Here is a 56,729-nt window from a genome sequence, read left to right on the forward strand (position 1 = left end):
ATTTGCAAAGGAGCTGGGCTGCAAGCTAAGTGAACATGGCGGCATCTTAACGGATGGCTATGGGCGTACAAATGTCTGGAACGTTTACGCAGCTGGAGATGCCTCTTTAATCGTTCCTTCCCAGCTGGTGATTGCAGCGGGTGAGGGAAGTGCAGCTGCTATTGGTGTGAATGGAGATTTAGTGAACGAGTATTTCGAGAAAGAACAATAAGTTTATGAGGTTTTAAAGAACTTTTTGAAGACTAAGTACTGCACCATAAAAAGAGCCAGTGCAGTCAGGCACAAGTTCATATAATACCATAGGCCGTCCCCAAAGAAATCCAATGGTGATGCAGTTGTTGGACGCTGCATCAAATAAAGGTAATTGGAGTCGGTTAACGGATTGATGTAGAAGCCGATAAATGCTGCATAAACAAGAAGCAGAGCATAGACGGAAAAGACAGAGCGTAAGTGAATAGCAGCAGGATTGGATAATGCCAGAAACAAGCAAGCCCAAGGGATAGCCGTATGGTGGACAAAGAACTTCCAAAAGCGGAAATGTTGATAATCATAAGGCAGTTCAGGAGTGATTAAAGCTAAGAAGGCTGGAAGGAAACCGAGATAAAATGAGAGCTGTATCCATAAAGGCCGCATGGTCAACAAACCGATCATGGCTGTGATGGAAGCGATCCCGCACAAATGCAAAGGCATTTGTCCGCTGAAACTCCAGACGCCATTGGTGATTGCCCAATAATGGTAAGAGAATTCAGATGCCAAAAGAAGGGCCAGCAATACCCACCGCAGTGATTGAAACAGCCGTTTTTTTTCTCTTAACAAGGCTCTGGCAGAAACGAGTGTAACCAGCCCAATAGCAGCAATCGCTAATGCCAGCAGGTGGCTCAGGGAAAACGGTACAAAAGAATAGACGGATGTCGCGCCAAACCAAGTTTCCATAGTAGCCCTCCTGGATAGAGAAATTATTTTGCGAATAGTTTAGCATGCTGCTGGCCAACTGGTCCATTTTCTTAAGGACAAATAACCGTATGTTTTGCTTAAAACCCTCTCTATACGATAAACTTCAAGAAAAGGATCTGTAGGAGGAATGCCGGCTTGGACCAAACAAATTTATTGTCGTCCATCACTTACATCGACACGGAGCGCTCTATTGAGGCTGGCGAAATGAAAATCATCGAAACTGAATGCAATATCCATTTGTACGAAGATATACTGGTGACTTCTGCGACGAAATTTCAAGTTTCGAATGTATGGGACATTTCCTATAAATCATTTTCTGCTGAGACCAACTTACTGTATCTGCATACGCATCGGGGGGTCCTGACTTATAAAGTCTATACAGACCCGGATAAATTCGTGAAGACGTTTAAAAAACTGAAAAACGAGAATTACTAAAGAAGACAGGTTTTTCCTGTCTTCTTTTTCAACCTCAGAATGCTGAACAAAAGTATGGCTAGTTCTAGAGGAAGGGAGAAAAGAAAATGGAGGACACGATTAACATTGCGGATCAGTGGACGGATAAAGTAAATCAAAGAGACATTAATGGCGTACTGGACGTCTCAGATCCCCATATCGAATTGATTGGCCCAAGAGGCATCGCAGAAGGGCATGACATTTTGCGGCAATGGATCACGGAGTCCGGCATCAAGCTGGAAACTCAAGGGCATTATGCCAAAGGAAACGAAGTAATCTCCGTTCAGAGAGCGACCTGGGAAAACCAGAATGGCCACGTTACAATTTACACGTTCATGGAAATCAAAAACGGTAAAGTGCATCGTCTGGGCAGATACGACACCCTTGATGATGCATTGGGGCAATGCCAGTTGAATGAAGAAGATAAAATTAACTAATGGAAAGGACGGGGAATTTCCCCGTCCTTTTTTTAATATAAAATTCTTGCTAAAAAAATGGCGAAGGAAAGGGCATGGGAGCTAATTGGCAGATAAGGAATGCTGATTTACAAGCTGTCGGAAATGATCTGTCTGCTTAAAATTTGGCGGCAGCCAACGGAATTGATTTTTAAGTTTTCGGACTATTAAATAAAATTTTCTGAAAAACCATTGATTTTTCAAAAAAATTGAATTATACTTTCCTCAAACCACTTACTAAACCGGTTTAGTGCGAGGAGATACAATGAAAAAAATAACAATGCAAGACGTAGCTTTAAAAGCGGGAGTGTCTAAAAGCACTGTTTCCCAGTATATAAATAATCGTTTTGAGTTTATGGGGGCGTCGACAAAACTACGAGTTGAAGCCGCTATCAAAGACTTAGGTTATATTCCAAATCAGGTAGCGAAAAGTTTGAAACAGAAAAAAACCGGAACTATCGGAGTGATCGTAGCAAACATTCTGCACACGTTCTCAACTGAAATTATTCGCGCCATTGAAGACGAATGCGAAAGGAATGGATTTCACCTTTTCGTCTGTAATGCCGACGATCAGCCGGAAAAGGAACGGGCTTATATCGACATGCTGGTGGCAAAGCAAGTGGACGGCTTGATTATTTTTCCGACCAACGGCAATTACGATTATTACAAGCAATTAAAAAATGCAGAGTTCCCCATTGTCTTCGTCGACAGAATGATCAACGAAGCGATTTTTCCGACCTTGTTGCTCGATAATGAAAGCGCTTCAAGAATCGCTGTAGACCAATTGGTCAAAAAAGGGAAGAAGAAAGTAGGTTTGGTTTCCACTTCCATCACACAACATGTAACACCGCGGATTGAACGCATCAACGGGTACAAAAAAGCGATGGCAGAGTACGGACTCGAAATTGAAGAAGACTGGATTATCGCACAAGATAAACAGGAAATCGGCAATCGGCTCCAGCATTTGTGGGATTCCGCTAATCGGCCTGAAGCATTTTTTGCGACTAACGATTTGGCTTTGATTGAATTGCTGAAATTCATCAAGAAAAATGGACTGTCTATTCCAGCGGATATCGGTGTGATTGCTATCGATGATTCACCGTTTCTGGCAATTGCAACGCCGCCGATTTCTGTTATCAGGCAGCCGACTTTTGAAATTGGGCAAGATGCTGCACACACCCTTCTCGAATTGATTGGCAGCAAAGATTTTAAAGAAGAATATGAAGAGCGGCGTTATCTTCCAATTTTGGTTGAAAGAGAATCTGTATAAATTAAGGGAGGTGAGAGTTTGCCTAAAGAATTTGGCGTATTAACAATTGGGGATGCCATGATTACCATGAATCCTTCTAGCACAGGGCCGATGAAATACGTAACACAGTTTGAACGCAAGGTCGGCGGTGCTGAAATGAACTTTGCAATTGGCTGTGCGCGATTGGGGCTTAACAGCAAGTGGATCAGCAGGTTAGGCAAAGATGAATTCGGCCGGGTGATTTATAATTTTGCTCGCGGCGAAGGCGTTGATGTTTCGTCAGTGGATTTTGTAGAAGGCATACCGACATCAGTGAACTTTAAAGAAATTCATGCTGATGGATCGGGGAAAACATTTTATTACAGAGACCCTTCTCCCATTTCGTTTCTTTCAGAAGAAGACATCACGGAAGAATTATTCGAAGGCATCCACGTAGTTCATTTAACGGGGGTTTACTTAGCTCTCAGAGAACAGAATATGGCAATAGCCCAAAAAATTCTGGCTATCGCGAAACGAAAAGATATCCTCGTTTCTTTTGATCCCAATATCCGTTTGAAACTATGGACCATCGAGAAAGCGCGTGAAGCTTACGAAACCATTTTCTCGGACGTGGATATCCTGCTGACAGGGCTGGATGAAATCCAGATGATTTCAAACAAACAAACACTGGAAGAGTTAGTCGAGTATGCAGAGCGCTTTAAGATCCGGGATTTTGTCATTAAAGACGGAGATAAAGGATCGATGCTCTACAGAGAAGGGCGATGGATTAAAGCACCTGGATTTTCTGTAACACCTGTCGATACGGTAGGAGCAGGAGATGGCTTTGATGCAGGTTATATATACGGAACGCTGAATCAGTTCGACGAAGAATCCTTATTGCGCTTTGCCAATGGAGTTGGAGCTCTCGTCACTACAGTCACTGGAGATAATGAAGGCTTGCCGTATTTGGAGGAAGTCGAAAACTTAATCGGCAATATAAAATCCGTAGAACGATAGGAGGAAGTCCATGGCAACTGTAACGGTGGCTTTTACAGAAGTCCAACAGTTAATCGAAGAAAAACTTGTAAGTGCAGGCGTCAGTGAAGAACAAGCTGCCAAAATTGCTGCCATTCTTATCCACGCGGATTTGCGTGGCGTGAATTCGCATGGGGCATTGCGAACAGAACATTACATGAAACGGCTCAAGGCCGGCGGAATTAATCCAACACCCGATATTTCATTCAACAAGACTGGTCCAGTGACGGGTGTGGTTAATGGAGACGATGGTTTTGGGCATGTTGTGGCAGATATCGCCATGGACCATGCCATCGAGATGGCGAAAGAAAACGGAGTGGGCATGGTGACAGCCATGAACAGCAGCCATTGCGGAGCGCTCAGCTATTTTGTCCAAGAAGCGACTGAACAGCAGCTGATTGGCATCGCAATGACGCATACCGATAAAATTGTCGTCCCATTCGGAGGAAGAGAATCTTTCCTCGGAACGAACCCAATTGCATACGGTGTTCCCGCCAAAACTGAGAAACCATTCATTTTGGATATGGCCACATCAAATGTTGCTTTAGGGAAGATTCTTCAGCACAAAGAGGAAGGCAAGGCTATTCCGGAAGGCTGGGGAGTGGATAAAAATGGAGCAACGGTGACCGATCCTGCTGAAGTGGTTTCTTTGATGCCATTCGGGGGTCCGAAAGGCTCTGGTTTATCGATGATTGTAGATATTTTTTCTGGTCTGCTGGCAGGCATGGCATTTGGGCCTCATATTAATCCGATGTATGAGGAGTTGGAAAAGAAACGGAAATTGGGCCACTATTTCTGTGCAATCAATCCTTCTTTCTTTACAGATTCCGAAATCTTTTTGGAGCAGATGGATAAAATGATCCAAGAGATTCGAGAAGTTCCGGCTGCTGAAGGTTTCAGCCGTGTCCTGGTTCCGGGAGAAATTGAACAGGAAAACGAAGAGCGTAATCGGAAACAGGGAGTTCAGATTGCGGCAACTACTTATGAGTATTTGAAAAACCAATAAAAAACAAAGGGGAGAATAGAAATGAAAAAGAAATGGTTAACAGGTGTATTTGCATCGGTACTGGTATTGGGAGCTTGTGGATCAAATGATGGGGCAGAAGAAGGCGGCGGTTCGGGCGATACAATCGAGTGGAGATTCGGCCATTTAGCTGATGAAAATCACATCTGGCATCAAACCGCTTTGAAATTTGAAGAACTGGTGGAAGCAAATTCCGACGGCCAAATGGAAATCACTATTTATCCCAATAACTCACTTGGCGGCGAAACAGACACAATTAACTCTATTCAAGCTGGAACAGCTGACATGGTTATTTCAGGGGAAACTTTGCAAAACTGGGCTCCTAATGCCGCATTGATGGCAGTTCCTTACGCGTTCCGCGATCTGGATCATGTGAAGTCAGTGGTTGAAGGGGACATCGGTGAACAAATCAAACAAGAAATCAGTGATGAAGCAGGATTGACGGCTCTTTACTACCATACACGCGCTCCACGTAATTTAACATCAAACGAGCCAATTACTTCTCCTGATGACTTGAGCGGATTCAGCATGCGTGTGCCAAACGTTCCTTTGTTCCTGGATGTATGGCAGGCTGCTGGCGCTTCTCCTCAAGTAATGGATTTCAATGAAGTCTTTACAGGCTTGCAGCAAGGGGTAATCGATGGCCAGGAAAACCCGGTTGATTTGATTCAAAGTGGTGGATTGGCTGAAGTACAGGATTACGTAAACCGCACTGAACATGTCTATTCTTGGATCTACATCCTAGTAGGCAACGAGCAGTATAATGCATTGTCTGATGACTTGAAAAAAGTGGTTCAAGATGCTGCTGCAGAAGCTCAGGCTATGGGTGAAGAATTGTATGAAACTGAAATTTCGACAATTGAGCAGGAATTGACAGATGCCGGCATGGAATTTGTTGATGTCGATCAGGATGCTTTCCGCGAAGCCATGACACCGGCTGTCGAAGCTTCATTGTCTCCGGAGCAATTGGAATTGTACGAACAGATCCTTGCAGTTGAATAATATATAAGCATGGCATGTTTGGCTGTAATGGCCAAATATGCCTTTCCATTAGGGAAGGAATGAATTCAGATGACAAATTTCCGGAAATTAATTGACGCCACACTCGCCTTTTTGACAGTGCTCAGCTTTGCTGGCGTTATCATTATTGTCACCATCCAGATTATTTCACGTTTTGCACCGTTTTCCTTCATCTGGACCGAAGAGCTGACGCGCTACCTTTTCTTATACGGCATTGCTTTCGGTGCCCCCTTGGCTTTAATGAGAAATGAATTTATCAATGTGGATATGATTCTCAACAGAATGCCCGATAACTTTCGGAGATACTACGAAATCGTCATATATTTGGCCATCATCTTATTAAGTCTGGTAATGGTCGTTCAAGGATATAGTTTTACATTGTTAGGGGATAATCAACGATCGGCAACTATGCCTTTTCAAATGTCAGTTGTGCATGCTTCTCTATTGATCATGAGTGTATTCCTGGTGTTTTATGCAGTTTTGAAAATTATCGATTTGATCAAAAATAAACAGGATTACAGCCAGAACTTTGGAGAGGATGATTTCTAATGGCTACTTTACTTTTTGTATCCTTCATCGCATTAATTTTTCTGGGAGTTCCAGTGGCTTTTAGTCTTGGACTGGCTTCCTTTATCTATCTGATGTTGGCAGGTATCCCTCTCAACATCATTCCTCAACGGATGTTTGGAGGACTCAACTCATTTGTTCTGCTTTGTATTCCAGGATTTATCCTGGCAGGCAACTTAATGAATGCGGGCGGCATAACCAATCGGATCATCAAGTTCGCCAACGACCTTTTTGGGCATATCCGTGGCGGTTTGGGACTTGCCAACGTCGGGGCTTCAATGGGCTTTGCAGGGATCTCGGGAACAGCACTTGCGGATACCGCAAGTATCGGTTCTATTCTAATACCTGCGATGAAAAAAGAAGGATACGGAGCAGGATTTTCCGCTGCTGTAACAGCTTCTTCTTCTACTGTGGGCCCTATTATTCCGCCTTCTTTGCCTATGATCATCGTAGGTACATTAGCTTCTCTATCCATTGGCGATCTATTTTTAGCTGGTGCACTTCCGGGCATTCTATTGGGGCTGGGGTTAATGATTCCGACGTATATTATTTCAGTAAAGCGGAACTATCCGAAAGGTGACCGTCAATCTATTAAAACCATTTGGAAAAGCTTCACTGGTGCTTTTTGGGCATTGCTGATGACATTCATCATTCTTTACGGAATTTTAGGCGGTTTCTTTACGCCGACAGAAGCTTCAATTATTGCTGTTCTTTATGCCTTTGTCATTGGTATTTTTGTCTATAAAGAATTGCCGATTAAAAAAATACCGGAAATTATGCTTTCTTCCATGACGGCGACAGCATCCATCATGTTGCTTGTCGGATTTGCCAACTTGTTTGGCTGGATTATGGTGCGCGAACAGATTCCGCAGCTGGTCGCGGAATCGATTCTTGGCATTTCAACGAATGCCATCATCGTTATTTTATTGATTAATTTGCTGTTGCTTTTTGTAGGTACGTTTATGGAAACAATTGCGGCATTGGTCATCCTATTCCCTGTGTTATTGCCGGTCGCACTGACAGTCGGAATGGATCCAATCCAATTTGGTGTCATGATGGTATTGAACTTGGTAATTGGCTTGGTGACGCCACCTGTAGGCGTCTGTCTCTTCGTCGCTTCCCAGATCGGGAAGGTATCCATTGGGAAAACAGCAAGGGAATTGGTGCCTTTCCTCGGAGTCAGTTTAGTCGTGCTTATGCTGGTCGCTTTTGTACCGCAAATTACATTGTTCTTACCAAGTCTATTTGAATAGGTGGTTGTTAAAATGAAAGCAGTACAAGTTCCAGAAGCTCATAACATGCAAATTATCGATCAGGAAACCCCGAAAATTCAGAACAGCGACGAGGTATTGGTTAAAGTGAAACGCGTAGGAATTTGCGGCTCTGATATGCATATTTACCATGGAACAAACCCTTTGGCCACCTACCCCCGTGTCGTTGGACATGAAGTGGCCGGCGAAGTGGTCAAAGTGGGAAGTTCTGTGGAAACGCTGGAAATTGGAGATCACGTAGTCATAGAGCCGATCAATTACTGCGGTGAATGTTACGCTTGCCGAAAAGGCCGTCCGAATGTTTGTGAAAAATTATCGGTTTTTGGTGTTCATGAAGATGGAGGCATGCGCGAATTTATAGTGTTGCCTGAAAAGCAGCTCCATGCCGTCGATAAAGAGTTGGCCTGGGATGAAACGGTCCTGGCAGAGCCCTATACAATCGGCGCGCAAGCGGTATGGCGTGGAGGGGTTGAAAAAGGGGATACGGTTCTGATTCAGGGCTGTGGGCCTATCGGCATCTGTATTTTGAAATTGGCTAAAGTCGCAGGAGCCACAGTTTACATGACAGATCTGAGTGAAGAACGAATGGCTTTTGCGAAGGAAAGCGGTGCTGACGAAGTCATCAATGCGGGCACTGAATCCGTCAAAGAGCGCGTACTTGAGCTTACGTCGAACGAGGGGGCCAATGTCGTCATCGATGCGGTATGCCTGCCTGCTACTGTTGAACTTAGCATCGACCTTGTTTCGCCTGCAGGCAATGTCGTTATTCTGGGGTTTGATGAGCGGCCATCGGCAATTCCGCAATTGCCGATTACCAAAAAGGAAATCACCATTGTCGGTTCAAGACTGCAAACGAATCAGTTTGGAAAAGTGGTAAGCCTCTTGAACAGTGGAAAACTAACGTCGGGTGGTTTAATTACGCATAAGTTCTCATTGGACGAGGTACAGGAAGCATTTACATTTGTTGAAAATAATCCGGACAAAGTGAGAAAAGCATTAATTGTCTTTGAATGAGGAGAGTTGCAGATGATTCCAAAAATGGAAGTATATCAACAAATACTGGATGCTAAAATCGTTGCTGTAATACGCGGCAAGGACGCAGAGGAAGCGATAGCTGTGGCTGAAGCTGCAGTGGCTGGTGGCTTAACGGCCATCGAATTGACCTACACGACACCGAATGTTTCACGGGTCTTCGAAAAACTGGCGGGTTCGCAGGCGCTTATTGGCGCAGGAACGGTTCTTGATGCAGAGACCGCTCGCCATGCGTTGCTGCACGGTGCTGAATTTGTCGTCAGTCCAAGCTTTAATTCGGAAATTGCCAAAGTCTGCAATCGCTACAATGTGCCGTATTTGCCGGGTTGCATGACGATCAAAGAGATGGTCGAGGCGACTGAGTGGGGCTGTGACATCCTGAAGCTGTTTCCAGCCAACGGATTCGAACCTTCCTTTATTGGTTCGGTCAACGGACCATTGCCGAAAGTGCGCATCATGCCAACAGGCGGCATCAATATTAAGAACATGAACGCCTGGCTGGATGCCGGAGCTGTAGCAGTCGGCATCGGTACTGATTTAACGAAAGCGCACCGTTCATCTGGAGAACAAGGCGTTACTCAATTGGTTGAGGACTATCTCAAAGAATTGGCTTAAAGAAGGAGGGCTCTTATGAATATCACATTTCGCTGGTATGGCCGCGGCAATGATAGCGTGCAATTAGAACAAATCAAGCAGATTCCAGGAACCAAAGGAATTGTTTGGGCGCTTCACCACAAGCCGGCTGGAGAAGTTTGGACAAAGGAAGAAATCGATTCAGAAGTTGAGTATATTAAATCTTATGGTTTCCATGCTGACGTGGTAGAAAGTGTCAATGTCCATGAATCCATTAAATTGGGCAATGAAGAGCGCGATCAGTATATTGAAAACTACAAAGAGACAATCCGCAATTTAGGGGAAGCCGGCGTCAAAGTAATCTGTTATAACTTCATGCCGATATTCGACTGGACACGTACTTCTTTGTACCATCCCCTTCCGGATGGTTCCACTGCCTTATTCTTTGAAAAGGAGAAGATTGAATCCCTAGAGCCTGCGGAACTGATTGAAACGGTAGCGTCTGCTTCTGATTTGACACTCCCTGGATGGGAACCGGAGAAGATGGCGCGCATTCAGGAACTTTTTGCGGCATACGAAGGCATGGATGAAGAACAGCTATGGGGAAATCTTACTTATTTCCTTCAGGCCATTTTGCCGACCGCAGAAGCGAGTGGTATCCAAATGGCGATCCATCCGGACGATCCACCTTGGTCCATATTCGGTTTGCCGCGCATCATGACAGGCGAAGAGAGCTGGGAGCGTCTAATTTCAATCTCGAATTCGCCATCCAACGGCATTACGTTCTGCACAGGTTCGATGGGAGCTAACCCCGAAAACGATATGGTGGATCTGGCTTCAAAATATGCCAAGCATTCACCGTTTGCCCATCTGCGCAATGTGAAGATTTTCGAGAACGGGGACTTTATCGAAACCTCCCATTATACACAGGACGGTTCAATCGACTTGAACGGTGTAGTCCGTGAATTTTCAAAACAAAACTATTCGGGGTATGCCCGTCCGGACCACGGCCGCCATATCTGGAATGAAGAATGCAGGCCTGGATACGGGTTATATGACCGGGCACTGGGAATCATGTATCTTCTAGGGCTATGGGATGCACATCAATCAAAATAAGGGAGGATACTATGTTTTCAACTCATGAAAATATTGCAGGACGAACAGCTGTCATCACCGGTGGGAGTGGCGTTCTTTGTTCGGAAATGGCGCGACAACTTGCCTTTCAAAAAGTGAATGTAGCCATCCTGAACCGCACAGCTGAAAAAGGACAAGGCGTGGCAGATGAAATCAAAAGTGCAGGCGGCCAGGCGATCGCAGTAGCAGCCGATGTATTGGATAGAGACTCTTTAGAAAAAGCCAAAGCACAGATTCTTGAAGCCTTCGGACGGATTGATATTCTGATCAATGGAGCAGGAGGCAATCACCCCGATGCTATTACCGATGTTGAAATCCATGAAGAAGATGCGACAGGAAAATCCTTTTTCGAATTGGGAGAAGACGGTTTTTCGCGCGTCTTCGCCAGCAACTTCACCGGCTCATTCTTAGCCAGCCAAGTATTCGGCAAGGAATTGCTGAAGCAAGATGCACCGGTTATTTTGAACATTTCTTCTATGAGTGCTTACTCGCCGATGACAAAAGTTCCGGCCTATAGTGCGGCAAAAGCAGCCATCAATAATTTCACCATGTGGATGGCTGTCCATTTTGCAGAAGAGAATTTGCGTGTCAACGCTATTGCGCCTGGGTTTTTCCTGACAGCACAGAACAAAGACCTGCTCACCAATGCGGATGGTTCGCTGACACCCCGTTCCGGGAAAATCATGGCCAGCACGCCGATGAAACGTTTCGGCAAACCGGAAGATTTGGTCGGAACGATGCTGTGGCTTTTAGATGAAAACTACTCCGGCTTTGTCACAGGGATTACCGTGCCTGTAGACGGCGGGTTCCTGGCTTATTCAGGTGTATAAAACAAAAAACCACATTCTCAGGAATGTGGTTTTTTTCATTGATAAACAGATTCAATATTCATAGGAAGTGCGATTATGGCTGCTGAGGCCTTCATTTAATTTCGCTATTGATCAAATCGCCCAATTCATCCCAGTTTTCCACACGCGGCAAATCGAGGTGGCGGTTATAGGACTGGTCTTTGACGATCGCCTTTACCGGATCGTTCGTCAAGGTATCCAAAACTGCCGGCTTGTCATCGAAGTAATAATCCAGATTCAGTTCTTTGATGATGCCCGCTTTTTCCGAATCCTTCATGCCGCAGAAGAAGTTTTCCCGGCTGACAGGGAATCCCTGGTTAATCAGCCAGCTGAATGTGTTTTCTGTATGCTCCGGCGGCCGTGACGTAATGTAGAAAATGTCATGTCCTTCCGACTCGAGTTGCTTCAAGAGTTCAAGCGCACCGGGGTAAAGAGGGCAGTCCGTGAAATAAAGGAAGTCCAAGGACTGATTCCACATTTTCTTTCCTTCTTCATCGCTTAAGCCGAACGCCTCATGAATTTCCACTCGGTTCAAGGCATGGAAAATATCGATATCCACTTTTTGGCCCAGTTGCTCCTGGTAATAGTGAAACGCGTATTCACGCAAATTGATCAAAGTATCGTCTACATCAAAGCCGAATCTCATACATTGCTGCCTCGCTTTTCGGGATAGCCCGTAAATTTAAAGTCCTTGCCGATTTTGGTGAATTCCCCATTACGAAGATCAATGGCATCTTTCATCCATTCAATGCCTGTTCCTTCAATGAAAGTTGGCGCGATTTTGCCGCCGACAAGTTTAGGGGCAAAGTAAAAGACTACTTTGTCAATCAGCCCATTTTCAAGGAACGCCGCATTGATAGTGCCGCCGCCTTCAATAAAGAGTGAAGAAATTCCTTTTTCGCCGAGTACACGGACGACATCCGATACATCCACTTGGGTATCGCTGCTGGTTTCGTAAATGGAAATGCCAAGAGCTTCCAACGCTTTGCGTTTGTCGGCATCGTACTGTTTACTTGTGAAAATCCAAGTATCCGCAATGCCATCCGTAACAAGCTTCGAGTCCAGTGGAATGCGAAGTGTCGAATCAAGGACGACACGGAGCGGATTTCGACCGTTTGGAATGCGTGCCGTCAATTCCGGATCGTCTTCGACTACGGTTCCGACGCCGACCAATATCGCCATATGCTGGCTGCGCAGAAGATGGACATCTAACCGCGCTTCCTCGGATGTGATCCATTTGCTGTCGAGGGAATGGGTCGCGATTTTGCCATCCAGTGTTGAAGCGGCTTTCAAGGTCACAAAAGGAGTCTTTTCAACAATAAATTTATTGAACACTTCATTCATTTCTTGGGCTTCCTGCTCGCGGACGCCAACAATCACTTCAATGCCGGCTTCTTCCAGCATGCGGACACCGTTGCCGGAAACAATCGGATTTGGATCGAGTGTGGCCACGATGGCTTTTTTGATGCCCGCATCGATGATGGCTTGGGCACAGGGGCCGGTCCGTCCGAAATGTGAGCATGGCTCAAGCGTTACATAAATCGTTGCACCACGGCTCAAATCGCCTGCCATGCGAAGGGCATGGACTTCCGCATGGGGCTCACCGGCTTTCAGGTGAGTGCCAATGCCGACAACACGGTTGTCATTGACGATGACAGAGCCGACCAACGGATTGGGATCTGTCTGGCCTTTCATGTTCTTCGCATTGTAGAGTGCGAGATCCATATAAAATTCATGGCTTGACATGGACAATATCCTCCCCGTCTTTAAGATGGCCGGAGCGGCTGATTTTGGTCTGCAGGTAGTTGGCGTTGTATTCGGATTCGTCTCCCCACAGAGAGGTTCTTGAAGCAATTTGAAGACCGGCTTTTTCAATGGCCGCCACTTTTTTTGGATTATTGGTCATCAACGTAACCGGCTTAGTACGCAATGCTTGCAGCACGGCGATGGCATCTCCGTAATTTCTGGAATCATCCACGTAGCCTAAGCGTTCATTGGCTTCAACAGTATCGTAGCCATTTTCCTGCAATACGTATGCCATCGCTTTGCTGAACAAACCGATGCCGCGTCCTTCGTGGTTTGCCAAATAAAACAATGCGCCAGTGCCATGGTCTGTAATGCGTTTCATGGATTGTTTCAATTGGTAGCCGCAATCACAGCGTTTGCTGCCAAAAATGTCACCTGTATGGCAGATGGAGTGCATGCGGATCAAGGCTTCTGCATCATTTTCAAAATCTCCATAAACAAGAACGCTTGATTGCTGATATTCTGCAAGATTTGCTGAGCTCAACTTTTCGATGATGCTCTCGTAATCTTCAGTCACTTCTTCAAGGCTCAACCAGCAATACCAGTTGAATACGAACGTTTCATCATATAAGTTCACCGGCAGCCGAATTGGTCCAACTAAATAGACGGCACCTTCTTCTGTTTTAATCATTTGGATTTTTTCTTTTAATATCGCAAATACTTTTGGATCTAATTTCATGTCTGTCATCCTGTTTCCCCCTATATGAACCTTATCTCTATGATATCTTACTACATCATGTTACTAAAAGTAAGTAATAAGCACTTTATTGTTTATAAATAATAATTATTATCATTTGAAAATAACTAACTCCCATTAAAAATGATATTTATTCTCAATTAAATAATAATATTCTCATTTGATTTGATTATCTGATGGCGCTGTGGTATATTATCTACATTATAATAATTCTAAATAAGAAATCAGGAGGAATGAACATGTTATCAGAAAAATTGACGAATGCATTGAATGATCAATTCAATAATGAATTACAGGCAGCACATGCTTACACCGCAATGGCGGCGTATTTCTCCAAAAAAGGCTATCACGGATTTGCCAATTTCTATTTGATCCAATCAAGAGAAGAGCATTACCATGCCATGAAATTCTATCATTACTTGGTGACAATGGATGAAAAGCCGGTTTTGCAAGCTTTGACTGAACCCAAAAATCATTTTGTCAGCGCATTGGACGTACTGGAAAGTTCATTGTCACAGGAAAAATCGGTGACCAGCAATATTTATGCATTGGTTACATTGGCCGATGAGTTGCAGGAACATGCCACACTTTCCTTCCTGGACTGGTTCATCGAAGAGCAAATGGAGGAAGAAAAATCCTTCCGCGACATCATTGCAAGAGTAAGAGCCATTGAAGAAGGCGGAGAGTACTTCCTGAAAATGGACGACGAATTTGCCCAGAGAAAACTGGAAGATTAATAAAGCGAGCAGCACATAGCAAAATATGTGCTGCTTTTCTGCTCGAAAGGATGTGAGGTTCGTGTCTGTAACCTACAAACCGGCTATACATTTTAATCACGTAGATTTTTCATTTGGGAAAAATCAAATTTTAAAAGGCATTACCGGCTCGTTCCCAGAAGGCAAGATTACGACGCTCGTAGGCCCTTCGGGAGCCGGTAAAACAACATTGTTGAAGTTATGCAATGGTTTATTGTCTCCTGCTGCTGGAGAAGTCTACATTAAAGACCGGCCCATTGAAGACTATGAGCCTGTTGAGCTGCGCCGAATGGTCGGCATTGCACTTCAAAGCGCTCCAATGGTTGGCGGCAGCGTCTATAAAAATTTAGGCCTGCCACTGGAGCTGCAGGGAAAGTCTTTATCCAAAGCCGAAGCGGTTGAATTGCTGCATGATGTCGGGCTGGAAGAGGAACTGCTGGAGCGGAAAGTCAAAGACTTATCCGGTGGCCAGCGCCAAAAGGTCTCTATTGCCCGGACATTGGTCAACAAACCAGAGGTTTTGCTGCTCGACGAAATCACTTCTTCTTTGGACCGCACTTCTTTGAAAGAAATTGAGGAATTGATCGTCAAAATCAACCGGAAATACGGGACGACTATTATTTGGATCACCCATAACCTCCAGCAAGCCCTGGAAATCGGTGATTTCACATGGGTGATGATGGACGGCGAAGTGGTGGAGACAGGAGAAAGCGATTTGCTCAATGACCCGTCCAATGACAAGGTCAGACGGTTTGTCAGGGGGGAAGCGGGATGAGCTATTTAACGTTATCGATCACTTTGATTTTTGTTGTCATTCCGCTCTTGTTGTCTAAAACGCTGAAACTGGGGCTGGAACGGGACACGATCATCGCCACACTGCGTTCGATCGTGCAATTGCTGGCGGTCGGCTATGTATTGAAATTTGTTTTTGATTCGGAAAGCCTGATCTATATTTTTCTGATGGTCGCTTTGATGATTGTGGCAGCTACCCATAATGCCCAGAAAAAAGGGGCAGCGATTCAAGGGATCACCACGAAAGTAGCTGTCACCTTGGTGTTTGTAGAAGTATTGACGCAAGGCATTTTGCTGGGCTTCAATATTACGCCTGCCACCGCGCAATACATCATTCCGATCAGCGGAATGGTCATCGGGAATTCAATGGTGCTGTCGATTCTCTTCCTCAACCGTTTTACAGCTGAAGTCGAGTCGCATCAAGATGAGACCGAACTGATCCTGTCGCTTGGAGGGACGCCCAAACAAGCCATCCATACACAATTGATCAATTCGATAAAAGCAAGTATGATCCCGACCATCGAAAGCCAGAAGACGGTCGGGCTTGTGCAGCTGCCGGGAATGATGAGCGGGCAGATCATCGCTGGGGCGGATCCGATTCAAGCGGTCCAATTCCAGCTGCTGATCATGTTTCTGTTGTTGACAACAGCCGCTGTCACCAGTGTCATGCTGGGCTTCTTGTCTTATCCGACTTTGTTCAATCAACGGATGCAAGTAATGAGTAAGAACATTAGTTAAGATAAAGACAAATTCGGGTTTACCGGATTTGTCTTTTTTTATTGGAAAAACGGAGCTCTTCCGGTCGTATTCTCGTTTCAATAAGGAAAAAAAGAATCGATTTCAAAAGTTCCGGAACCCGGGAGGCTTTCAACTAAGTTTGAACCGAAAAGACCGGCCGGTGTGTAGGAGCCGCCTTCGATTTTTTTCTCCAGTAAGCGGCAGACGATTTCTAATGAACTATAAACAGTCAAATCGTAAACATTCGCTGTTTGGATCCGAGCGACTTTGATGACGCCTTTCCGGTTTTTGGCTTCTCCCCAAATATAAGCGGGGGAATTGGCGCGTAAATCGCTATCCGGGCCTTTGATCCGCTTCTCCACTTGTTTTTCCAGCTTCTCTTTCACCCAATCCGTGGCCAATAACGGACCTGCGGCGCCCATCAAACGGGCGCTGTATAGTTGCGCCTTTGGCATAGGGATCCAAGCGGAAATGTTCGGGATGCCAGTAGTATAAAAAGCTGTGGAAACATCTCCCCAAGGAATTCCCATCGCAGAGCGTGAACCGCGTCCGAAATCGATGATCCGGCGCTGTTTGCCAATCGGAACCGCCTCCAGCACACCATTTTTTCTGTGCATGCTGCCGGATCCCAAACCTTGGATCATGGTTTTGAAGGTACCAGGTGAGATCCCGGAATCCGAATCGAACCCGAGTGACAATTCCGTTGCGTCCGGCATTTCTTCCTTCAACTTTAAGGCGATGCAATCTGTCGGTACGACGTCAAAGCCGACTCCTGAACAAAGAACAATCCCTTTTTCTTTGGCCCGTTCATGTTGGGAGTGGGTATGTTCGAATACAGAAACTTCACCGGTAATGTCCAAGTAATCCGTTTCGGCTGACAGGCAGGCCTCAATCATAAGTGCACTGGTTATTTCAAAAGGGCCGGCACAATGGAGAACCAAGTCGATTTCCTTCAAATGGTCTGCTGCCTGGTCGTTTAAGGGGAATGCTTGAAATTCCAAAGATAATTCTTCTGCTAAGGGACGGATCTTCTCAGCGTTGCGGCCACTAAGCACCGGTGACATTCCTCTTCTGACAGCTTCCCGGGCAATCAGTTCTCCGGTATAACCATTTGCTCCATATATCATCCATTTGTTCATTCTATTTGCTCCTCGTTATACGTCTTTCTAATGGTATTCTGTAAAAATGATCGAAACCCTTTGTTTGGATTCACATGGTCAAGAAAGTTGCATTATTTCTCTTTATCTAAATAAAAGCTTCTTTTCTTACTGGTAATTTCCATTCGTTCTTATTAACATATTTTTACTAATCAATCATTGACTCTAAAAACGATAGATGCTTTAATTGTTTATAGATTCAGAAAAAATAAAAAATTAAAGGGGTGGAGAATGTGGAGAAAGTCATCACAAGCACGGAGAAACAGCGTGAAAGTGAAAATGAGAATCAGGTGCATGAGAGACCTGACGGGCATATACCGGATTTTCAGCAGATTGAAAACTCAGCAGGTTTCAGGGATTTGATGCGCAGAAAGAAACGTTTTTTGATTCCGACGACTATTTTATTTTTAGGACTTTATCTATTATTTAATATTGTGATTTCTTACACGAATTGGTTAGACGCCACTTTTATCGGGGACATCACTTGGGCATGGGTGTTTGCGTTCAGTCTATTTGCTATGACTTGGATACTTGTAACCGTTTACATGAAGCGTGCAGAGAAATTCGATGAAATGGCTAAAGATACACTGAAGGAATTTGATTATGACGAGGAGGAAACTCGATGAATGCTACGGTTATAGCCATTTTTGTTTTTATAGTTGGGATTACCCTTGTCATTACTTATTATGCAGCAAAACGGACAAACTCCGCGAGTGATTTTTATACTGCGGGAGGCGGTTTAACCGGCTGGCAGAATGGGTTGGCTATTGCGGGAGATTATTTATCAGCCGCCTCTTTTCTTGGGATTGCAGGGGCGATAGCTTTGTTCGGATTTGATGGCTTTCTTTTCTCCATCGGCTACCTTGTCGCTTATTTGGTAGTACTGTTCATCGTTGCTGAACCATTGCGCAACTTAGGGAAATACACTCTCGCTGACATGATCAATGCCCGTTTTAATGCGAAAAAAGTTCGTGGGGCAGCGGCGTTAAGCTCTATCACCATCGTTATTTTTTACATGATTGCACAGCTGGTGGGTGCAGGTGCATTGATTCAGCTGCTGTTTGGCATAGATTACATTTGGGCGGTTCTGCTTGTCGGAGTTATGATGACCATCTATGTTTTGTTCGGTGGGATGACTGCTACAAGTTGGGTGCAAATCATCAAAGCTGTTCTGTTGATGGTCGGTACAGTCATTTTATCTTTCCTTGTATTAAAGAATTTCAATTTCAATATACTGGAAATGTTTGCGCAAATGAAAACGGCTACGCCTCACGGAGAAGCCTATTTAAGTCCGGGAGTTAGATACAAAATTCCTTTGGATACCATTTCGTTGATGCTGGCTCTAGTATTGGGTACTGCAGGACTGCCGCATATCCTTATGCGCTTCTTTACTGTAAAAGATGCAAAAACTGCACGAAGCTCGGTCATGTGGGCTACATGGATCGTCGGAATTTTCTACGTTATGACGATTTTCCTTGGTTTCGGCGCAGCCGCTTTCGTTGGATCTGATTTAATTACTTCCACAAATCCGGCCGGTAACATGGCGGCACCGTTATTGGCTCAAGCATTAGGTGGAGACATACTGATGTCATTCATTTCGGCAGTCGCATTTGCAACGATTCTCGCTGTAGTAGCGGGGTTGGTTTTGACAGGTGCTTCAGCTTTTGCCCATGATATTTACGGCCAAATCATCAAAAAAGGCCAAGCGACTGAGCGCCAGCAAATGTTGGCGGCACGCTATGCGTCTCTTGGGGTTTCGGCGTTCTCGATTCTTTTGGCAATCTTTGCCCAAAGCTTGAACGTAGCGTTCCTGGTATCACTGGCATTCTGTATTGCTGCCAGCGCGAATCTGCCGGTTATCGTCTACACGATCTTCTGGAAACGCTTCAATACAACGGGAGCGATATCGGCGATTCTGACAGGCTTAATTTCAGCGTTAGTGCTGGTATCGCTCAGCCCGAGCGTAATGAGTCCGGAAGTCGGCGCCGCAATTTTAGTGGGCGACCCGATCTTCCCATTGACGAATCCGGCTCTGTTATCTGTGCCGCTTGGTTTCATCGGCGGATGGGTTGGAACGATGCTATCGAAAGAAAAAGACCTCAAGAAATATTCTGAAGTCAATGTCCGTGCCAATACAGGTGGATTTAGACAATTATAAGATGGATAAATGGAAAACCGATGCCTTTTGGGTGTCGGTTTTTTCATTGAAATAATAAAGGATTTAACAGTCTTTCGACGAATAGAAGGAGTATGAAAATAATTGGAAATTATAAGGAGTGAATTCAATGGCGAAGCTTCACTTAATTCCATATCGTGTAGAAGAAATAATGGAACAAGCACCCCAGATTCCGGAAGGCGTCCGGATGATCCAGGCACCGGAAGTATGGGCGGATGCAGAACGGGGAAAAGGAAACATCGTAGCGATTCTTGACACGGGTTGCCAGCCGGATCATCCTGACCTCAAGGATCGCATCGTAGGGGGGAGAAACTTCACCCCTGACTTTGGAGGGGATGTTGCTAATTTCGACGATAACAACGGCCATGGCACACATGTCGCGGGGACAGTTGCTGCTTCTTTCAGGCCAGAAGGAGGAATCGCCGGTGTTGCTCCGGAAGCCCACCTGCTCATTTTAAAAGTTTTGTCAGGAGAAGGCGGCGGAGAATACCAGGGGATTATTGATGGTATCCATTTCGCGATAGATTGGAAAGGTCCAGACGGAGAAACGGTAAGCGTCATTTCCATGTCTCTAGGCGGCCCAGAGGATGTTGAAGAGCTCCATGCAGCGATTAAGCGTGCAGTGGATGCGGGGATTCCAGTGGTCTGTGCGGCAGGAAACGAAGGAGACGACAGTTCCGATACGGATGAATTTGCTTATCCCGGCGCATACGGTGAAGTGATTCAGGTTGGGGCAGTAGACTTTGACCGCCGAATTGCGAACTTCAGCAACACGAATGACGAAATCGACTTGGTGGCTCCAGGCGTTGATATCTACTCAACATTTCCGGGAGGAAAACACGCCAGCTTGTCTGGTACATCCATGGCGACGCCCCATGTCTCGGGCGCTTTGGTGCTGGTCAAAAATATTGCAGAAAAAGAGTTCGCCCGTGAATTGACAGAAGCTGAGCTTTACGCCCAATTAGTGCGCCGCACTGTGCCGCTCGGCTATCCAAAAACGGCAGAAGGCAACGGTTTGCTGGCGTTGGATATTATAAATAAGTTTGAACAATTATTAAAGCTGGTCAACACTTCTTATAGTACCGGTGTTGAAAGAAAAGAGAGAAGGTAGAACAAAAAGCCATTCCGGCTACAACAAACGGAATGGCTTTACTTTTTTGACCAAAAAGTAAAGCCTATTCTTTGACGTCCAGTCTCCAAAGCAGTATTTTTTCTTAAATTTTAGAAAAAACTGATTTGATAATTTTCTTTTGAACTTATATACTGGTAACCAATCCTTTTCGGTAGGCGAAATAGTGGGAAGGAAATCAACGAGTCGAAAGGAAATGAACCGTTTATGAGTGTTCCCGAAAATCAGCAAGAAGCTAAAAACAAGAAAAAAAGAAAGTTTGAAATGCCTGATACATACGTCATCTTGTTTATTGTGTTATTGATCGCTGTGGCAGCCACTTATATTGTGCCGGCGGGAACTTTTGAACGAGAACTGGTAGATGAAGTAGAACGGGTCGTACCGAATACATATGCACAAACTGACAGCAATCCTACAGGTTTCATGGACATTTTCCTTGCTTTGCAGGAAGGGATGGTACAATCGGGCGGATTGATTTTCCTGGTCCTGTTTGCCGGTGGGGCATTCGAAGTGGTGGAGCGTTCTGGAGCGATCAAAGGAGGCATCCTGCGGGCAGTCAATAAAACCAAAGGAAAAGAGTTCCTGCTCATTGCTTTGGTCTCCATCCTGTTTGCTCTTGGTGGAGCAGTCGGAGCGGTAGCAAACTCGATTATTCCGTTTGTGGCAATTGGGGTCATCATTGCAAGAGCTTTAAAGCTGGATGCCATTGTTGCCGTGGCCATTACGTTTGGGGCAACATTTGCTGGATTCAATGTCGGATTTTTGAATCCTTATACAGTGGGTATTGCTCAGTCTATTGCGGATGTGCCGTTGTTTTCCGGCATGGGGTTGCGCGTAATCGCTTTTGTGGTGATTGTCGGTGTGACGATTTTGTACACGTGGAGCTACGCAAAGAAAGTATTGGCAGATCCATCGAGAAGCCTGATTGGTGTGCTGGATGAAGGCAAAGAAGGGGAATCTCCACTGGATGCTCCATTTACCGGACGGCACAAGCTGATTTTGTCATTTGTCGGACTCTGCCTGGCGTTCTTTGTTTATGCGACCATTGAATTTCAATGGACCATTGACCATATGGCCGCATTCTTTATCATAATCGGCATTGGTGCAGGCATCATTGCCGGAATGGATTACAATAAATTAACTTTGACCTTCTTGGAGGGCTGCAAAAATTTGGTGTATGGGGCATTGATTATCGGGGTAGCCCGGGCAATCTTGATTGTTATGGAAAATGCGTTGATTTTGGATACTTTTGTCCAAGCACTCTCGGTCCCTTTAGAAGGACTGACGCCGGTCTTTGCGGCGTTGGGGATGTTCGTCGCCAATGGTGCTTTGAACTTCTTGGTCCCTTCGGGAAGTGGACAAGCCATGATTGTTATGCCGATTCTGACGCCATTGTCGGATATGATCGGCGTTACAAGGCAAGTTGCTGTTCAGGCCTATCAGTTTGGTGATGGATTCACCAACAGTATATTTCCAACATCCGGACCTTTGATGGCCAGCCTCGCTGTAGCAGGCGTACCCTGGATCAAATGGGCGAAGTGGATGCTGCCTTTATTGTTGATGTGGACAGTCATTGCCGTTATTATGCTGACAATCGGCGTGCTGATTAATTGGGGACCGATTTAAAGGCCGGGTTCTATAGGTCAGATACTTTCTTTGAATTAAAGATGAATATTTATTTGAAAATTCAAATTAAAATACTTATACTTTTATTTATCTACTTTTTGTCTATATTTATAATTAATTGATTTCCAGAATGTAGAGGAAAGGCAGAAAACAAACGAGGAGGAAACATCATGAAGAAGAAATCGCATCGCCCATTTTATATGTTGCTGATTTTGGTTTTATTGCTGGCTGCCTGTTCTGGAAACTCCGAATCAGGAGAGACGGAAAATAGTGGGGGAGAAATGACTGAGGAAGACAAGCAGGGCGGCACATTGATTTATGGCCGTGGAGCTGACTCGGTTGGACTGGATCCGATTAACGTGACGGACGGGGAATCCATTCGGGTCACCCACAATGTTTTCGAAACCTTATTGGAATACGATCATAATTTGGAGCTGCAGCCGAAGCTTGCAACCGAGTACAGTTCTAGTGAAGACGGATTGACTTGGACATTCCAGTTGCGGGAAGGCGTTAAATTTCATGATGGAACTGATTTCAATGCCGATGCAGTAGTCTTCAACTTTGAACGGTGGATGGACACTGAAAACCCGTACCATCAAGGAGATTTTCCTTACTACCCGTTTCTTTATGGCGGATTTAAAGGAGATGAAAATCACCTGATTGAGCATGTAGTCGCTACAGGAGAACATGAGCTTGAAATCAAATTGAAGCGCAAAACAGCTCCGTTCCTCAGTTATTTAGCTATATCCATGTTCGGGATTGCGAGTCCGGCCGCTATTGAGCAATACGGTGCTGAATTGAATGAGCACCCAGTGGGTACAGGGCCATTTATGTTTGAAGAATGGAGCCGCAACAGCACCATTACATTGGCAAAAAACCCGGATTACTGGATGGAAGGGAAACCTTATTTGGACAAACTCATCTACCAGGTGATTCCCGAAAATTCGGCGCGCTTGAACGCGCTGCAGACCGGCGAAATCGATGTACTTGATGGAATGAATGCCGGAGACACCAATGTCGTGGAAGAAACGCAGGGGCTCGAACTACAGAAACGTCCAAGCTTCAATATCGGTTACATGGCGTTCAATATGGAAAAAGAGCCGTTTGATGATCCATTGGTGCGAAAAGCGATTAATATGGCCATCAATAAAGAGGAAATTGTCGATGCTTTCTATAATGGAATGGCAGATCCGGCAACGAGTCCATTGCCGCCTTCGTTATGGAGCTACGATGATACCTTGGAGAAATACGATTACAATGTCGAGGAAGCGAAAAAGCTCTTGGCTGAAGCCGGCTATGAAAATGGTTTTGAGACGGAATTGTATACCATGAGCAATCCGCGCCCTTATTTGCCCGAACCGATGAAAATTGCTGAAGCAATTCAGTCAGATCTGGCCGAAATCGGCATTACAGCCGAGATTGTATCGACGGAGTGGGCAACTTATTTGGATGACACGAAGAGTGGAAAGCATACCATGGCTATGTATGGCTGGACTGGCGTTATGGCTGATCCGGATAACTTCCTCTATCCAAACTTGAGTAAGACTAACGCAGAAGTGCCGGCGCAGAATATCGCTTTTTATAAGAGTGATGAGTTCACTTCCTTGATCACGGAAGCCAGAGAAACCCTGGACCAGGATAAACGCACAGAACTTTACAAGGAAGCGCAGCAATTGTTCCAAGAAGATGCACCGTGGGTAATGCTTGCCTATACGACTCCGCCGCTTGCACAAAGCGATTATGTGGAAGACTACAAACCGCATCCCATGAGCAATGACTTGATGACTGATGTATATTTATCAAACCAATAGTTTGGAGTGGATGATTGTTGTATGAATTACTGAAAGGTTTATGTGAACTGATCGGGCCAAGCGGCTTTGAACAGGATGTACAGCGTTTCATCAAAAATGAAATTCAAGACAAAGTAGACGTGCTGGAAATCGATGCGCTCGGCAATCTGATTGCCACAGTAAAAGGGACGGATCCGGAAATGCCGTCGATCCTATTGGCAGCACATGCGGATGAAATCGGGTTTATCGTCAAAAAAATCGAGCCGAACGGAACATTGCGTTTTGAACTGCTGGGTGGATTCGATAACCGCGTCTTGCTTGCTCAGCCAGTTGCTATTAAAGGAACGGACGGCTATATAGAAGGTGTGATCGGAACTTTGGCTGTTCATTACGTGAAATGGGATGATCCAAAGCGGATCGCGTCTCATCGGGATATGTATATCGATGTCGGGGCAGCTTCTGCTGAGGAAGTTCTGGAAATGGGTATCAAAGTGGGGCAGCCAATCAGTTATGGCAGCGGCCTGAAGTTGGCGGGAGATAAAAAACGCAATCGGGTAGTCGGAAAAGCGCTGGACGACCGAGCAGGATGTGCGGTGTTGATCGAACTGATTAACCGGCTTCAAGCAAATCCCGAGAAACTCTATGGCGATATCTACTGCGTCTTTACTGTGCAAGAAGAAGTGGGGTTAAGAGGGGCTTCTGTACTATCGCCGAACAAGAAACCGGACTTTGCACTGGCGATTGATACGACGCCCACCAGTGATACGTATGATGTATTGATGACAGGAACCAGAGTTCTTGGGCAGGGCCCGTGCATAAAAATTGCAGACAAGTCATTGATTTCGCATCCGCTGGTCACCGGACTTTTGGAAAAAGTAGCAGGAGAGCAAGATATTCCTTATCAACAGGAAATTTTCATGGGGATCGGGACTGATGCGGGAGCCATTCATATGACTTCTACTGGAGTTTCATCAGGAGTCGTATCGATTCCTTCACGTTATACCCATACCCCGATTGAAGTTGTTGATTTAGACGATCTTGAGAATACCGTGCGTTTAGTAGAAGCATTTGTACTTTCGTCAAAAGAGTTAGTTGGAAAGAATTTTTTAGATACATGAATAGCGTGGCCGGGTGTCTTACTAAGACATCCGGCTTTTTACTGAGTAGAATTATTTTACATTACCTCAAAAATCATATTGTTCGTAAAAGTAGGTGAGGATCAGCGAACGTTCGTAAAGTGATTTGACATGTTTACGAACGTTCTTTTTGGTCATTTTCAGCCCTTTTCAAATCGTTCGTAAAAGTGTACTTATGCGAACGGTTTTATTCCCAAATATCTCTGGATGTCTCAGTTACCACTCAGTATAGTTAAAGAGAATCGTTTACTAGGAGAACTAAGCAAGGGAGAATTGGCGATGAAGGATGACAGGTGTATCAGAATAGATGAATTAAAAGTAGTTCAAAGACAAAAACAATTTATACAGATGCTTGAATCAAAAAACTATCCGCCACACCAACTTATAGCCTCTAATGCGGATGAGGAAATATGGAATAAAATAAATCAAGGGGGAGTAATAGAAAGAATTGAAGAACTTAGCTTAGAAACCCTTCGAAGACAGATGGGTCAAATTTTCTCTGCTAGCGAGAAACTAGGGACAGTGCTTTACTTTGGTACAGACAGTTTCCTTGTTCAGTTTAATAAAAGTGAATTAATCCAGCATGCAGATAAGATGATTGAAGACCTCTCAAGGGGGGTGCTCTTACATTGGTTCGTATTTTCAATCGACTTGAACCAAATACTTTTGTTAGAGGAAAGTGAATACGGCTATTATGAGCTAACTTACTATGAAAAAAATATTTAACTTGGTTTACATATCCTGAATTATCGGAAGTCCTATAAGAAAATAAAAAGAGAAAGGCGATGCTATTAAGTCAGCATTGCCTTTCTCTTTTTATCAATTCGGTTTCTAATAATCGGTCATATGCAAATTACTCGTGAAGAAAGATTGTAGTATTCCACGATGTAATAAACAAAGGAAAACAATCCATTTATCTATAATGTTATTTTCGGATTCTGGTGGTTCATTCTATTCTAATTTTCTAATCTTTAAATAAAGAAAAATTTGAATCACAGGAAGAAGTAAGAACACATATAAAATGGGTTCAAGCTCTATTAACAACAGAGCGAGGAGCTCTGGGATAAATAAGAGGATGCTGACAAGGACCAATCGCGATGAATATTTCATATAACCCATTATCAAAAAGAAAATAGATAAAATCAGCAGCACAAAAGGTCCATAACCAATAATTAAGAAATATAAAATACCCAATAAATCATCAGCCATAGCCATCATTTCCTCCAGTAGTAGATTTCAAATAGTTAACTTCAACGTTTTCTACTTTAAAGAAACATGTATTCAGTAAAAAAGGTTGCACCAATCTCTGCCGATAACTTGTGATATGTAAACCTTTAAAATACATAGTTAAAAAAGAGGGAAACTCCTTAATATAGAATTGAAATTCTGGGATGATGCTTCATATCGAAATCTTATTTAACCCAAAATGTTCAGTAAGTGATAGTTTTCGTCCTTCTTTATCCCATTTATGGTATTCTTCAAAAACCAAATTTACGTCATTTTGAAAGCAATCTTCTACCAGATACTTGACTGAAAGGAAACTTCGCCAGTAATCAAACATGATACTAGACAAACTGGCTGTATAGGAATTGCTTCCAAATTCATCTATAGATCGGTTCCCGTATTCTCCCGTAAATACGCCCACTAATTCCTTTTCTATCGCTGATATTTCATCAAATTCCTTATCAGTCAAAAGGAGTTTTCTTGGTAAATACTCACACATTCCTTCTTCAAACCAAATGCTATCTTCCCGTTCATCTTCAAATTCATCTAAAAACAAGTCTGAGTGATGAGTTAATTCGTGGCCTAATATTGTAAGTATGTGATTCTCAGAAAGCTGTTCGTAAAAGCGTTGAATACTTGGAAGGTCTTTCCCCTCCAATTGTCGGATGAACAGTTTTCTCCAACCCGTTAAATCAGGTGATATGTATATCGTATCTTTATTGGTGAATGCTGGAATGGGAAGATCAGAAAAAATAGTTGTTGCTGCCTCTACTGATGTCCAAACAATTCCTTTTGGTTTATCTAATAAAAAATATTCTTTTTCTAATATGAGTTGATAATCATTCAGTCGTTTACTGAAACGTTGAATAATGTCATGGTAGTTTTCATAGTCTCTTATTTCCTCAAAGGCATAAATATGTTTCATTTGGATTACCCCTTTCTTTTTGTAATTATTTCTGCAACTACGCAAATAGGAATAGCTTGTTACTTCTAGAATAATTCCAATGTTCTTACATTGAATTTTAGCATAATGGAACGTTCATAAAGTCTTTTTGACATATTGCAATCGGCCTTTTGTTTCTAAGATGTACTTAGCCTCCACTTAACAATCTAGAACTACCTTTTCTCTAAGAACCTTTTGCTGAAAAAAGAAGATGCAAGTAGGATCGAACTCTTATAACATGAAACAAAAGAGGTGGTGAGTGACTGATGATGACACCAGCGAAGTTTGCAAGCAATTAAATATTTCTCCTTCAACGTTACGATTGTTTGTGGAAGTCTTGGAAGAGATGAAGCATAAACTGGATCGGATAGAAGAGAATCAGAAGCAACTAGCTGCACCAACGCCCGAAGAACCAGAGCTAGATTCGCCAGAATTGTCCTCACAGCAGCCAGAAAGCGAATCTGAGCCAGTAATACCCAAAAAAGACACCCGAAGTTTATGGGCAAGGATCTGGAACAAATAAATGACAGGAGTGTTAAATGTGGATTTGGAATGGAATTGGAATGAAACCAGCATCCATCTTCCCTATTCCTCTGAAAATCTTAAAGCGCTTTTAGATGCCATATGCAAGAGGGAAAACTCATTTCCTCAAGTAGATTTTTGCATGTGGTGCGATAATTTAACGATGGCTTGGGAAGATGAAGATTTAGATGGTCAGGAGGAATTGGCTTTTCTTATTGCAAGAGATATTGAGTGTCAATGGGACTTGCATTGGTACGAGTTTTATTCTCATGAAAAGCTGATGAAGATGGACCTCTCCAAGTTGGAATTGCCCCCCGATTGGTTTAAAGAATGGGCAGCTGAGTTAGACGGAAAATAACCAACAAAGACTAGGGATTGAATGTAACTTATGTGCAGTTAAGTTACATTCAGTTAAAAGATTATTAGACTAAAAAACAAAACGATGCTTTAGAAAAAGAGGGTGTCCTATGAAAAAGCTGGATATTTTAGGATTAGAAACCAAAATTGAAATTAAGATATTGGAAAGGCTTTATCCTGAATCAATTGGTTCATGGGAAGGGGATTGGGTTAAGGCAGCCATAAGAATCGAAATCCCAGGATATTCCGCTAATTTTCTTGCGGATTTAAGAGCTGAAGAACTTAAAGAATTTCGTGATCAATTAGCTGCCATGAATCAAGAGTTAAAAGGAACGGCCTCCTTAATTTCAATAGAGAATGCTATTGAAGCAAAAGCTGTGATGGATTCTTTTGGAGGAATTTATTGGGAAGTGAGCACTCGTTATCCGATCAGCACCGGAGCTGTTCTTACTTTTGACTTTGGTTCGGATCAGAGCTATTTAAATCAATTGGTTAAGGAACTGGATGAAGTGCTGTCAGAATTCCCTGTGCTTGAACACCCAAATGACTTAATAAGCCATGTAACTGATCTTTTTAGAAAAATGCGCAGTTCTAAAAGAAAATAAAAGCGCTTTATAGGAGACACTTAAAGATATTTATTTTGGTTTTGAATGTAACTTATTGTGAATTAAGTTACATTCAATTCGGCAATTTCTTTGGTTGCAAAACAGAAGACCAAAAATGGAGGGGCAACAGATGGAATACAGTGGCGGCTATTTTCTTCTTTCTGCAGCAAGCGCCAATCAAGCTTATTATCTTAAACAAGTGGTCGACGGTGGATTTTGCGTCGAAAAGCTGATTTCGATGGATGAGGAAGTGGGCGGCGTCTTTCCCAACATTTTTGACATTTGGTCGGGCAGAAAGCCCAAAAGGCCGACACCCGTTTTATCCAAAACGGTGCTGGATAAGGTCTTGGTATCTATGCTATTTGGTACGTTGGAAGAAGCACGGGAAGGCTTCCGAGAAGCAAGAACTCAGGATCCATCGGTGAGTCTGATCGGCATCAGCCTTGACGAGAAACATCTTCCAAACTTTCACGACTGGCGGGATCATAGCAATGACATGAACGGTGAAGGTGTCGTCCTCTGCCTGGAGAAAAAGCAGCCAGCCAGCAGCGGGATATTCGCCGGCTACGACATTGCGGGGTATGAACTTGGCGGGAGGTTCCTTTCCTTCCTGGGTAATGACTTGCTACAGGATTACCTGGCTTTTGATCGGAACCTTTCAATCAATAAATACGGTTTGTTTCCAGAACGGCAGAAGGCAGAAGAGCTTGCTCGTTACACGAATGATGTGCTCAAGGACCTGGTAGGAGCAGAAGAAGACTTGATGTGGCTCCCATGGAAAATAACAATTTATGAAGGCTTCTAAACTGAATAAAATATTTTGGTTTTGAATGTAACTTATTAGCAATTAAGTTACATTCGAAACCTGTAAAATAAAAGAGTTGCAGATCTCAAAAAATCAGCAACTCTTTTGTATGTATGCTCATTTTTATAGTTGGAATAGATAAAACGAAAAGAAGATTAGAAATATAGCCAGGGCTGTAAGAATTCTGTTCGTTCTTTTACTGATCTCTTTGTCCAAAAATGAAAGTTTTCCAAAAAAAGAACTTAAAATATAAGCTAAAACACCTGCTAAAATAGCTCCTATTAACGTGCGGAAGTCATAAATATATTCATCAATGTAACTGATAAGAATAATGGAGAAAGCAACAGAAAAACCAGTCATATGGTACTTCAAGCTATATTCTTTTTCGCTGTTCAAATTAATTCCCCCCTTTGCTCAGCAAGTTTGTAATTACTATACTAACTAACTTCGAATAAAGTTTCGATTTTTCAAAAAAGAAGACTTTCTCAGGAATTTTTTGATGAATTTGAATGTAACTTATTGGTAATTAAGTTACATTCAAAATTCCAATTCATAAGGGCTCACAAAAATTAAAATAACCTCGTGTTCTTTTTCAGTTATACTAATATTTAGAAATAGAGGGGGTTATTGGGGTGGAGAAAACGTTAGCTATTTACATCGCTTTTGGTGCAGCCATCGGATTCTTTTTCGGGGGGATCTGGGAAGCTATTGCGGCAATAGTCTTGATTTATATTGCGCTAAGAATTGATCATCTTATAAAAAAATTCGAATACAGAAGACAAGCTTAACTAAAATAGAATACGCAAATTAAAGGTCGTGTTCGAAAAAAGAGCACGGCTTTTTATTGAATCTGAATGTAACATAAGTACAGTTAAGTCACATTCAGAACCCTTGAGAGCTTAGGAAGAGGTGGACTTGTGTGAAATATATCTTAAATGCCTTAATTACCGTTTTATTATCTATTATCGGATTTTATGCGATTTTGACTCTTTTAATTTTCACCATGAGTGATAGTGATGAAGTGTTGCTCTATGCATTTGCAATTGTCATAGGAATTTTACTTATTGTTATCATCAATCAATTAGTTAGATTAAATGACAAACTGGAAAAAAAACATGAACTTATCTGATTTTGAGGTGAAAAAATGCAGTTGTTTAAAAACTTTATATTAATAGTCTTTTCGCTACTAACCTCGCAGCTCGTTATGTACTACCTTATTGATGAAATAATTGTGATTTTTGCTTCTTCATCGGTGCCTTACATACTTGGGAGATGCTTACTGGGTTTTGTCATTTTTGGATGTTTAAAGTTTCTGATGAAAGAATTTGAAATTGATTCTGTCTATACAGAATTGGCTATGATACTGTACCTGATCCTTTTAGTTTCCATTACTCTTTTTAAAGGAGATTCGAAAACATACGACTACAACTTCGTACCTTTCCATTTCTTAAGTTATGCTTCCGAAGTAAACCCATCAACATTTATAGCTGCTATATTAATTAACGTGCTATTGCTTGTACCTCTAGGAGGGTATTTGCGAATAAAGAATATAAAATTCGCTATTTCATGGCAAGTCATTCTTTACAGTAGTTTGACAATAGAGGGGCTTCAGTTTGTTACAAAGCGTGGATCTTTTGATATGGATGATTTAATTTTAAATACTGTTGGTGGGTGTTTAGCGTATTTTGTATTAGGTCGTGTCTATAATCGAATTCTAAGAAACAAACTCTCTACTCCATTCAGATTCTAGGAAAGACTCAATAATAAGAGAATGAAGAGAGGTGAAAATCTTGAAAAAATCGAGCAGCATCTTTCATAACATTTTAGGTTTTGTAGGATTTATTCTAATTTTTATTGTGTTATCTGAACTATTTCTGAATCGTGATGACCAATTGTTTTCAGGAATTCTTTTTGTGGCTTTATTTTTCGTAGTCTTGAACATCCAATTTCTAAAAAAACAGCTGACCATTATGAAAAGAGATACCAAAAACTAAAACCACAAAGTGAATGTAACTTATTGGCAATTAAGTTACATTCAGAACAAAGGAAATACTGATTTTTTATAAAAGAAAAAGGACCTTTAAAAAGGCCCTTTCACTAAAATATAGTTTTAATTTATTAATCGATTAGCTGTTTTACAACGGCCATTTCTTTGCCAAATCGATCTCCATGGTCCTCAAATCCCAAACTCGCATATAAATTATGGGCATTCAAGTTGTCTGGGTGATAGCCGACCACAATTTTTGTGGCATTCAGTGATTTGGCCATCTCAGCAATCATCAATTTAGTTGCAGCTTTCCCAATTCCTTGGCCTTGGAAGGCTTTGTCTACCATTATTCGGTATACCCAATAGCCGTCAAGTTCTTCTGGAACAGAGTTATACATCAAAAAGCCAACCGCTTTATCGCCTGTATAGATGGCATAAGGTTTTAAGCTAGTTTCAAACTTTGACTGAGCGATCGATACGGCATTTGGTTCCATGTATTGCGTTTGTTCATCTGATACCTCTAGTTCACAGCAGTCATACCAGTTTTCTGTGTTTAATTCGACGATTTTCACATTTTCTGTATTCATAATTTTCCCCTTTCGATTTTCGGGGAACGCGAAATAGAAAAGTTAATTAGGCGTTATCCCCTTGTACTCATTGATGGTAACGGTGATGTTGTTTGTCATAATGAACGCCTCCTCAAATAGCTATGGCCCGTTTAATGAAATTTCCGGGCCTTTTGACTATAGCATTTATTATTGCCCTTTCCTAGGCATTTTAGGAATAATATACCAATAATGAAATGGGGATCTGAATGTAACTTAATCTAAATTATGTTACATTCAAAATGCTTATTCCAGTGAATTTCGAAGAACAAGAACAGCATGTGAAATGTTAGAAGAAATGATACATTTAAAAGGCTATTCTATAAGGGTTCAAAATCTTAATTTAAATAGCTACGAGTTTACAGATCATTGAGTTATCGGTAGTACAAAGGAAGACTGGATGCCTACAACCTTGCATCCAGTCTTCCTTTATTTATAAAGACAATTTTATTTTGAATAACAACCTGTAATTGTTAAGTTACACAATAAATTTCGTGAACCAGGCAATGTACCTTGCCCCGGGTAAAAAGAATAATTGGGCAAGTACCGTACCCAGTAATCGGGAAGCGATCATCATTACAGCAATACTTTTAAGATTCAAGTAGCTACCGCGCCGATTGAGGACATCATCGGCTAACACAGAGATTTTCGGATCGACGAAAACAATGAGCAGGATGGTGGCCAATCCATTTATTAGACCAGAAGCCATGATTGCTGTAGCAGCTCTTTCGGGAACAATGATTGCTGCATAAAGTGCAGAAAGAACACCGATTGTATAAACCGCCGTAATAATCATATTAATAAAAAATAACTGGACCGGAATGTCTTTTAAACGGACGCCTTTTAAGTAAGAGAGCTTTGGCAGATGAATGTGCCCAATTCCTCTTTTGATATAGCCGATATTCATCCCTTTTTTGACCAGCCCAGGTATGGATCCCCTTTCGGCTGAAAGATGAATGATAGCACGTGAAAAAATAGAGATGAAAGTTGGAAGCAAAAGTATTCCTAGGATCGTTCCGATAGTAGAGGAACCGATGATCATCCGGTATTGAGCCTCGACGAATTCAAATGTATTCGTCTCTGGAGCAGAGTCAATTAAACTCCCAGTAAATGGTTGCTGCATCATATTTGCCAAACGAGAAACCATTACCATGACATTGAACAAAGACAGAGCAGAGGCCAATAGGCGTACTCTTACTCCGGATAAGCGCACGGCATAGGCCAATGTTTCGATGGAGTGGATGATCAAAACGAATAGAGCAATCAAAATTAATTTCTCTGTGAAAAGTTCCAAAAGAAAACCTACTTTTATTTTTATCCTTATATTACCATAGCCTTGCAGTTTAAAAATGAAAAATAGAAATATTGATTGCCAATTTGATATTTTCAGAAAAATTCAGGAGTTTACATATGAGGGATTATCGGAAGTAGAGCACAACACTTATAATCAGCCCTCTTTGGAGCAAGACTTTGATGGGGTTCTTTTTTACGTAGCGCTCACCGCAGCAAGACGGTAGATAACACCCCAAAAAGATAGCTAACTGATTCAACTTGCAAACATCTCCCATAAAATAATCGAGTATGGTAGAATTTCATCATATGTTTATAAATTATCTGGCATTTTTATAGAAGGATGCGAGAAAGAGCAGGTGCGGAAATGATTGTCGGAATAGATGCAGGCGGTACGTTGATCAAAGTGGCGTATACCGAAAAAGGGAAAGTCCATTTTGAAAAATATCCGATTGCTGAAATTGAGCGGGTTGCCGGCTGGGTAAATGGTCTTGGCGACTGTCAGGTTTGTGTGACAGGAGGAAAATCGGGTGTTCTGGTTTCCTTGCTCGATCAGCCAGCACAGGAAATGGTGGAATTTGAAGCGACACACCTTGGTGTACAAGTATTGCTTAAAGAGATGGACCTTCTGGAGGATGCTTATCTGGTGACGAATGTGGGAACCGGAACTTCCATCCATTGCATTCAGGACAATGTCCAGGAGCGCTTAGGCGGTACCGGAGTCGGTGGCGGAACATTGATTGGCTTGAGCCATCTATTGACGGGTGTTACCCGTTACGATGAGATTGTGGCGTTGGCGAGCCAGGGATCCCGTGACCGGATCGATTTGAAGGTCAAGCATATCTACGAAGGCAAGGAGCCTCCGATTTCGGGTGAATTGACGGCCAGTAATTTTGGGCAAGACTTATTTTCGATTTCAAGTGATCTGACAAAAGAAGAGTTGTTGGCCACGGTCATCGGGTTGGTTGGCGAAACGGTCAGTACGGTGAGCGTTCAAGCAGCACGGCAATGCAGAAGCTCAACCATTGTGTATATCGGTTCTTCTTTCATCGACAACCCATTATTAAAAGAAGTGGTGAAAAGTTATACGATTCTGCGCGGCTCTGTTCCCGTGTTTCCCGATAATGGAGAGTTCTCAGGAGCGATGGGCGCCATGTCTGTTTTAAACAAAAAGACTGTATAACTTCTCTGTAAAAAGACGTCTTCTGTCCAGCCATTGTGATGGCAGGATGGAAGACGCCTTTTTTAATGGAAAGAAGAGTTGATATTACGTTTTTGCAGTTTCAAGTTTCCAAAGCTGCAGCCCGCTCCAGGCAAAGACCAGGGAAGCAATATAAAAAATGCTGGCAATCGTCAGAAAATCGACGAGGTAGCCTGTGGCGATGACGGCAATGGCCGCGGCGACCGATGTCCAGACATGGTAGTTTCCGATTTGTGTCCCAGCGATTTCTTTTGTCACATAGCGTGCCAAAACCGTTTTTTCAGAGTTTTTCTGAACAGCTCCCAAGACGCCCATAAGTATTTGCAGCATGTATACATGCCAAACCTCTGAGGCCAGCGGAAAGAACAGCAACAAAATCGCCATTCCCCAGGAGTAGATGGAAAGCAGGGTTTTGTCTCCGACCCGGTCTGCATATTTTCCAATCAGCGGGTAGCACAGGGCAGCGGTCAAAGCGAACAGGCCGTATGCCCAGCCAAACTGGGCATAGCTGTCGCCGACGTTCCGGATCAACAGAATATAAAACGGGAATATCATGCTGGAGGCCATGCCGATGGTGCCTTGGTAGTAAATGAAACGTTTGTAGTTCATGGGCGATACTCCTCGTAAAATAAATTCATGAAGCGATGGTCCGGATCAAAACGGTCCTTCAGTTCGAAAAATTCTCCAGTTCTCGGATAAGCTTTCTCCATTTGTTTTTTTGTGGGATAACCGAAATAAGGCAAGTAATAACTGCCGTCATGCGCAAGTGTAGCATCGATCATTTCGCGCACAACTTCCTGCGTCTTTTCCACACTTTCTGCATCGGTTCCCTGATTGATCAACAGCACAAGCGAAAACATGTCCTCTTTGGCGTAGGACAGGACCGCATTGTCATTTTGTTCAACATAACGGATGGTGACATTCAATAAATTGAAATCGGGGTGAGCTTCAAGCACAGCTTTCAAAGCAGGGATATATTCTTCAAATTGCCCGATCGGAACAAAGTATTCCTGAAGAATTTCGGTTTTTCGGCTATTGTCGTACTCCATAAATTCTGAATCTGATCGCATGGCATTGTTTCGGGAAACCAGATTGCCATCGATTTTTTCTGTGTAGATTTTTTGGGTTTCCCAAAAGCTGTTTTTGCCGGCATCGTTAATGCGCGAAAGGCCAAGGAAAAACTTCGGCACAGCGATGAGGTTTTCAGTCTTCAACTTTTGGTAGTCAGCCAGCTGCTTCTGGTCTTGTGCAGACTTGTAAGTGATGGTGTACATCTCTTCCATAAAAGTTTCGGGTGAAATGGAAATGCGGGCCAAGTGCATGGCGGCCTCTGGGTCATCTTTTACTTGCTGTTTGAAATAAGAAGGATAATCACTGTAAGACATGCTGTTTGTTTCGATTTCATACAACTCATCGTCCGTAAGCTGGAGCGTGACATCCAAGATGATGCCGAACAAGCCATAGCCGCCGATGACAGCAGCAAACAACTCCCTGTTTTCTGTGGGACTTAACTGAAGAATTTTTCCATCCGCATTCATGAAACGCATCGAGGACACCGTATCCGATAGACCCCCGTTGCGGATGTCCAGTCCATGGGCGTTGACGCTCAGCGAACCGCCAACCGTGAAGATATTCTGTGATTGGCTGACTTTCAGCGATAAACCATGTGGGTTGATGGCTTCCTGAATGTCCGCCCATGTCGCACCGCTTTGGACTGTCACTGTTTTTGCTTGCAGGTCGACTTCCAAGATTTGATTGTATGGCTTCATATCGATCATGATGCCGTTCGGGTACACCGTCTGTCCGCCTTGGCTATGCTGCATGCCTGCGATGGAGAGGATATCTTCGTTTTTCTTGGCTTCTGTAACGATTTCCTGAAGCTCCGCCTTGCTCATGCCTGCCTTCACGGTTTTAATGTCGACGGGCAAAAGCCGCTGATGCAGTTCGTCAGCGGGGCCATTTGATTGTACCGAATAAAGGTAAATGGACAAGCTGAAGATGCACAGGTAGAGAAGGACCATCCAAACTGTTTTCATCCTACCGCCATCCCTTCGCTCAAATTACTTTATTGATAAGACCGCAACGATACGGAATGGTTCCCATGTTACGTAAATAATAGATAAAGATGAATTCTTTCTTACGGATTGGAATTTAAAAAAGAGACGCCGCGTCTGGGGCATCTCTGAACCTGCTTCTTATTCGCTGATGATGGTCAGTTTTTCGCGGATATCGGTACGCTCCTGCTTTGCGGGAACATGGGCAGGGTAGCCGATCATCATCGTAGCGATGATTTTCTCGCCGGGCTTCACGCCGATGGCTTCGCGGAACACGGGGTTGTAGATCCAGTCGTTGGAGCGCCAGATCATGCCGATGCCGCGTTCCCATGCAGCCAGCTGGAAGTTTTGCAGCATGGAAGAAACTGCGCCGTAGTCTTCATCCCATCTTCTTTGTCTCGGATCTTCAGGCATGACGACAACCAGGTGCAACGGAATGCTGCGGAAGTAATCGGCTTTATTCAGCGCTTTGGGCGGGATTTCTCCATCCGGTGTACGCATGGCTTCAAGAAACGCCTGGACGAACTTTTCTTTTCCGCCGTCTGTATACAGCAGAAAACGCCAAGGTTCATTGACTTTATGGTTCGGTGCCCATTTAGCCACGTTCAAAAGCTCGATGATCTCTTCGACATTGACAGCATCAACCTTGAATTTCTTGATTGAGCGTCTTTCCATTATATTTTGATCAATAGCGTTCATCATTGTAAGTCTCTCCTTTTCGCAATGTACATGCGGGTATCTATCTTCATCCTACCATGTACAGGCCAGAAAAGCGTATCAAAACAGACAAAAAGAACAAGGCTGACAGCCCGAAATATTGGTAGAATAGAAGCATAAGCAAGGAGTGGATTAAGTTGAAAAAAGCTGTAGTCATCGGGGGAGGCATCACCGGCCTTTCCGCCATGTATTATTTACAGAAGCTGAACCAGCAGGAAAACCTTGATCTTGAGCTGGTGCTGATTGAACGGGAACCGCAGTTAGGCGGCAAGATTAAGACGGTAGCAGACGATGAATTTATTATGGAAGTTGGAGCGGATTCCATCGTTGCACGCCATGCCAGCGTCATGCCGCTGATTGAAGACCTTGGGCTTAAGGAACGGGTTGTCTACAACGGCACAGGAATTTCTTATTTATATGCCAATAATGTGCTGCATGCCATTCCAAAGGATACGGTATTTGGCATTCCTATGAGTAAAGAAGCGCTCTTCAGTTCGACGCTTGTTTCTGAAGAAGGAAAACAAGAGGCGTTGAAGGACTTGGACAGTGCCAACAACAGCTTTACACGGGACAGCTCAATTGGAGAGTTTCTTGAAGCGTTTCTTGGCAAGGAATTGGTCGAAAACCAAATTGCACCTGTTTTATCAGGGGTCTATTCGGGGAATCTACACGAATTGACCCTGGCTTCGACATTGCCGTATCTGGTTGATTACAAAAATAAATACGGCAGCATCATTAAGGGGTTTGAAGCGAACAAAGAGTTTTTCCAAGGGGCGGTGAATAAGAAGTTCATTTCTTTTGATCAAGGGATGCAGGTTCTGATCGATGGCTTGGAGAACAAATTGGAAGATGTCCGTATTCTGAAAGGGACTGGAACCCGATCGGTTAAGAAAGACGGAGAACGTTACTTGGTTGAGCTCGAAGACGGAGAAGCGATAGAGGCGGATTATGTGATTTTAGCGACGCCTCATCAAGTGGCCCAGAAGCTTTTAGGAATAAAAGAGTTGGATAATGAATTCGACCAATTCCTGAATTCGTCATTGATCAGTGTCTACATGGGGTTTGATATTCCAGACAAGCAGTTGCCGGAAGATGGGACCGGTTTTATCGTCTCACAAGAAAGCGATCTGCATTGCAATGCCTGCACATGGACCAGCCGGAAGTGGAGCCATACGTCGAAGAGCCATAAATTGCTGGTTCGGCTATTCTACAAGAGCTCGCATCCCAGCTATGGCATGCTGAAGGATTTGTCTGAAGACGAACTGGTCAAAGTGGCAAGAGAAGATGTCCGAAAAAGCTTGGGAATCGAGGAAATACCTATGGCTGTTGAAGTGACGGGTTGGAAAGATCTCATGCCTAACTACCATATGGGCCATAAAACAGCGATCAGTGCGTTGGAGCTGAAAATGGAGAGCTCAGTGCCTAACGTGAAACTGGCGGGTTCTTCTTATTTTGGCGTAGGCATTGGTGCTTGTATCCAAAACGGTGCTGATTTGGCAAAAATCATTGCCAATCAATTAGTTGATGTAGAGAACGAGTAGGAAAAGAGACCTTAGCGGGTCTCTTTTTTGATGGCTAACAAAAAATTAATAGCTGAATTTTTATCTCTAAAATCAAAAAAGCCGTTTATCCCTAAAAAGGACAAACGGCTAATTGAGAATATCGGTAGATTTTTATCAATTAATTACTTTGTTTCAGTAAGATCGGGAACTGAAAGACCAAGGCCTTCAGCTACGCGTTTACCGAATTCAGCATCTGCTTTGTACAAATGGCTGATTTGGCGAAGCTTGATGTCTTCTTTGTCGACAGCGCTTAAGCCGCCAACGAATGTTGCCACAAGACGTTCTTGCTCTTCTGGGCTTTGCAGGCGGTAAAGGTCGCCTGGTTGTGTGTAATAGTCTTCTTTGAAATATGGCACTGAATCCGTAACGCCGGTTACTTCAAGTGGAGCTGGTTTAGCAGCTGCAGTTTCAGTTGGTCCGCCGTAGCTGTTTGGCTCGTAATAAACAGAACCGCCTCCGTTATTGCCGAAGTTCATTTGGCCATCGCGTTGGTAGTTGTTGACTTGGTTTTTCGCTGCGTTGATCGGCAGCATCTGGTGGTTAGCGCCTACGCGGTAACGGTGTGCATCATGGTATGCGAACAAACGGCCTTGAAGCATTTTATCCGGTGATACGTCGATGCCAGGAACCAATGTACCTGGAGAGAAAGTGGCTTGCTCGACTTCAGCAAAATAGTTCTCTGGGTTGCGGTTAAGCACCATGCGGCCAACTTCGATCAGTGGGTAGTCTTTGTGAGACCATGTTTTCGTTACATCGAATGGGTCGAAGCGATATGTGTTCGCATCTTCCAACGGCATAACTTGTACATACATTTTCCAAGCAGGGAAGTCGCCTTCTTCAATGGCGTTGAAAAGGTCTTCTGTGTGGAAATCAGGATTTTCGCCAGCGATTTTGTCAGCTACTTCCTGCGTGATGTTTTGGATGCCTTGCTCAGTCAAGATGTGGTATTTGATCCAAACAGATTCGCCTTCAGCGTTTGTCCATTTGAATGTATGGCTACCAAAACCATGCATGTGGCGAAGTGTTGCAGGAATTCCGCGGTCGCCCATCAAGTAAGTGACTTGGTGCAACGATTCTGGTGATAATGACCAGAAGTCCCACACTGCGTTAGGGTTTTTCAAGTGCGTACGTGGATCACGTTTTTGAGTATGGATAAAATCAGGGAATTTAATTGCATCCTGAATGAAGAAGATTGGCGTGTTGTTGCCGACTAGGTCATAGTTTCCTTCTTCTGTATAGAATTTCAACGAGAAGCCACGTGGATCGCGGACAGTATCAGCAGATCCAAGTTCGCCTGCAACTGTTGAGAAACGGGCGAATAGTTCAGTTTTCTTGCCGACTTCTGATAGGAAAGCAGCTTTTGTATATTTAGATACATCATTAGTGACTTCGAAATAACCATGAGCGCCTGCGCCTTTAGCATGTACTACACGCTCAGGAACACGTTCTCTGTTGAAGTGTGCAAGTTTTTCAAGAAGATGAACATCTTGCAATAGAACTGGGCCGCGTTGTCCGGCTGTCTGTGAGTTTTGGTTGTCTCCGACTGGGGCACCCCAGCTGGTTGTTAAACCTGTTTTGTTTGTACTCATGAATCGAACACCTCATTCTCTTTTTTTGTGTTAAGCACTACAAACTTAATGATACCATTTTTCAAATGAAAATCAATCCTAAGTAATAATGATTATAATTAATGGAATACTCTTTATGTCAAACTATTGACTTGAATCCAAAAAAGAATGAAAGAAGAGCAGCACCGGTTTGACCGATGCTGCTCTTTTCCATCTTTATTTGCGCTTGCGCTTTTCTTGTTACTTCATGACATTCAAACGCTGGTAGCTGTCGAAATGTTTGCCCCAGTAGCTGTCATTCATGCTGGTGATTTGCACTTTAGCGCCTCCAGCATGAAGGAAGCTGTTGTTGCCGATATAGATGCCGACATGGGAAATCCCCGCACGATACGTATTTTTAAAGAATACAAGGTCGCCGACTTGCGGTGAACTTACAGTGGAAGAGATGGCATCAAGTCCGGTAGTGTTGGTGCGTGGCACTGTAATGCCAGCTTGGTTGTATACATAATAGATGAAGCCGCTGCAATCAAATCCGCCTGGAGCGGCACCGCCCCATTTATAAGGAGTGCCTAGGAAAGAGTTGGCGATTGAGACGACTGATGAAACTTTTCCGGAAGTCGAAGGTGCTGCTACAGGATTAGATACGGTCACAGGCTGCTTGCTTACGGAGGTGCCGTCGACTTTCAATGTTTGGCCAACACGGATCGTGCTTGTTTTCAAACCATTTGAGCTCATCAATTGAGAAACTGACATGCCGTAACGTTTCGCGATGTTCGTTAATGTATCGCCGCTCACTACGCGGTAGGTGCTGGTTTTAGAGACAGCAGGAGCGGCGGCTGGTGCTTTGACGACTGTTGCGGGTGCAGTTGCTTGTGCTTTTCCGCTGACTGTCAGTTTCTGTCCAGGTCGGATGTTGCTGCCTGACAGTTTGTTCAATTGCTGAATGGAGCTGACGCTGGTGCTGTGAATGCGTGCTATGTGTGATAAAGTGTCTCCTGCTTTTACTGTATATGTACTGGCAGAACTGGCTGATGTTTTAGGAGCGCTGGTCTTTGTTGGAGTGGCTGCCGGAGCTGAAACTGCTGCGACTTTGAGTGACTGCTTCGGATAAATTGAATTGGATGATAGCTTATTCCAAGTCAACAATTGGTTCACTGAAATGTTATTGCTTGAAGCGATCTTCCATAGCGTATCTCCTGGCTTCACTGTGTAAGTACTGGCTTCTGTATCGGAAGTCCCGATTGCAAATGTTAGTGCAGTTGCTGCAAATAATGTAAAAATAATCTTTCTCATTCCCTAACCCCTTTTTCTCTATCTATTTATAGATAATTCAATCTATTATCTCTGAGTTACTTAATTCTATATAATTAGTTCTTCATAGGCAATAAGTTTTAATATTACATTTGTGTTACAAAGATAAAGGTAGCAGAATTCCGGTTTGAAAATATTTTTTAATTGATTTTGCCAACAGGTGATTGACCAACGACTTCTATTACTAACTATCGGCATTTTTTATGGAAAGTTAATGGCTAATGTTAAAAAATTATCTTTTACTTTCTGAAGTGAAAGGGAAAGTGACTGTTCGCCTTTGAAGATTTCAATCGCTCATAAACGAAATATCTCTAAGATGTAGGTCTTTTATAAAAATAGGGACTAATCTCATACAAAAGATGAGTCTTTGAATTGTTGCAATATTACTTTTTTTCTGACATCATAAAATTAAATCGTTAAGACAACGCTTTCATAAAAGGAGGAGGAAAAAGAAATGTATGCGACGCTTGGCAAAATCTTTGATCAGACGGTAAGCCAATACCCGGATAAAGAAGCACTGGTTGATATAAGAAGAGGGCAAAGATGGACCTATTCGCAATGGGATGAAGAAGTCCATCGGTTAGCGAATGCGCTGACGACAGCAGGAATCAGCAAAGGCGATCGGGTTTCAAGCTTTTTGTTCAACAACAGTGAATTGCCTACCGCATTGTTTGCTTGTGCAAAAATTGGGGCGATCTTCAATCCGATTAATTTCCGCTTAAAGGCCGAAGAGCTGGCGTACATTTTAAACGATGCTACTCCTGAAGTTGTTTTGTTTGAGAGAGCGTTAAAAGAAACAGTTGCAGGGGTGGCGGCCCAGTTTCCAAGTATCCAATTCTGGTATATAGATGAGGATGTGCCGGATTATGCAGTCAACTACCGTGAACGGATCAACGCTGCGTCAACGGCAGATTCGACTGTAGAAGTGGATGAAATGGATACGTACGCCATCATGTACACCAGTGGAACGACGGGGAGGCCGAAAGGTGTAATCCATCGCCATCGTGATATGGCTGAACAAAGCATGACATGCATTGCGATGCTGAAATACACCAAAAATGACGTAGGTCTTGTTATTGCGCCGATGTTCCATTGTGCAGAATTGCATTGTTGCATCATTCCGCGGGTTCAGGCGGGTGCATCCAGCATCATCATGCATCAATTCAATCCTCAAGCCGCAGTGGACACAATTGAAAAAGAGAAAATTACAGTCATGTTTGCAGTCCCGACCATGTGGAGTATGATGTCCGACATCGAAGAAGCGGATTTGAAAGTTAAAACATTGGAGCGGGGATTGTACGGCGCGGCTCCAATGGCACCAGTCCTGGTTAAACGCGTCAAGGAAGTGCTTGGAATCGATTTGATCCAGGCGTATGGCCAAACGGAAATGGGACCGGCCATCACGTTCCTTGCTGAGGATGAGCAGCTGACCAAAGCAGGATCAGCAGGCAAACCTGCCTTTAACCATGAAATTCGAATTGTACGGCCAAACGAGAAGGGCCCTGCGGAACCGGATGAAAGATTGGGTGCATTCGAAGTGGGGGAAATCATCGTTCGGGGGCCAAGCATGATGGCGGGTTATTTCCATCGGCCGCAGGCGACATCCCGTGTATTGTATAAAGGCTGGTACCACACCAGTGATTTAGGATATCTGGATGAAGATGGCTATTTGTTCGTAGCGGATCGTGTGGATGACATGATCATCAGCGGGGGAGAAAACATTTACCCGCGTGAAGTGGAAGATGTGCTGCATGAGCATGAGCTGATTCAGGATGTAGCGGTGCTGGGAATTCCGGATGAAAAATGGGGCGAAGCGGTCATGGCGTTTGTGGTCGTAAAAGATTCTTCGTTGACGGAACAGCATTTGGAAGAATTCTGCCTCAACAACGATAAGCTTGCGCGCTTTAAGCGGCCGAGAACCTACCGCTTTGTCGATGAATTGCCCCGCAATGCCAGCGGCAAAATACAAAAGTTTTTATTGCGGGAACTGTACGCGAAAAGTAATGTATAAGAAAATGGCCTCTCAGCCAATTACTGAGGGGCTTTTAAATGAAAAAAGGGAGTGTTGTTTATGCAGATGAAACCAGTGGAAGAAACGATTGCAGGCGTATTGGGGATTGAATTCGGGGATATTACTCCAGACAGAGTAACAGCGACTATGCCTGTGCATGCAGCTACTCATCAACCGTTTGGTCAGTTGCACGGTGGAGCCTCGGTTGTATTGGCGGAATCGGTTGCCAGTGTCGGGACCTGGCATTTAATCGACCAGGAACATGAAATTGCGGTCGGTCTAGAAATCAATGCCAACCACCTGCGCGGCAAGCAAGAAGGCATTGTGACCGCCATCGGCACACCTTTACATAAAGGCAGAACAACCATGGTCTGGGACATCAAGATTGTAGATGAAGAGGAAAAGCTTATTTGCGTTTCGCGGTGCACGGTGGCGATAGTCAAAAAGAAAAAGTAACGAACAGTTTCCATTACGGCCAATCTATTGGCCGTAATGGATTTTTTATGGAAAAGAAAAATTGTTGTTAACAAAAACAAATTGTTGTTGTATACTGAATTTTAAGAAAATAATAGCGCTTACATTTTTCAAATGCCTTTTTTCCAAAAGGTTTTTTTAAAACAGTTAACATACCGTCCGTTCAGTATTTACATACCGTCCGTATAGTATGGTGAAGGAGGAATAAAAATGGCGGATTCATTATTTGATTTGACAGGGAGAACGGCGTTGATTACAGGAGGGGGAAGTGGTCTTGGGCGGAACATAGCAGAAATTTTTGCGGAGTATGGAGCGAATATAGCCGTTTGCTCCCGCAAAATAGCTAATTGCCAAGAAACCGTTGATCAGCTGGAAAGCCGCTACGGCATTAAAGCACTCGCTTATGAATGCAATGTCGGCAGCGAAGAACAAGTAAAAGCTGTAGTGCAATCGGTGTTATCTGATTTTGACAGCATCGACATCCTGGTCAATAACAGCGGGGCAACATGGGGAGAAGAGACAGAGAAAATGCCATTGGATGCATGGGAAAAAGTGATGAATGTCAACGTTACAGGGACTTTTCTTATGTCCAAGGAAGTGGGCCGGCATATGATTCGCAGTGGCTACGGAAAAATCATCAATATCGGTTCGGTCGCCGGTTTAAGGGCGGAACCGCCGGAAGTGCTGAATGCCATCGGATACAGTACGAGCAAAGCGGCTGTCCATCATTTCACCAAAGATTTGGCGCGCAAATGGGCTGGCCACGGATTGTATGTCAACGCTATTGCCCCCGGTTTTTTTGAAACAAAAATGACAAAGCACGTCATTGCACAGTATGCAGACACAATTGTTCATAAAAATCCAATGAAAAAATTGGGGGACACCAGATCGCTTCAAGGCGCCGCACTTTTCCTGGCAGGCGCCGCCAGTGATTACATCACTGGCCAAGTGATTGCAGTGGACGGCGGAAGTTCATTATAAAAATTCTGGCTGAAAGTTGAAAGAGCATCAAGTTCAAAAGGAGGAAAAGCATGGATAGACCTTGGTTAAAGCATGTAGCAGAAGGCAATCCGAAAAGCATTGAGATACCGGATATTTCATTGGTGGAATTGTTCAGGCAGTCGGCAGAGGAATACGCGGACCATACAGCGGTCACTTTTTTCGATAAGACTTACAGCTATCGGGAACTGGAGGAGGCGATTATTCATTTTACGAAAAAACTGGCTGGAATAGGTATTCGGAAAAATGACCGTGTGGCCATCATGCTGCCGAATTGTCCGCAATATCCCATCAGTTTTTATGCCGCACTATCTTGTGGAGCTACCATCGTCCAGTTGAATCCAATGTTCCAACCAGCAGAACTTCTTCACATTCTCAATGATTCGGAGACAAAAGCCTTAATTATATTGGATCGGTTAATGCCTTTGTTCGACAGCATAAAAGATCAGACTTCGGTCCAGCATATACTGGCTGTGGGCCTCGACGGTGATGCCGCAGAATCTGCTCCAATTGGCGGTATGACTCGCCTGACGATGGATCCCAAAGAAGATGTAGCGGTCATTCAGTATACAGGCGGCACAACCGGGCTCCCGAAAGGTGCAATGCTGACGCATCGCAACATCGTCGCCAATACCCTGCAAAGTGCTGCAACTTCTGAAGTAACAACCAAAAAAGGAAAAGAGAAGGTGCTGACCATTTCCCCTTTGTTTCATGTTTACGGCATGACCAGCGGCATGAGCGTTACTTTCTATAACGGAGGCAACATGATTCTGGTGCCGAAATTTGATGTTGGCCAAGTAGTGGAGCTGATTGAAAAAGAAAAGCCGACTGCATTTCCAGGAGTGCCTACCATGTACATCGCATTGCTGGATTATCATCGATCGAGAAAATTCGATTTGAGTTGTTTGGAATCCTGCAGCAGCGGAGCAGCTCCTTTGCCGCTGGAAGTACTTGACCGTTTCAATGCAATCAGCGGCACCACTGTGGCGGAAGGCTACGGTTTATCCGAGGCATCGCCTGTAACCCACAGGAATCCTGTTCGAAGCTTACAAAAAAATGGCAGTATCGGCATTCCGTTGCCGAATACCGATTCACGGATTGTCGATATCGCGACCGGGCAAGAAACCTTGCCGGTCGGCCAAGTAGGTGAATTGGTTGTGCGGGGCCCGCAAGTGATGAAAGGCTATTGGAACAGGCCGGAAGAAACCGCTGTGACGATTCGGGAAGATTGGCTGTACACGGGAGATCTCGCGAAAATGGATGAAGACGGGTTCTTTTACATCGTGGGCCGGAAAAAAGAAATGATTTTGGCGAGTGGATTTAACGTCTATCCAATCGAAGTGGAAAACGTCCTTTATCGCCATCCCGCCATACGGGAAGCAGCTGTTTTCGGAGTTCCGGATGCGTATCGTGGAGAAACCGTTCGAGCGGTTGTCGTCTTGAACGAAGAAGTGGCAGAAGAAGAGCTGATCGCCTATTGCCGCACCCAGTTATCGGCTTATAAAGTGCCGGAAGCGATTATCGTTGTGGAAGAACTGCCTAAAACGGCTGTCGGGAAAATACTGAAACGTGCATTGCAAAAACAGTACGCCGATTTATAAAAAATCAGGAAACGGGGAGATCAACATGCATTTACGTTTATCAGAAGAACAGGAAATGATTCAAAAAACAATACGCCGATTTGTGGAAAAAGAATTGATTCCACTGGAAAACGAAGTCCTGAAAAATGAAAGGGAAGGGCGTCCGAGCCTGGAACCGGAAAAAATGAAAGAACTTCAGAAAAAAGCCAAGGACTTCGGCTTTTGGGGCATCAATACTCCAGAGGAATACGGTGGGTCGAATCTTGGCCAAATGATGCTGGCCATCGTTTTGATGGAAGTTTCCAAAACCTTTGTGCCGTTCACATTTGGAGGTTCGGCTGACAATATCCTGTATTACGGCAATGAAGAACAAAAGAAAAAGTACTTGATCCCGACCATCAATGGAGAAAAGAAATCCTGCTTTGCCATGACGGAACCGGAAGCCGGATCTGATACGCAAAACTTGAAAATGACGGCTGTCAAAGACGGAAATGAATGGGTCTTAAACGGGGAGAAAACCTTTATCACAGGCGGAAATGAAGCTGATTTCGTCATGGTGATCGCTATTACGGATAAAGAGCTGCACCAGCAAACAGGGCGTTCCGGTGTTACTTGCTTTATCGTCGACCGGGACATGGGCTGGAAATCCGAATACATCGATACGATGGGCGAATGGGGACCTGCCGGATTGGTCTTCGACAACGTCCGTGTACCAGAAGAAAACGTCTTGGGTGAAATCAACCGCGGCTACAATTTGGGGCTTGAATGGATTGGTTTTGCGCGTTGGGTAGTTGGAGCGCGGGCAGTTGGGATGAGTGAACGGTTGTTGCAGATGGCGATCGATTATTCGAAAGACCGTAAAACCTTCGGCAAACCGATTGCGGAACGCCAGGCGATCCAATGGCCGATTGCTGATTCAGCAGTGGAAATTGAAGCGGCAAAATGGCTGGTGTTAAATGCTGCCTTCACGTTGGACCAAGGCGAAGATAATCGTCATTTGGCGTCGATGGCAAAATTGTATGGCGCAAACATGGGCAATCGGGTCGTGGATCGGGTTCTTCAAATCCATGGTGGCATGGGCTATACGCGTGAATTGCCGATTGAACGTTGGTATCGTGAGGCGCGGCTATGGAGAATTTACGATGGAACAGATGAAATCCAACGCATGATCATTTCAAGAAACTTATTGAAGGGCCACGTGAAAGTGGGCCAATCGGTTTAAACGAATGGAAGAAAAGGGAGGCATACCAATGGGAAATTCATTTGAAGGAAAAACAGCTTTTGTTACAGGGGGGAGCCGAGGGATCGGCCGCCAGATTGCCGAACGATTTGCCAGTGAAGGCGCCAATGTAGCGATCATCGATGTGAACGAGGAAGCGCTCCAGACAGCTCAAGAAGAAATGGCTGGCAAAGGTTATTCCATTTATACGAGAAATGCCAGCGTGACGGATAAAGAGCAGATAGAGCAGGCAATGAAAGAAGTGTTTGAGCGATTCGGTTCGATTGATGTACTCGTTAATAACGCAGGCGTCATCCGAGATAATATGCTGTTTAAAATGACGGACGAGGATTGGCTGACGGTTACAGATGTCCATTTGAAAGGCGCATTTTATGCGACACGGGCTGCGCAGCAATACATGACCCAAAACAAATATGGCCGGATCATCAATATTTCGTCGACATCGGCGTTAGGCAATCGCGGGCAAGCCAATTACGCCACAGCTAAAGCGGGACTTCAGGGCTTTACAAAAACATTGGCAATCGAACTTGGTAAATACGGCATTACAGCCAATGCAGTAGCTCCTGGTTTTATTGAGACGGATATGACAAAAGCGACGGCTGAACGCATCGGCGTACCTTTTGAAGAATTAGTCAAAGCGAGTGTATCCGCTATTCCGGTCGGCCGCAGCGGCAAGCCTGAAGATATTGCAAACGCTGTCGCCTTTTTTGCAGATGAACGTTCTTCATTTGTCAGCGGACAGGTTCTATATGTAGCGGGTGGACCGAAAAACTAAATGGGGAGGCGCAGCTATGCTGAAAGAAAGCATTGGGAAATGTTCAGACAAAGTGAAAAACACGATTGAAAGAGGGGCGGTCCGGAAGTTTGCAGAAGCGATCGGCGACCCTGCTCCCATTTTTATCGATGAGCAGGCAGGTGCCGCTTCGCGCTACAAACAAAACATTGCACCTCCTACATTTCCGGTGACCTTTGATGCCGGGAAAATCGAGGGATTAGATCTTCCTTCCAAAGGATTGATCCATGGAGAGCAAATATACCATTATGAAAGGCCGTTGCTTGTTGGAGAAGATGTCTATTGCTGGATGGAAGTAAAAGATTATTACGAGAAAAGCGGCAATTTCGGCGAGATGGGATTTTTGGTCGTCGTAAAAAAAGGGCAAAGCCCAGACGGTGAACTATTGTTTACGGAAGAACGCATCGTCATCATCAACGAAGCGGCCAGAAAGGGGATGGCGGTATGAACCGGATAGTGGATTTACAGCAAGGTGACCGTTTGCCACTTATTCAATTGGATCCAGTATCGCGTTTGGATTTAATCAAATACGCGGGAGCATCCGGCGATTTTAACCCCATCCATACCATCGACGCAGAAGCTGAAGCGGCAGGATTACCAGGCATCATCGCGCATGGCATGTGGACCATGGGGAATCTGGCGAAAATTTTTACGCCTCATCTGGAAGAAGGGTTTATCCAACATTACGCCATTCGTTTTAAAGGCATGGTCTTCCTGGGGGATGTCATTACGTTGAAAGCGACTGTTGTTGAAAAGCAGGACAAGCAAGTGACATTTGAAGTTCAAGCAGCCAATCAAAGCGACAAAGATGTACTGAAAGGTGAACTCGTTTTTGCATTCTAAGCACCTGTTTATTTGAGAAAAGGGAGGCGGACATTCGTGAAAAGAGATGCAGTGATCGTATCGGCGGCACGAACAGCAATCGGAAGGCAAGGCGGTGCTTTGTCATCCCTTCCTGCTCACGTTTTTGGAGCGGAAGTAATCAAATCAGCAGTAGAACGGGCAGGAATCGACGCAGCTGTGATAGATGATGTCATCATGGGCAATGTCTTAGGGGCAGGAGGAAATATTGCGAGGTTGACGGCATTGGAGACGGAGCTTGGAATGGAACTTCCGGGCATGACAGTCGACCGGCAATGCGGTTCCGGAATCAACGCGATCAATCTGGCGGCACAAGCCATATGGGCAGGGGACGGTGACGTTTTTGTAGCTGGCGGAGTTGAAAGCATGAGCCGGGCGCCTTACTTGATGGAAAAGCCGGAAAAACCCTATAGCCCGGGCATGCCGAAATTCAGGAAATCACCGCTGTCGTCCCAGAAAATCGGGGATCCGCCAATGGGGATTACAGCTGAAAACTTAGCGGAAAAATACGGCATCAGCCGTGAGGAACAGGACCGTTTTGCCTTGGAGAGCCAAAGGCGTGCTGGCCAAGCCATAGAAGAAGGGCATTTTGATGAGCAGATAGTGTCTATCCAAATTCCGGTTCGTGAAGGGGAGCCGATTGAATTTAAAAGAGATGAGCATCCCCGTCCCCAAACAACTGAACAAGCCTTGGCCAAACTGCCGCCAGCCTTTCTTGAAGGCGGCACAGTGACGGCCGGAAGCAGTTCAGGTTTAAATGATGCAGCTGCAGCGACAGTCATAATGTCCAGAGAAAAAGCAGAAGAACTGGGCCTCAAAGCATTAGCGGTAATCCGGGCGCATGCGGTTGCCGGTGTAGATCCAAATATCATGGGCATCGGTCCGGTTCCAGCAACACAAAAAGTCCTGAAAAAAGCCGGCCTTGAGTTGGCTGATATGGATTTGATTGAAATCAATGAAGCTTTCGCAGTCCAAGTGCTCGCCTGCGACAAAGAATTGAAGATGGATCTGGATAAAGTGAATGTCAATGGAGGGGCTATCGCACTCGGCCATCCACTCGGTGCGACAGGCGCTATTCTGATAACCAAGGCAGTTTACGAATTGCAGCGTTCAGGCGGGAGATATGCACTCATTACAGCCTGTATCGGCGGCGGCCAAGGGATTGCCACAATAATCGAGCGGGAGGGATAGCGGCTGTGGAAAAAATACCGGATGTGAATGTTTACGTAAGATTTTGTGAAACCGACGCCGGGGGCCACGTCAGCAACGTCAGTTATTTCATTTACCTGGAAGAAGCCCGTTCGAAATTCTTCCAGGCCGTCGGTTTTACGGGGAAAGAAAAAAGAGGGAACATCGATTTTATCGTCGCTTCTACGAGCTGTGATTTTTTGGCCCAGGCTTACGCGGGGCAAACCTTGGCAATTGCCACAAAGGTAGAGCGGATCGGCACTAAAAGCTTTAAACTGGCGCACGAGGTCACCGATCACGAAACCGGAAAAGGGATTGCTTCAGGGTGGGCGGCAATCGTCTGTTTTGATTACCAGAAGCAGCAGACTGAAAAAGTGCCGCCTATGCTCCTTGAAATACTTGAGGAATTTTTGGTGACGGCATAGTCTATCGGGCGGCTTGAAAGAAAAGAGGAATGACAATGGATTTCAACTTGAGTGAAGATATTCAATTTCTCAAACGCAATGTTCGCGACTTTATCCAAAACGAAGTAGAAAAAGTAGCAATGCAAATTGAAGAAGAAAATGAAATTCCGGATCGGATCATCCAGTTATCGAAAGAAATGGGTTTGTTCGGTTTGAGCATTCCAGAAGAATATGGGGGACTGGGCATCGATATGGTCGGGAAATGCGCGCTCTATGAAGAAATTGGAGCAACGCACAACGGTTATACAACGCTGATCGGAGCCCATACAGGCATAGGCACTGTGGGAATTGTCGAGATGGGCAATGAACAGCAAAAAAGAAAGTATTTGCCGGATATGGCTTCGGGAGAACGGCTTGGCGCTTTTGCGCTGACCGAACCCCAAGCGGGTTCTCATGCAACGAACTTGAAAACGACTGCCGTTAAAAAGGGCGATAAGTATATATTGAACGGCCTTAAGCATTATATTACGAACGCTACGAGAGCGGACGTGTTTACAGTAATGGCAGTAACCGATCCTGAAAAAGGGGCGAAAGGCATCACCTCATTCATCGTGGAAAAAGGATTTCCAGGTTTCCAAGTGGGGGTTGTAGAGAAAAAGATGGGCCTTCACGGTTCCCATTCAGCAGAAGTCATCATGGAAGATTGTGAAGTGCCTGTTGGAAATGTACTGGGCAGTGAAGGCCAGGGGTATGTCAATGCGCTGAAAATACTGGCGAACGGCCGGGCTGGCCTGGCAGCCAGAAATCTTGGGTCATCCCAGCATCTTCTCGATTTATCTGTCACTTTTGCCAAAGAACGTGTGCAGTTTGGCAAGCCGATCATTGAGCATCAAGCTGTTGCCCATATGCTTTCCGAAATGGCGGTGGATGTAGAGGTGTTGCGCTCCTTTATGTACCGTGTAGCTTGGATGGTCGACCAAGGCCAGCAAGTGATCAAAGAAGCGGCGATGGTGAAATTGTTCGGTTCCGAAGTGTATAACCGGGTTGCCGATAAGGCACTCCAGGTTCACGGAGGGATCGGTTATATTGCCGATTATCCGATTGAACGGTATTACCGTGACGCGAGAATCACGCGGATTTACGAAGGGACTTCTGAAATCCAGAAAAACATTATCGCGGGGCGTTTGAGTAAAGAGTATTCTTAGCAATTGATTCGGTCAGATTATGAGGAAGAGGAGGGGGAAAGATGGACTTATTTTTGCAGCAGGTTTTTAATGGGCTTACTCTTGGAAGCGTTTACACACTGGTTGCTATTGGTTTGACGCTGGTTTTCGGTATTTTGCATATTCCAAACTTTGCGCATGGTGCGCTGTATTTAATTGGTGGCTACGTCACGTTGATGGTCATGACCGCTACGGGTGTCCATTATTTTATTGCCATCATCGCATCGATTGTCGTCGTAGCGGTGCTCGCAGTCTTAATGGAAAGGCTGGTATTTCATCCGCTTCGGAATTCACCGCCAATCCATGACAAAATTGCAGCCATCGGTTTGGTGCTGTTTTTTGAGGCATTGGTTCAACTTGTATGGGGCACCGAATACCTGCGCATGCTGACGCCGTTCGACAACAACATCTCGGTGGCAGGCGTATCGATGACCAGCCAGCGGCTTCTGGTGATTGCGGTGACTTTCGCGGTCGTCGTCTTATTGACGCTGTTTTTGAAAAAAACCATGATGGGCGCTTCGATTCTTGCTATGGCACAAAACCGAGAAGGGGCGTTTTTAGTCGGCATCAATGCCAATAAAGTGGCCATGATGACATTTGCAATTTCAGGCGCCTTGGCTGCAATTGCCGCTTCTCTCGCTTCTCCGATTAATCTGGTGTTTCCGGCAATGGGGCATTTGGTTATCTTAAAAGCTTTTGTGGTCGTCATCATCGGTGGGATGGGCAGTATTCCCGGAGCCATCATCGCAGGGCTCATCCTTGGATTAACGGAAAGCATGGGAGCTACGTATATTTCGAATGATTATAAAGATATGATTGCGTTTTTATTATTGATCGTCATCATGACAGTACGTCCTAAAGGGTTATTTGCAAAGGGGGTCTATTAAGTGGATAAGATTTTCAATCACCGCACCCTGATTGCTTTATTGGTTGTCTTTGCGCTGGTATTTCCCTTGATCTATGCAGAAAACCGCTATGTGCTGCACGTGATGACCATCGGGTTCATCTTCACGATCAGCGTCTACGGCATGAACATCATCGCCGGTTTTACGGGACAGTTGTCTCTGGCGCATGCTGGATTTTTCGCTATCGGCGCCTATTCTCTGGGAATTCTGACGACGCGGACAGAAATGAATTTTTGGCTGGCTCTCTTGCTGGCGGTGCTGATCACCAGCGCTGCCGGATTGGTGCTCGGAGCCATTGCGCTTCGAACGAAAGAGCATTTCTTCGCTATTTATACCTTGATTGTCGGCTACCTGATTTACCTGCTGATTGATAAATGGGATGGACTGACGGGCGGAGTTCGCGGATTGATCGGTATTCCAATTCCGGATCCGATTGGGCCATTGAACTTCGAGTCGGCGACATCGATGTATTACCTGGTGCTGTTTTTCCTGCTGCTGTCCATTTTCATTGCCGTTCGCATTGTCCGCTCTCTGACAGGCAGAACGTATATCGCCATCCGCAACAGCGAAGATCTGGCACAGACACTCGGCATCAATACCAAAGTGAATAAGCTGGTGTCGTTTGTCATTTCAGTCGCTTATGCCGGACTGGCCGGTGCTTTATACGCTTCCTTGACCCGCTTTATCGGTCCGGATGTGGCAAGTACGAATATGGTCTTCAACTTTCTCATGTATTTGATTGTCGGGGGGATCGGAACCCTTTCCGGTCCACTTGTCGGAACAATGCTGTTTATCTGGCTGGAACAATTCCTGAGAAGCTATCAGGAATATCATTTATTGATTTTTGGTCCGATTCTGGTCATCATGGTCATTTTCTTTCCGACGGGGATTGTTGGAGGATTTTACCGAATCAAAGCCAAGCTCCAGCAGAAGAAAGTGCCGAAGGACAATAGATACTTCAATCCGGTTCCAGTGAAATCGACGAAAAAATAAATGGGGGTGTCAATGTGGCATTTATTGAAGTGAAAGGAATCACCAAGAAATTCGGTGGCCTGACTGCTGTCGACAATGTGGATTTTGAAATAGAGCAAGGGAAAATCACTGCAATCATCGGTCCGAATGGAGCTGGAAAATCTACTTTCTTTAATTTGATCAACGGTTTTCATAAGCCGACATCCGGCCGAATTCTATTTGAAGGAAAAGACATTACAAAGATACCAGTGCATAAAGGTGCGCACCTAGGCATTGCAAGAACGTTCCAAACAACTCATTTATTCGAACAATCGACGGTCGTCGATAATGTCATCGTGGGCCACCGTTTGCGGACGAAATCGAATTTGTTCGATGCGGTGTTCCGAACGCGGCGGGAGAAGCAGGAAGAAAAGAAAGCTTACGAAATCGCCATGGGGGCGTTGGAATTTGTCGGAATGGCACATTTAGCGGATACACCGGTTTCCACCATCACGCAAGAAGCGAAAAAGAGGGTAGCGATTGCCTTGGCTCTTGCGACAGGTCCAAAAGTGATGTTTCTTGATGAACCGGCTGCCGGCATCAACCCGGAAGAAACGGACGGACTGGCCCAGCTGATGAAAAAAATAGCAGCCAGCGGCATTACCGTATGCACCATCGAGCACAAGATGCAGATGATTATGGGGATGGCCGACAAAATCATGGTCTTGAATCAAGGTGCGAAAATTGCGGAAGGTACCCCTGATGAAATAAAGAATAATCCGGTGGTCATTGAAGCCTATTTGGGAGGTGAAGCGATTGCTGAAGTTAACTGATGTAACTGTAAGGTTCGGTGCGTTCCAGGCACTCAACAATATCAATATCGAAGTGGAGGAAGGGGAATTGGTGGTTCTGCTCGGAGCCAATGGTGCGGGGAAAAGCACGATTTTCAACGCCATCAGTGGACTGAGTAAGCCTACAGTAGGCGATATCCGATTTTTGGGGGAGAGTGTCAAAGGCAATTCACCTGACCGAATGGTGAAAGTCGGCGTCGTCCAATGCCCTGAAGGAAAAAAACTTTTTCCGGATATGACCGTCCAGCAGAATTTGATGATGGGTGGTTTTGTCCACCGGGGCAAAAAAACACAACTGAAAAATTCGTTGGAAGAAGTCTATGAGCTGTTTGGAATTTTAAGGGACAAGAAAGATGATTCGGCAGGCTCATTGAGTGGGGGGCAACAGCAGATGCTGGCAATCGGCCGTGCCCTGATGTCCAAACCGAAGCTGATCATGTTGGATGAGCCTTCCATTGGCCTTGCTCCATTAATCGTGGAACAGATGTTTTCAATCATCCAGAAAATCAACCAGAGCGGTACGACCGTGCTGCTTGCGGAACAGAATGCCAATGCCGCTTTGAAAATTGCGGACCGTGGTTATGTGATTGAAAATGGTGCAGTTGTTCTAAAAGGCAGCAGTGCTGAACTATTCAATAACGATGCGATTCGGAAAGCCTATATCGGCGCCTAATGCATGACAATTGGAATTTAAGGGGGTGAGACTCCGCTTCTCGGGTTGCCGCATTAAAAATTCAAGATAAAAGGGGAGATAACTTTATGCACTCATTGAAAAAAGTTCTGTTTGGCGGATTGCTGTTTCTATTGATTTTCATTGTATCAGCTTGTGGAAATGAAGATGCGTCACCAGATGCAGAAGGCAGCTCAGGCAGTTCAGGGGAGTCTGGCGGAGAAATCACCATCGGCTACAGTGGACCATTAAGCGGACCTGCAGCAACTTACGGAGAAGAAACCTTAAAAGGATTGGAAATGGCTGTAAAAGATATCAATGAAGAAGGTGGAATAGAAGTGGACGGGAAAAATTACACGTTCGCTGTTTCTACTTTGGATGACAAATACTTGCCGAATGAAACGGCAGCCAACGCTAAACGCCTTGTACAGG

The 56,729-nt window shown here is 44.4% G+C and carries 63 protein-coding genes (2 of these 63 running past the window's edge); 48 read left to right on the plus strand and 15 right to left on the minus strand.

The window, feature by feature from the left end; all coding sequences use genetic code 11:
* A protein-coding gene (locus tag QMA01_RS11795) for an NAD(P)/FAD-dependent oxidoreductase (protein ID WP_290215061.1) crosses the window boundary here: on the plus strand, positions 1-211 show its 3' end. The gene continues 701 nt to the left of window position 1, outside the view; the window shows 211 of its 912 coding nt (coding positions 702-912); the start codon falls outside the window, past its left edge; its stop codon occupies positions 209-211.
* 2 nt (positions 212-213) lie between these two features.
* On the opposite strand, the gene QMA01_RS11800 is transcribed toward QMA01_RS11795, so the two are convergent.
* Positions 214-933, minus strand: a complete 720-nt coding sequence (locus tag QMA01_RS11800) for a YwaF family protein (RefSeq protein WP_290215062.1) — start codon at positions 931-933, stop codon at positions 214-216.
* Between the two features lie 156 nt (positions 934-1,089).
* Here QMA01_RS11800 and QMA01_RS11805 point away from each other — a divergent pair, with 156 nt between their 5' ends.
* The 12 genes from QMA01_RS11805 (at position 1,090) to QMA01_RS11860 (ending at position 11,576) form a co-directional block, all read left to right on the plus strand.
* Complete coding sequence (locus QMA01_RS11805; RefSeq protein ID WP_191715223.1) at positions 1,090-1,389, plus strand: hypothetical protein; 300 nt, start codon at positions 1,090-1,092, stop codon at positions 1,387-1,389.
* Positions 1,390-1,475: 86 nt separating this feature from the next.
* On the plus strand, positions 1,476-1,844 hold the full coding sequence (locus QMA01_RS11810; protein ID WP_191715224.1) for a nuclear transport factor 2 family protein: 369 nt from the start codon (positions 1,476-1,478) through the stop codon (positions 1,842-1,844).
* A 283-nt stretch (positions 1,845-2,127) separates the two neighbouring features.
* Positions 2,128-3,132: a LacI family DNA-binding transcriptional regulator gene (locus tag QMA01_RS11815; protein ID WP_191715225.1), complete on the plus strand. Its 1,005-nt coding sequence runs from the start codon at positions 2,128-2,130 to the stop codon at positions 3,130-3,132.
* An 18-nt stretch (positions 3,133-3,150) separates the two neighbouring features.
* A complete protein-coding gene (locus tag QMA01_RS11820; RefSeq protein WP_290215063.1) occupies positions 3,151-4,107 on the plus strand; it encodes a sugar kinase in 957 nt (318 codons plus the stop codon).
* Between the two features lie 10 nt (positions 4,108-4,117).
* Positions 4,118-5,131, plus strand: a complete 1,014-nt coding sequence (gene allD, locus QMA01_RS11825) for an ureidoglycolate dehydrogenase (protein WP_290215064.1) — start codon at positions 4,118-4,120, stop codon at positions 5,129-5,131.
* 21 nt (positions 5,132-5,152) lie between these two features.
* Positions 5,153-6,151 (plus strand): TRAP transporter substrate-binding protein, encoded by a 999-nt coding sequence (locus QMA01_RS11830; RefSeq protein WP_191715228.1) that lies wholly within the window; start codon positions 5,153-5,155, stop codon positions 6,149-6,151.
* A 69-nt stretch (positions 6,152-6,220) separates the two neighbouring features.
* Positions 6,221-6,718 (plus strand): TRAP transporter small permease, encoded by a 498-nt coding sequence (locus QMA01_RS11835; RefSeq protein WP_290215065.1) that lies wholly within the window; start codon positions 6,221-6,223, stop codon positions 6,716-6,718.
* The gene (locus QMA01_RS11840; RefSeq protein ID WP_290186322.1) at positions 6,718-7,989 is read left to right on the plus strand and encodes a TRAP transporter large permease; all 1,272 of its coding nucleotides are present in this window, start codon (positions 6,718-6,720) and stop codon (positions 7,987-7,989) included. The genes QMA01_RS11835 and QMA01_RS11840 overlap by 1 nt, the downstream gene beginning before the upstream one ends.
* 12 nt (positions 7,990-8,001) lie before the next feature.
* On the plus strand, positions 8,002-9,021 hold the full coding sequence (locus QMA01_RS11845; protein WP_191715231.1) for a zinc-binding alcohol dehydrogenase family protein: 1,020 nt from the start codon (positions 8,002-8,004) through the stop codon (positions 9,019-9,021).
* Between the two features lie 12 nt (positions 9,022-9,033).
* On the plus strand, positions 9,034-9,654 hold the full coding sequence (locus QMA01_RS11850; RefSeq protein WP_191715232.1) for a bifunctional 2-keto-4-hydroxyglutarate aldolase/2-keto-3-deoxy-6-phosphogluconate aldolase: 621 nt from the start codon (positions 9,034-9,036) through the stop codon (positions 9,652-9,654).
* Between the two features lie 15 nt (positions 9,655-9,669).
* A complete protein-coding gene (uxuA, locus tag QMA01_RS11855) occupies positions 9,670-10,728 on the plus strand; it encodes a mannonate dehydratase (protein ID WP_191715233.1) in 1,059 nt (352 codons plus the stop codon).
* Positions 10,729-10,739: 11 nt separating this feature from the next.
* Positions 10,740-11,576 (plus strand): SDR family oxidoreductase, encoded by an 837-nt coding sequence (locus QMA01_RS11860; RefSeq protein WP_290186317.1) that lies wholly within the window; start codon positions 10,740-10,742, stop codon positions 11,574-11,576.
* Between the two features lie 91 nt (positions 11,577-11,667).
* Here the strand turns inward: QMA01_RS11860 and QMA01_RS11865 are convergent, their stop codons facing one another.
* Genes QMA01_RS11865 through QMA01_RS11875 form a run of 3 tightly spaced genes read right to left on the minus strand, consistent with a single transcriptional unit; the run spans position 11,668 to position 14,088 of the window.
* Positions 11,668-12,240 carry a 5' nucleotidase, NT5C type gene (locus QMA01_RS11865; protein ID WP_290186315.1) on the minus strand — a complete coding sequence of 191 codons (573 nt, stop codon included), beginning with the start codon at positions 12,238-12,240 and terminating at the stop codon, positions 11,668-11,670.
* Positions 12,237-13,340 (minus strand): bifunctional diaminohydroxyphosphoribosylaminopyrimidine deaminase/5-amino-6-(5-phosphoribosylamino)uracil reductase RibD, encoded by a 1,104-nt coding sequence (gene ribD / locus QMA01_RS11870; protein WP_290215066.1) that lies wholly within the window; start codon positions 13,338-13,340, stop codon positions 12,237-12,239. The genes QMA01_RS11865 and ribD overlap by 4 nt, the downstream gene beginning before the upstream one ends.
* A complete protein-coding gene (locus QMA01_RS11875; RefSeq protein ID WP_290215067.1) occupies positions 13,327-14,088 on the minus strand; it encodes a GTP cyclohydrolase II in 762 nt (253 codons plus the stop codon). The genes ribD and QMA01_RS11875 overlap by 14 nt, the downstream gene beginning before the upstream one ends.
* Before the next feature lie 248 nt (positions 14,089-14,336).
* On the opposite strand from QMA01_RS11875, the gene QMA01_RS11880 reads away from it, so the two are divergent.
* The 3 genes from QMA01_RS11880 to QMA01_RS11890 all read left to right on the plus strand — a co-directional run bounded on the left by QMA01_RS11880 (position 14,337) and on the right by QMA01_RS11890 (position 16,382).
* Positions 14,337-14,834: a ferritin gene (locus QMA01_RS11880; protein ID WP_191715238.1), complete on the plus strand. Its 498-nt coding sequence runs from the start codon at positions 14,337-14,339 to the stop codon at positions 14,832-14,834.
* A 61-nt stretch (positions 14,835-14,895) separates the two neighbouring features.
* Positions 14,896-15,627, plus strand: coding sequence for an ABC transporter ATP-binding protein (locus QMA01_RS11885; protein WP_191715239.1), 732 nt, complete (start codon positions 14,896-14,898; stop codon positions 15,625-15,627).
* Positions 15,624-16,382 (plus strand): ABC transporter permease, encoded by a 759-nt coding sequence (locus QMA01_RS11890; RefSeq protein WP_191715240.1) that lies wholly within the window; start codon positions 15,624-15,626, stop codon positions 16,380-16,382. Before QMA01_RS11885 ends, QMA01_RS11890 begins: the two co-directional genes overlap by 4 nt.
* 77 nt (positions 16,383-16,459) lie before the next feature.
* Here QMA01_RS11890 and QMA01_RS11895 read toward each other — a convergent pair whose 3' ends face one another.
* Positions 16,460-17,521, minus strand: a complete 1,062-nt coding sequence (locus tag QMA01_RS11895) for a saccharopine dehydrogenase family protein (protein WP_290215068.1) — start codon at positions 17,519-17,521, stop codon at positions 16,460-16,462.
* A gap of 251 nt (positions 17,522-17,772) precedes the next feature.
* On the opposite strand from QMA01_RS11895, the gene QMA01_RS11900 reads away from it, so the two are divergent.
* The 7 genes from QMA01_RS11900 (at position 17,773) to QMA01_RS11930 (ending at position 26,122) form a co-directional block, all read left to right on the plus strand.
* Positions 17,773-18,165 (plus strand): DUF485 domain-containing protein, encoded by a 393-nt coding sequence (locus QMA01_RS11900; RefSeq protein ID WP_191715242.1) that lies wholly within the window; start codon positions 17,773-17,775, stop codon positions 18,163-18,165.
* Entirely contained in the window at positions 18,162-19,697 is a 1,536-nt protein-coding gene (locus tag QMA01_RS11905) for a solute symporter family protein (protein ID WP_191715243.1), read from the plus strand. The genes QMA01_RS11900 and QMA01_RS11905 overlap by 4 nt, the downstream gene beginning before the upstream one ends.
* A gap of 127 nt (positions 19,698-19,824) precedes the next feature.
* A complete protein-coding gene (locus QMA01_RS11910) occupies positions 19,825-20,826 on the plus strand; it encodes a S8 family peptidase (RefSeq protein WP_191715244.1) in 1,002 nt (333 codons plus the stop codon).
* A 225-nt stretch (positions 20,827-21,051) separates the two neighbouring features.
* Positions 21,052-22,470 carry a YfcC family protein gene (locus QMA01_RS11915; RefSeq protein WP_225218474.1) on the plus strand — a complete coding sequence of 473 codons (1,419 nt, stop codon included), beginning with the start codon at positions 21,052-21,054 and terminating at the stop codon, positions 22,468-22,470.
* A 170-nt stretch (positions 22,471-22,640) separates the two neighbouring features.
* Complete coding sequence (locus tag QMA01_RS11920; protein ID WP_290186301.1) at positions 22,641-24,281, plus strand: ABC transporter substrate-binding protein; 1,641 nt, start codon at positions 22,641-22,643, stop codon at positions 24,279-24,281.
* 17 nt (positions 24,282-24,298) lie between these two features.
* Positions 24,299-25,378 carry a M42 family metallopeptidase gene (locus QMA01_RS11925; RefSeq protein WP_290186299.1) on the plus strand — a complete coding sequence of 360 codons (1,080 nt, stop codon included), beginning with the start codon at positions 24,299-24,301 and terminating at the stop codon, positions 25,376-25,378.
* Between the two features lie 297 nt (positions 25,379-25,675).
* Positions 25,676-26,122 (plus strand): hypothetical protein, encoded by a 447-nt coding sequence (locus QMA01_RS11930; RefSeq protein WP_191715251.1) that lies wholly within the window; start codon positions 25,676-25,678, stop codon positions 26,120-26,122.
* Between the two features lie 225 nt (positions 26,123-26,347).
* On the opposite strand, the gene QMA01_RS11935 is transcribed toward QMA01_RS11930, so the two are convergent.
* Both QMA01_RS11935 and QMA01_RS11940 read right to left on the minus strand, forming a co-directional pair.
* Entirely contained in the window at positions 26,348-26,605 is a 258-nt protein-coding gene (locus tag QMA01_RS11935; protein WP_290215069.1) for a hypothetical protein, read from the minus strand.
* 190 nt (positions 26,606-26,795) lie between these two features.
* Complete coding sequence (locus QMA01_RS11940; protein ID WP_290215070.1) at positions 26,796-27,545, minus strand: hypothetical protein; 750 nt, start codon at positions 27,543-27,545, stop codon at positions 26,796-26,798.
* Positions 27,546-27,822: 277 nt separating this feature from the next.
* On the opposite strand from QMA01_RS11940, the gene QMA01_RS11945 reads away from it, so the two are divergent.
* The 4 genes from QMA01_RS11945 to QMA01_RS11960 all read left to right on the plus strand — a co-directional run bounded on the left by QMA01_RS11945 (position 27,823) and on the right by QMA01_RS11960 (position 29,852).
* Positions 27,823-28,086: a hypothetical protein gene (locus tag QMA01_RS11945; protein WP_191715254.1), complete on the plus strand. Its 264-nt coding sequence runs from the start codon at positions 27,823-27,825 to the stop codon at positions 28,084-28,086.
* Between the two features lie 18 nt (positions 28,087-28,104).
* Complete coding sequence (locus QMA01_RS11950) at positions 28,105-28,443, plus strand: hypothetical protein (protein WP_191715255.1); 339 nt, start codon at positions 28,105-28,107, stop codon at positions 28,441-28,443.
* 109 nt (positions 28,444-28,552) lie between these two features.
* Complete coding sequence (locus tag QMA01_RS11955; protein WP_290215071.1) at positions 28,553-29,047, plus strand: WapI family immunity protein; 495 nt, start codon at positions 28,553-28,555, stop codon at positions 29,045-29,047.
* A gap of 130 nt (positions 29,048-29,177) precedes the next feature.
* Positions 29,178-29,852: a hypothetical protein gene (locus tag QMA01_RS11960; protein ID WP_290215072.1), complete on the plus strand. Its 675-nt coding sequence runs from the start codon at positions 29,178-29,180 to the stop codon at positions 29,850-29,852.
* Between the two features lie 123 nt (positions 29,853-29,975).
* Here the strand turns inward: QMA01_RS11960 and QMA01_RS11965 are convergent, their stop codons facing one another.
* On the minus strand, positions 29,976-30,248 hold the full coding sequence (locus QMA01_RS11965) for a hypothetical protein (RefSeq protein WP_290215073.1): 273 nt from the start codon (positions 30,246-30,248) through the stop codon (positions 29,976-29,978).
* Between the two features lie 236 nt (positions 30,249-30,484).
* Here QMA01_RS11965 and QMA01_RS11970 point away from each other — a divergent pair, with 236 nt between their 5' ends.
* The 3 genes from QMA01_RS11970 (at position 30,485) to QMA01_RS11980 (ending at position 31,602) form a co-directional block, all read left to right on the plus strand.
* Positions 30,485-30,640, plus strand: coding sequence for a hypothetical protein (locus QMA01_RS11970; protein WP_290215074.1), 156 nt, complete (start codon positions 30,485-30,487; stop codon positions 30,638-30,640).
* Positions 30,641-30,771: 131 nt separating this feature from the next.
* Complete coding sequence (locus QMA01_RS11975) at positions 30,772-30,981, plus strand: hypothetical protein (RefSeq protein ID WP_290215075.1); 210 nt, start codon at positions 30,772-30,774, stop codon at positions 30,979-30,981.
* Positions 30,982-30,996: 15 nt separating this feature from the next.
* Positions 30,997-31,602 (plus strand): VanZ family protein, encoded by a 606-nt coding sequence (locus tag QMA01_RS11980; protein WP_290215076.1) that lies wholly within the window; start codon positions 30,997-30,999, stop codon positions 31,600-31,602.
* A 368-nt stretch (positions 31,603-31,970) separates the two neighbouring features.
* On the opposite strand, the gene QMA01_RS11985 is transcribed toward QMA01_RS11980, so the two are convergent.
* A complete protein-coding gene (locus tag QMA01_RS11985) occupies positions 31,971-32,426 on the minus strand; it encodes a GNAT family N-acetyltransferase (protein ID WP_290215077.1) in 456 nt (151 codons plus the stop codon).
* A gap of 496 nt (positions 32,427-32,922) precedes the next feature.
* Positions 32,923-33,738, minus strand: a complete 816-nt coding sequence (locus tag QMA01_RS11990) for a lipid II flippase Amj family protein (RefSeq protein WP_290215078.1) — start codon at positions 33,736-33,738, stop codon at positions 32,923-32,925.
* A gap of 363 nt (positions 33,739-34,101) precedes the next feature.
* Here QMA01_RS11990 and coaW point away from each other — a divergent pair, with 363 nt between their 5' ends.
* The gene (gene coaW / locus QMA01_RS11995; RefSeq protein WP_290215189.1) at positions 34,102-34,917 is read left to right on the plus strand and encodes a type II pantothenate kinase; all 816 of its coding nucleotides are present in this window, start codon (positions 34,102-34,104) and stop codon (positions 34,915-34,917) included.
* 84 nt (positions 34,918-35,001) lie between these two features.
* On the opposite strand, the gene QMA01_RS12000 is transcribed toward coaW, so the two are convergent.
* The 3 genes from QMA01_RS12000 to QMA01_RS12010 form a co-directional block, all read right to left on the minus strand.
* Positions 35,002-35,544, minus strand: a complete 543-nt coding sequence (locus tag QMA01_RS12000; RefSeq protein ID WP_290186273.1) for an MFS transporter — start codon at positions 35,542-35,544, stop codon at positions 35,002-35,004.
* Positions 35,541-36,971: an FAD-binding oxidoreductase gene (locus tag QMA01_RS12005; RefSeq protein ID WP_191715334.1), complete on the minus strand. Its 1,431-nt coding sequence runs from the start codon at positions 36,969-36,971 to the stop codon at positions 35,541-35,543. The genes QMA01_RS12000 and QMA01_RS12005 overlap by 4 nt, the downstream gene beginning before the upstream one ends.
* 159 nt (positions 36,972-37,130) lie before the next feature.
* Positions 37,131-37,688 (minus strand): nitroreductase family protein, encoded by a 558-nt coding sequence (locus tag QMA01_RS12010; RefSeq protein ID WP_290215190.1) that lies wholly within the window; start codon positions 37,686-37,688, stop codon positions 37,131-37,133.
* A 155-nt stretch (positions 37,689-37,843) separates the two neighbouring features.
* Here QMA01_RS12010 and QMA01_RS12015 point away from each other — a divergent pair, with 155 nt between their 5' ends.
* Positions 37,844-39,247 (plus strand): protoporphyrinogen oxidase, encoded by a 1,404-nt coding sequence (locus QMA01_RS12015; protein ID WP_290186269.1) that lies wholly within the window; start codon positions 37,844-37,846, stop codon positions 39,245-39,247.
* A gap of 143 nt (positions 39,248-39,390) precedes the next feature.
* Here the strand turns inward: QMA01_RS12015 and katA are convergent, their stop codons facing one another.
* Together katA and QMA01_RS12025 are read right to left on the minus strand one after the other, a co-directional pair.
* The gene (katA, locus tag QMA01_RS12020) at positions 39,391-40,857 is read right to left on the minus strand and encodes a catalase KatA (RefSeq protein WP_290215079.1); all 1,467 of its coding nucleotides are present in this window, start codon (positions 40,855-40,857) and stop codon (positions 39,391-39,393) included.
* 219 nt (positions 40,858-41,076) lie between these two features.
* A complete protein-coding gene (locus QMA01_RS12025; protein WP_290186265.1) occupies positions 41,077-42,129 on the minus strand; it encodes a C40 family peptidase in 1,053 nt (350 codons plus the stop codon).
* 472 nt (positions 42,130-42,601) lie between these two features.
* On the opposite strand from QMA01_RS12025, the gene QMA01_RS12030 reads away from it, so the two are divergent.
* From QMA01_RS12030 to QMA01_RS12105, 16 genes are all read left to right on the plus strand, one after another.
* A complete protein-coding gene (locus tag QMA01_RS12030; RefSeq protein WP_290215080.1) occupies positions 42,602-44,158 on the plus strand; it encodes a fatty acid--CoA ligase in 1,557 nt (518 codons plus the stop codon).
* 60 nt (positions 44,159-44,218) lie between these two features.
* Positions 44,219-44,614, plus strand: a complete 396-nt coding sequence (locus QMA01_RS12035; RefSeq protein ID WP_203340610.1) for a hotdog fold thioesterase — start codon at positions 44,219-44,221, stop codon at positions 44,612-44,614.
* A 228-nt stretch (positions 44,615-44,842) separates the two neighbouring features.
* A complete protein-coding gene (locus QMA01_RS12040) occupies positions 44,843-45,613 on the plus strand; it encodes an SDR family NAD(P)-dependent oxidoreductase (protein WP_290215081.1) in 771 nt (256 codons plus the stop codon).
* 50 nt (positions 45,614-45,663) lie between these two features.
* Positions 45,664-47,232: a long-chain-fatty-acid--CoA ligase gene (locus QMA01_RS12045; protein WP_290215082.1), complete on the plus strand. Its 1,569-nt coding sequence runs from the start codon at positions 45,664-45,666 to the stop codon at positions 47,230-47,232.
* A 25-nt stretch (positions 47,233-47,257) separates the two neighbouring features.
* Positions 47,258-48,433 (plus strand): acyl-CoA dehydrogenase family protein, encoded by a 1,176-nt coding sequence (locus tag QMA01_RS12050; protein ID WP_290215083.1) that lies wholly within the window; start codon positions 47,258-47,260, stop codon positions 48,431-48,433.
* Between the two features lie 28 nt (positions 48,434-48,461).
* Entirely contained in the window at positions 48,462-49,226 is a 765-nt protein-coding gene (fabG, locus tag QMA01_RS12055) for a 3-oxoacyl-ACP reductase FabG (protein WP_290186256.1), read from the plus strand.
* A 16-nt stretch (positions 49,227-49,242) separates the two neighbouring features.
* Positions 49,243-49,692, plus strand: a complete 450-nt coding sequence (locus tag QMA01_RS12060) for a MaoC family dehydratase N-terminal domain-containing protein (RefSeq protein WP_290186254.1) — start codon at positions 49,243-49,245, stop codon at positions 49,690-49,692.
* Complete coding sequence (locus QMA01_RS12065) at positions 49,689-50,087, plus strand: MaoC/PaaZ C-terminal domain-containing protein (RefSeq protein WP_203340606.1); 399 nt, start codon at positions 49,689-49,691, stop codon at positions 50,085-50,087. The genes QMA01_RS12060 and QMA01_RS12065 overlap by 4 nt, the downstream gene beginning before the upstream one ends.
* A 36-nt stretch (positions 50,088-50,123) precedes the next feature.
* Complete coding sequence (locus QMA01_RS12070) at positions 50,124-51,296, plus strand: thiolase family protein (RefSeq protein WP_290215084.1); 1,173 nt, start codon at positions 50,124-50,126, stop codon at positions 51,294-51,296.
* 5 nt (positions 51,297-51,301) lie between these two features.
* On the plus strand, positions 51,302-51,718 hold the full coding sequence (locus QMA01_RS12075) for an acyl-CoA thioesterase (protein ID WP_290215085.1): 417 nt from the start codon (positions 51,302-51,304) through the stop codon (positions 51,716-51,718).
* Between the two features lie 35 nt (positions 51,719-51,753).
* Positions 51,754-52,902 carry an acyl-CoA dehydrogenase family protein gene (locus tag QMA01_RS12080; RefSeq protein ID WP_290215086.1) on the plus strand — a complete coding sequence of 383 codons (1,149 nt, stop codon included), beginning with the start codon at positions 51,754-51,756 and terminating at the stop codon, positions 52,900-52,902.
* Positions 52,903-52,943: 41 nt separating this feature from the next.
* Positions 52,944-53,807, plus strand: coding sequence for a branched-chain amino acid ABC transporter permease (locus QMA01_RS12085; protein ID WP_203340603.1), 864 nt, complete (start codon positions 52,944-52,946; stop codon positions 53,805-53,807).
* Positions 53,808-54,818 (plus strand): branched-chain amino acid ABC transporter permease, encoded by a 1,011-nt coding sequence (locus QMA01_RS12090; RefSeq protein ID WP_203340602.1) that lies wholly within the window; start codon positions 53,808-53,810, stop codon positions 54,816-54,818. It begins immediately after the preceding gene.
* 14 nt (positions 54,819-54,832) lie between these two features.
* The gene (locus QMA01_RS12095) at positions 54,833-55,609 is read left to right on the plus strand and encodes an ABC transporter ATP-binding protein (protein ID WP_290215087.1); all 777 of its coding nucleotides are present in this window, start codon (positions 54,833-54,835) and stop codon (positions 55,607-55,609) included.
* A complete protein-coding gene (locus QMA01_RS12100; protein ID WP_290215088.1) occupies positions 55,593-56,300 on the plus strand; it encodes an ABC transporter ATP-binding protein in 708 nt (235 codons plus the stop codon). The genes QMA01_RS12095 and QMA01_RS12100 overlap by 17 nt, the downstream gene beginning before the upstream one ends.
* 86 nt (positions 56,301-56,386) lie before the next feature.
* Positions 56,387-56,729: the beginning of an ABC transporter substrate-binding protein gene (locus QMA01_RS12105; RefSeq protein ID WP_290215089.1), read on the plus strand. It continues 860 nt past the right edge of the window; 343 of the gene's 1,203 nt are visible here — the first part of the coding sequence; the start codon lies at positions 56,387-56,389; the stop codon falls past the right edge of the window.

It is taken from the genome of Planococcus notacanthi (assembly GCF_030407825.1).
GTDB classification, from domain to species: domain Bacteria; phylum Bacillota; class Bacilli; order Bacillales_A; family Planococcaceae; genus Planococcus; species Planococcus notacanthi.

What these genes read in the sequence shown, in the direction of transcription:
- QMA01_RS11960 (WP_290215072.1), top strand. Translation starts at nt 29,178, where the DNA reads ATGGAATACAGTGGCGGCTATTTTCTTCTTTCTGCAGCAAGCGCCAAT.
- QMA01_RS11860 (WP_290186317.1), top strand. Translation starts at nt 10,740, where the DNA reads ATGTTTTCAACTCATGAAAATATTGCAGGACGAACAGCTGTCATCACC.
- QMA01_RS12085 (WP_203340603.1), top strand. Translation starts at nt 52,944, where the DNA reads ATGGACTTATTTTTGCAGCAGGTTTTTAATGGGCTTACTCTTGGAAGC.
- QMA01_RS11980 (WP_290215076.1), top strand. Translation starts at nt 30,997, where the DNA reads ATGCAGTTGTTTAAAAACTTTATATTAATAGTCTTTTCGCTACTAACC.
- QMA01_RS11810 (WP_191715224.1), top strand. Translation starts at nt 1,476, where the DNA reads ATGGAGGACACGATTAACATTGCGGATCAGTGGACGGATAAAGTAAAT.
- QMA01_RS11890 (WP_191715240.1), top strand. Translation starts at nt 15,624, where the DNA reads ATGAGCTATTTAACGTTATCGATCACTTTGATTTTTGTTGTCATTCCG.
- QMA01_RS11955 (WP_290215071.1), top strand. Translation starts at nt 28,553, where the DNA reads ATGAAAAAGCTGGATATTTTAGGATTAGAAACCAAAATTGAAATTAAG.
- QMA01_RS11935 (WP_290215069.1), bottom strand. Translation starts at nt 26,605, where the DNA reads ATGGCTGATGATTTATTGGGTATTTTATATTTCTTAATTATTGGTTAT.
- ribD (WP_290215066.1), bottom strand. Translation starts at nt 13,340, where the DNA reads ATGTCAAGCCATGAATTTTATATGGATCTCGCACTCTACAATGCGAAG.
- QMA01_RS12035 (WP_203340610.1), top strand. Translation starts at nt 44,219, where the DNA reads ATGCAGATGAAACCAGTGGAAGAAACGATTGCAGGCGTATTGGGGATT.
- QMA01_RS11920 (WP_290186301.1), top strand. Translation starts at nt 22,641, where the DNA reads ATGAAGAAGAAATCGCATCGCCCATTTTATATGTTGCTGATTTTGGTT.
- QMA01_RS11815 (WP_191715225.1), top strand. Translation starts at nt 2,128, where the DNA reads ATGAAAAAAATAACAATGCAAGACGTAGCTTTAAAAGCGGGAGTGTCT.
- QMA01_RS11910 (WP_191715244.1), top strand. Translation starts at nt 19,825, where the DNA reads ATGGCGAAGCTTCACTTAATTCCATATCGTGTAGAAGAAATAATGGAA.
- katA (WP_290215079.1), bottom strand. Translation starts at nt 40,857, where the DNA reads ATGAGTACAAACAAAACAGGTTTAACAACCAGCTGGGGTGCCCCAGTC.
- QMA01_RS11865 (WP_290186315.1), bottom strand. Translation starts at nt 12,240, where the DNA reads ATGAGATTCGGCTTTGATGTAGACGATACTTTGATCAATTTGCGTGAA.
- QMA01_RS12005 (WP_191715334.1), bottom strand. Translation starts at nt 36,971, where the DNA reads ATGAAAACAGTTTGGATGGTCCTTCTCTACCTGTGCATCTTCAGCTTG.
- QMA01_RS11875 (WP_290215067.1), bottom strand. Translation starts at nt 14,088, where the DNA reads ATGACAGACATGAAATTAGATCCAAAAGTATTTGCGATATTAAAAGAA.
- QMA01_RS11830 (WP_191715228.1), top strand. Translation starts at nt 5,153, where the DNA reads ATGAAAAAGAAATGGTTAACAGGTGTATTTGCATCGGTACTGGTATTG.
- uxuA (WP_191715233.1), top strand. Translation starts at nt 9,670, where the DNA reads ATGAATATCACATTTCGCTGGTATGGCCGCGGCAATGATAGCGTGCAA.
- QMA01_RS11800 (WP_290215062.1), bottom strand. Translation starts at nt 933, where the DNA reads ATGGAAACTTGGTTTGGCGCGACATCCGTCTATTCTTTTGTACCGTTT.
- QMA01_RS11930 (WP_191715251.1), top strand. Translation starts at nt 25,676, where the DNA reads ATGAAGGATGACAGGTGTATCAGAATAGATGAATTAAAAGTAGTTCAA.
- QMA01_RS11905 (WP_191715243.1), top strand. Translation starts at nt 18,162, where the DNA reads ATGAATGCTACGGTTATAGCCATTTTTGTTTTTATAGTTGGGATTACC.
- QMA01_RS12080 (WP_290215086.1), top strand. Translation starts at nt 51,754, where the DNA reads ATGGATTTCAACTTGAGTGAAGATATTCAATTTCTCAAACGCAATGTT.
- QMA01_RS12025 (WP_290186265.1), bottom strand. Translation starts at nt 42,129, where the DNA reads ATGAGAAAGATTATTTTTACATTATTTGCAGCAACTGCACTAACATTT.
- coaW (WP_290215189.1), top strand. Translation starts at nt 34,102, where the DNA reads ATGATTGTCGGAATAGATGCAGGCGGTACGTTGATCAAAGTGGCGTAT.
- fabG (WP_290186256.1), top strand. Translation starts at nt 48,462, where the DNA reads ATGGGAAATTCATTTGAAGGAAAAACAGCTTTTGTTACAGGGGGGAGC.
- QMA01_RS11835 (WP_290215065.1), top strand. Translation starts at nt 6,221, where the DNA reads ATGACAAATTTCCGGAAATTAATTGACGCCACACTCGCCTTTTTGACA.
- QMA01_RS12050 (WP_290215083.1), top strand. Translation starts at nt 47,258, where the DNA reads ATGCATTTACGTTTATCAGAAGAACAGGAAATGATTCAAAAAACAATA.
- allD (WP_290215064.1), top strand. Translation starts at nt 4,118, where the DNA reads ATGGCAACTGTAACGGTGGCTTTTACAGAAGTCCAACAGTTAATCGAA.
- QMA01_RS11880 (WP_191715238.1), top strand. Translation starts at nt 14,337, where the DNA reads ATGTTATCAGAAAAATTGACGAATGCATTGAATGATCAATTCAATAAT.
- QMA01_RS11850 (WP_191715232.1), top strand. Translation starts at nt 9,034, where the DNA reads ATGATTCCAAAAATGGAAGTATATCAACAAATACTGGATGCTAAAATC.
- QMA01_RS11845 (WP_191715231.1), top strand. Translation starts at nt 8,002, where the DNA reads ATGAAAGCAGTACAAGTTCCAGAAGCTCATAACATGCAAATTATCGAT.
- QMA01_RS11895 (WP_290215068.1), bottom strand. Translation starts at nt 17,521, where the DNA reads ATGAACAAATGGATGATATATGGAGCAAATGGTTATACCGGAGAACTG.
- QMA01_RS12030 (WP_290215080.1), top strand. Translation starts at nt 42,602, where the DNA reads ATGTATGCGACGCTTGGCAAAATCTTTGATCAGACGGTAAGCCAATAC.
- QMA01_RS11840 (WP_290186322.1), top strand. Translation starts at nt 6,718, where the DNA reads ATGGCTACTTTACTTTTTGTATCCTTCATCGCATTAATTTTTCTGGGA.
- QMA01_RS11940 (WP_290215070.1), bottom strand. Translation starts at nt 27,545, where the DNA reads ATGAAACATATTTATGCCTTTGAGGAAATAAGAGACTATGAAAACTAC.
- QMA01_RS11985 (WP_290215077.1), bottom strand. Translation starts at nt 32,426, where the DNA reads ATGAATACAGAAAATGTGAAAATCGTCGAATTAAACACAGAAAACTGG.
- QMA01_RS12060 (WP_290186254.1), top strand. Translation starts at nt 49,243, where the DNA reads ATGCTGAAAGAAAGCATTGGGAAATGTTCAGACAAAGTGAAAAACACG.
- QMA01_RS12000 (WP_290186273.1), bottom strand. Translation starts at nt 35,544, where the DNA reads ATGAACTACAAACGTTTCATTTACTACCAAGGCACCATCGGCATGGCC.
- QMA01_RS12045 (WP_290215082.1), top strand. Translation starts at nt 45,664, where the DNA reads ATGGATAGACCTTGGTTAAAGCATGTAGCAGAAGGCAATCCGAAAAGC.
- QMA01_RS11915 (WP_225218474.1), top strand. Translation starts at nt 21,052, where the DNA reads ATGAGTGTTCCCGAAAATCAGCAAGAAGCTAAAAACAAGAAAAAAAGA.
- QMA01_RS12010 (WP_290215190.1), bottom strand. Translation starts at nt 37,688, where the DNA reads ATGAACGCTATTGATCAAAATATAATGGAAAGACGCTCAATCAAGAAA.
- QMA01_RS12040 (WP_290215081.1), top strand. Translation starts at nt 44,843, where the DNA reads ATGGCGGATTCATTATTTGATTTGACAGGGAGAACGGCGTTGATTACA.
- QMA01_RS12065 (WP_203340606.1), top strand. Translation starts at nt 49,689, where the DNA reads ATGAACCGGATAGTGGATTTACAGCAAGGTGACCGTTTGCCACTTATT.